The sequence below is a fragment of the Microbacterium sp. NPDC055312 genome (assembly GCF_053645675.1).
This window is the reverse complement of the sequence record NZ_JBSHMU010000001.1, coordinates 566350-622422: the sequence shown is the minus strand read 5'-3', so window position 1 is coordinate 622422 and position 56073 is coordinate 566350. Positions and strand designations below refer to the sequence as shown.

49 protein-coding genes, 2 tRNA genes and 1 other RNA gene (2 of these 52 cut by a window edge) are annotated in these 56073 nt (G+C 70.2%); 28 read left to right on the top strand and 24 right to left on the bottom strand.

Going from position 1 to position 56073, the window contains the following annotated elements:
• Both ACWIDW_RS03020 and ACWIDW_RS03015 read left to right on the top strand, forming a co-directional pair.
• Window positions 1-473, top strand: the 3' portion of a protein-coding gene (locus ACWIDW_RS03020; RefSeq protein ID WP_454122833.1) for a gamma carbonic anhydrase family protein. Its footprint begins 64 nt before the window's first position; the window shows 473 of its 537 coding nt (coding positions 65-537); its start codon lies off the left edge, out of view; it ends in the stop codon at window positions 471-473.
• Between the two features lie 32 nt (window positions 474-505).
• Window positions 506-579 (top strand) — tRNA-Ile (locus ACWIDW_RS03015).
• A gap of 19 nt (window positions 580-598) precedes the next feature.
• On the opposite strand, the gene ACWIDW_RS03010 is transcribed toward ACWIDW_RS03015, so the two are convergent.
• Entirely contained in the window at window positions 599-805 is a 207-nt protein-coding gene (locus ACWIDW_RS03010; RefSeq protein ID WP_454122831.1) for a CDGSH iron-sulfur domain-containing protein, read from the bottom strand.
• A 172-nt stretch (window positions 806-977) separates the two neighbouring features.
• Between ACWIDW_RS03010 and ACWIDW_RS03005 the strand changes: the two genes are divergently transcribed.
• The gene (locus ACWIDW_RS03005; protein WP_454122829.1) at window positions 978-2027 is read left to right on the top strand and encodes an iron-containing redox enzyme family protein; all 1050 of its coding nucleotides are present in this window, start codon (window positions 978-980) and stop codon (window positions 2025-2027) included.
• Here the strand turns inward: ACWIDW_RS03005 and ACWIDW_RS03000 are convergent.
• Window positions 2015-2233, bottom strand: a complete 219-nt coding sequence (locus tag ACWIDW_RS03000; RefSeq protein WP_454122827.1) for a hypothetical protein — start codon at window positions 2231-2233, stop codon at window positions 2015-2017. The two genes, ACWIDW_RS03005 and ACWIDW_RS03000, sit on opposite strands and share 13 nt — an antisense overlap.
• Window positions 2234-2375: 142 nt before the next feature.
• Here ACWIDW_RS03000 and ACWIDW_RS02995 point away from each other — a divergent pair, with 142 nt between their 5' ends.
• The gene (locus ACWIDW_RS02995) at window positions 2376-3383 is read left to right on the top strand and encodes a YihY/virulence factor BrkB family protein (protein WP_454122826.1); all 1008 of its coding nucleotides are present in this window, start codon (window positions 2376-2378) and stop codon (window positions 3381-3383) included.
• A gap of 5 nt (window positions 3384-3388) precedes the next feature.
• On the opposite strand, the gene ACWIDW_RS02990 is transcribed toward ACWIDW_RS02995, so the two are convergent.
• A complete protein-coding gene (locus tag ACWIDW_RS02990; protein ID WP_454122825.1) occupies window positions 3389-4255 on the bottom strand; it encodes a DUF72 domain-containing protein in 867 nt (288 codons plus the stop codon).
• 95 nt (window positions 4256-4350) lie between these two features.
• Here ACWIDW_RS02990 and ACWIDW_RS02985 point away from each other — a divergent pair, with 95 nt between their 5' ends.
• Window positions 4351-4557 (top strand): hypothetical protein, encoded by a 207-nt coding sequence (locus ACWIDW_RS02985; protein WP_454122823.1) that lies wholly within the window; start codon window positions 4351-4353, stop codon window positions 4555-4557.
• 7 nt (window positions 4558-4564) lie between these two features.
• Here the strand turns inward: ACWIDW_RS02985 and ACWIDW_RS02980 are convergent, their stop codons facing one another.
• Both ACWIDW_RS02980 and ACWIDW_RS02975 read right to left on the bottom strand, forming a co-directional pair.
• Window positions 4565-5830 carry an alpha/beta fold hydrolase gene (locus tag ACWIDW_RS02980; protein WP_454122821.1) on the bottom strand — a complete coding sequence of 422 codons (1266 nt, stop codon included), beginning with the start codon at window positions 5828-5830 and terminating at the stop codon, window positions 4565-4567.
• Window positions 5830-7848 carry a DUF262 domain-containing protein gene (locus tag ACWIDW_RS02975; protein ID WP_454122820.1) on the bottom strand — a complete coding sequence of 673 codons (2019 nt, stop codon included), beginning with the start codon at window positions 7846-7848 and terminating at the stop codon, window positions 5830-5832. The genes ACWIDW_RS02980 and ACWIDW_RS02975 overlap by 1 nt, the downstream gene beginning before the upstream one ends.
• Window positions 7849-8019: 171 nt before the next feature.
• Between ACWIDW_RS02975 and ACWIDW_RS02970 the strand changes: the two genes are divergently transcribed.
• Window positions 8020-8793, top strand: a complete 774-nt coding sequence (locus ACWIDW_RS02970) for a hypothetical protein (protein ID WP_071643496.1) — start codon at window positions 8020-8022, stop codon at window positions 8791-8793.
• Between the two features lie 208 nt (window positions 8794-9001).
• Complete coding sequence (locus ACWIDW_RS02965) at window positions 9002-9505, top strand: DUF3145 domain-containing protein (protein ID WP_313357983.1); 504 nt, start codon at window positions 9002-9004, stop codon at window positions 9503-9505.
• A gap of 151 nt (window positions 9506-9656) precedes the next feature.
• On the opposite strand, the gene ACWIDW_RS02960 is transcribed toward ACWIDW_RS02965, so the two are convergent.
• The 6 genes from ACWIDW_RS02960 to aceE all read right to left on the bottom strand — a co-directional run bounded on the left by ACWIDW_RS02960 (window position 9657) and on the right by aceE (window position 17263).
• Complete coding sequence (locus ACWIDW_RS02960) at window positions 9657-10892, bottom strand: beta-ketoacyl-[acyl-carrier-protein] synthase family protein (RefSeq protein ID WP_454122818.1); 1236 nt, start codon at window positions 10890-10892, stop codon at window positions 9657-9659.
• Between the two features lie 78 nt (window positions 10893-10970).
• Entirely contained in the window at window positions 10971-11219 is a 249-nt protein-coding gene (locus ACWIDW_RS02955) for an acyl carrier protein (protein WP_071641880.1), read from the bottom strand.
• A gap of 64 nt (window positions 11220-11283) precedes the next feature.
• Complete coding sequence (locus ACWIDW_RS02950) at window positions 11284-12282, bottom strand: beta-ketoacyl-ACP synthase III (protein WP_454122816.1); 999 nt, start codon at window positions 12280-12282, stop codon at window positions 11284-11286.
• Window positions 12279-13214, bottom strand: a complete 936-nt coding sequence (locus ACWIDW_RS02945) for an ACP S-malonyltransferase (RefSeq protein ID WP_454122815.1) — start codon at window positions 13212-13214, stop codon at window positions 12279-12281. The genes ACWIDW_RS02950 and ACWIDW_RS02945 overlap by 4 nt, the downstream gene beginning before the upstream one ends.
• Window positions 13215-13318: 104 nt before the next feature.
• Window positions 13319-14509 (bottom strand): PucR family transcriptional regulator, encoded by a 1191-nt coding sequence (locus ACWIDW_RS02940; RefSeq protein ID WP_454123249.1) that lies wholly within the window; start codon window positions 14507-14509, stop codon window positions 13319-13321.
• A 27-nt stretch (window positions 14510-14536) separates the two neighbouring features.
• Window positions 14537-17263: a pyruvate dehydrogenase (acetyl-transferring), homodimeric type gene (aceE, locus tag ACWIDW_RS02935; RefSeq protein WP_454122813.1), complete on the bottom strand. Its 2727-nt coding sequence runs from the start codon at window positions 17261-17263 to the stop codon at window positions 14537-14539.
• Between the two features lie 154 nt (window positions 17264-17417).
• Between aceE and ACWIDW_RS02930 the strand changes: the two genes are divergently transcribed.
• Window positions 17418-17490, top strand: a tRNA-Val gene (locus ACWIDW_RS02930).
• A gap of 27 nt (window positions 17491-17517) precedes the next feature.
• On the opposite strand, the gene ACWIDW_RS02925 is transcribed toward ACWIDW_RS02930, so the two are convergent.
• The gene (locus tag ACWIDW_RS02925; RefSeq protein ID WP_454122811.1) at window positions 17518-18687 is read right to left on the bottom strand and encodes a hypothetical protein; all 1170 of its coding nucleotides are present in this window, start codon (window positions 18685-18687) and stop codon (window positions 17518-17520) included.
• 63 nt (window positions 18688-18750) lie between these two features.
• Window positions 18751-19590, bottom strand: a complete 840-nt coding sequence (locus ACWIDW_RS02920; protein ID WP_454122809.1) for an aldo/keto reductase — start codon at window positions 19588-19590, stop codon at window positions 18751-18753.
• A 72-nt stretch (window positions 19591-19662) separates the two neighbouring features.
• On the opposite strand from ACWIDW_RS02920, the gene ACWIDW_RS02915 reads away from it, so the two are divergent.
• From ACWIDW_RS02915 to rnpB, 4 genes are all read left to right on the top strand, one after another.
• Window positions 19663-20061 (top strand): YchJ family protein, encoded by a 399-nt coding sequence (locus tag ACWIDW_RS02915; RefSeq protein WP_454122807.1) that lies wholly within the window; start codon window positions 19663-19665, stop codon window positions 20059-20061.
• Window positions 20062-20070: 9 nt separating this feature from the next.
• Window positions 20071-20805, top strand: coding sequence for a zinc ribbon domain-containing protein (locus ACWIDW_RS02910; RefSeq protein ID WP_454122805.1), 735 nt, complete (start codon window positions 20071-20073; stop codon window positions 20803-20805).
• A gap of 60 nt (window positions 20806-20865) precedes the next feature.
• On the top strand, window positions 20866-22572 hold the full coding sequence (locus ACWIDW_RS02905) for a bifunctional 3'-5' exonuclease/DNA polymerase (protein ID WP_454122803.1): 1707 nt from the start codon (window positions 20866-20868) through the stop codon (window positions 22570-22572).
• Between the two features lie 14 nt (window positions 22573-22586).
• Window positions 22587-22956, top strand: an RNA gene (gene rnpB / locus ACWIDW_RS02900) — RNase P RNA component class A.
• Between the two features lie 55 nt (window positions 22957-23011).
• On the opposite strand, the gene ppgK is transcribed toward rnpB, so the two are convergent.
• Window positions 23012-23755 carry a polyphosphate--glucose phosphotransferase gene (gene ppgK / locus ACWIDW_RS02895; protein ID WP_454122802.1) on the bottom strand — a complete coding sequence of 248 codons (744 nt, stop codon included), beginning with the start codon at window positions 23753-23755 and terminating at the stop codon, window positions 23012-23014.
• Window positions 23756-23823: 68 nt separating this feature from the next.
• Between ppgK and ACWIDW_RS02890 the strand changes: the two genes are divergently transcribed.
• The 5 genes from ACWIDW_RS02890 to ACWIDW_RS02870 all read left to right on the top strand — a co-directional run bounded on the left by ACWIDW_RS02890 (window position 23824) and on the right by ACWIDW_RS02870 (window position 30111).
• Entirely contained in the window at window positions 23824-24039 is a 216-nt protein-coding gene (locus ACWIDW_RS02890; RefSeq protein WP_454122801.1) for an SPOR domain-containing protein, read from the top strand.
• Window positions 24036-25379: a glutamine synthetase family protein gene (locus tag ACWIDW_RS02885; RefSeq protein ID WP_313358111.1), complete on the top strand. Its 1344-nt coding sequence runs from the start codon at window positions 24036-24038 to the stop codon at window positions 25377-25379. The genes ACWIDW_RS02890 and ACWIDW_RS02885 overlap by 4 nt, the downstream gene beginning before the upstream one ends.
• A 7-nt stretch (window positions 25380-25386) precedes the next feature.
• The gene (locus ACWIDW_RS02880; RefSeq protein WP_454122799.1) at window positions 25387-28365 is read left to right on the top strand and encodes a bifunctional [glutamine synthetase] adenylyltransferase/[glutamine synthetase]-adenylyl-L-tyrosine phosphorylase; all 2979 of its coding nucleotides are present in this window, start codon (window positions 25387-25389) and stop codon (window positions 28363-28365) included.
• A gap of 27 nt (window positions 28366-28392) precedes the next feature.
• Window positions 28393-29325: a diacylglycerol/lipid kinase family protein gene (locus tag ACWIDW_RS02875; RefSeq protein WP_454122797.1), complete on the top strand. Its 933-nt coding sequence runs from the start codon at window positions 28393-28395 to the stop codon at window positions 29323-29325.
• A gap of 63 nt (window positions 29326-29388) precedes the next feature.
• Entirely contained in the window at window positions 29389-30111 is a 723-nt protein-coding gene (locus tag ACWIDW_RS02870) for a hypothetical protein (RefSeq protein ID WP_454122796.1), read from the top strand.
• Here ACWIDW_RS02870 and ACWIDW_RS02865 read toward each other — a convergent pair.
• Both ACWIDW_RS02865 and ACWIDW_RS02860 read right to left on the bottom strand, forming a co-directional pair.
• A complete protein-coding gene (locus ACWIDW_RS02865) occupies window positions 30018-31382 on the bottom strand; it encodes a glycosyltransferase (RefSeq protein WP_452321061.1) in 1365 nt (454 codons plus the stop codon). The two genes, ACWIDW_RS02870 and ACWIDW_RS02865, sit on opposite strands and share 94 nt — an antisense overlap.
• Window positions 31379-33532, bottom strand: a complete 2154-nt coding sequence (locus ACWIDW_RS02860) for a glycosyltransferase (protein WP_454122794.1) — start codon at window positions 33530-33532, stop codon at window positions 31379-31381. Before ACWIDW_RS02860 ends, ACWIDW_RS02865 begins: the two co-directional genes overlap by 4 nt.
• Window positions 33533-33653: 121 nt before the next feature.
• Between ACWIDW_RS02860 and ACWIDW_RS02855 the strand changes: the two genes are divergently transcribed.
• On the top strand, window positions 33654-34835 hold the full coding sequence (locus ACWIDW_RS02855) for a polysaccharide pyruvyl transferase family protein (protein WP_454122792.1): 1182 nt from the start codon (window positions 33654-33656) through the stop codon (window positions 34833-34835).
• Window positions 34836-34931: 96 nt separating this feature from the next.
• Here ACWIDW_RS02855 and glnA read toward each other — a convergent pair whose 3' ends face one another.
• Complete coding sequence (gene glnA / locus ACWIDW_RS02850) at window positions 34932-36356, bottom strand: type I glutamate--ammonia ligase (protein ID WP_454122791.1); 1425 nt, start codon at window positions 36354-36356, stop codon at window positions 34932-34934.
• A 147-nt stretch (window positions 36357-36503) separates the two neighbouring features.
• On the opposite strand from glnA, the gene ACWIDW_RS02845 reads away from it, so the two are divergent.
• Window positions 36504-36890 carry an RDD family protein gene (locus ACWIDW_RS02845; protein WP_454123248.1) on the top strand — a complete coding sequence of 129 codons (387 nt, stop codon included), beginning with the start codon at window positions 36504-36506 and terminating at the stop codon, window positions 36888-36890.
• A gap of 125 nt (window positions 36891-37015) precedes the next feature.
• Here the strand turns inward: ACWIDW_RS02845 and ACWIDW_RS02840 are convergent, their stop codons facing one another.
• Complete coding sequence (locus ACWIDW_RS02840; RefSeq protein ID WP_454122789.1) at window positions 37016-37492, bottom strand: ATP-dependent zinc protease family protein; 477 nt, start codon at window positions 37490-37492, stop codon at window positions 37016-37018.
• A gap of 25 nt (window positions 37493-37517) precedes the next feature.
• Here ACWIDW_RS02840 and ACWIDW_RS02835 point away from each other — a divergent pair, with 25 nt between their 5' ends.
• Complete coding sequence (locus tag ACWIDW_RS02835) at window positions 37518-38705, top strand: RimK family alpha-L-glutamate ligase (RefSeq protein ID WP_454122787.1); 1188 nt, start codon at window positions 37518-37520, stop codon at window positions 38703-38705.
• Between the two features lie 63 nt (window positions 38706-38768).
• Here ACWIDW_RS02835 and ACWIDW_RS02830 read toward each other — a convergent pair whose 3' ends face one another.
• Entirely contained in the window at window positions 38769-39479 is a 711-nt protein-coding gene (locus ACWIDW_RS02830) for a DUF4191 domain-containing protein (protein ID WP_454122785.1), read from the bottom strand.
• A 122-nt stretch (window positions 39480-39601) separates the two neighbouring features.
• Between ACWIDW_RS02830 and ACWIDW_RS02825 the strand changes: the two genes are divergently transcribed.
• Window positions 39602-41011, top strand: a complete 1410-nt coding sequence (locus ACWIDW_RS02825; RefSeq protein ID WP_454122783.1) for a hypothetical protein — start codon at window positions 39602-39604, stop codon at window positions 41009-41011.
• 6 nt (window positions 41012-41017) lie between these two features.
• Here the strand turns inward: ACWIDW_RS02825 and sucB are convergent, their stop codons facing one another.
• From sucB to ACWIDW_RS02810, 3 genes are all read right to left on the bottom strand, one after another.
• Window positions 41018-42838 (bottom strand): 2-oxoglutarate dehydrogenase, E2 component, dihydrolipoamide succinyltransferase, encoded by a 1821-nt coding sequence (gene sucB, locus ACWIDW_RS02820; protein ID WP_454122782.1) that lies wholly within the window; start codon window positions 42836-42838, stop codon window positions 41018-41020.
• Window positions 42839-42911: 73 nt separating this feature from the next.
• Window positions 42912-44285 (bottom strand): dihydrolipoyl dehydrogenase, encoded by a 1374-nt coding sequence (gene lpdA / locus ACWIDW_RS02815; RefSeq protein WP_454122780.1) that lies wholly within the window; start codon window positions 44283-44285, stop codon window positions 42912-42914.
• Window positions 44285-45760 (bottom strand): leucyl aminopeptidase, encoded by a 1476-nt coding sequence (locus tag ACWIDW_RS02810; protein ID WP_454122779.1) that lies wholly within the window; start codon window positions 45758-45760, stop codon window positions 44285-44287. Before ACWIDW_RS02810 ends, lpdA begins: the two co-directional genes overlap by 1 nt.
• A gap of 111 nt (window positions 45761-45871) precedes the next feature.
• On the opposite strand from ACWIDW_RS02810, the gene ACWIDW_RS02805 reads away from it, so the two are divergent.
• The 6 genes from ACWIDW_RS02805 to ACWIDW_RS02780 all read left to right on the top strand — a co-directional run bounded on the left by ACWIDW_RS02805 (window position 45872) and on the right by ACWIDW_RS02780 (window position 52036).
• A complete protein-coding gene (locus ACWIDW_RS02805; protein WP_454122777.1) occupies window positions 45872-46798 on the top strand; it encodes a proteasome assembly chaperone family protein in 927 nt (308 codons plus the stop codon).
• A gap of 162 nt (window positions 46799-46960) precedes the next feature.
• Complete coding sequence (locus tag ACWIDW_RS02800; protein ID WP_454122775.1) at window positions 46961-48229, top strand: RNA polymerase sigma factor; 1269 nt, start codon at window positions 46961-46963, stop codon at window positions 48227-48229.
• A complete protein-coding gene (locus ACWIDW_RS02795; protein ID WP_454122774.1) occupies window positions 48226-49545 on the top strand; it encodes a MurT ligase domain-containing protein in 1320 nt (439 codons plus the stop codon). The genes ACWIDW_RS02800 and ACWIDW_RS02795 overlap by 4 nt, the downstream gene beginning before the upstream one ends.
• Window positions 49542-50294 (top strand): type 1 glutamine amidotransferase, encoded by a 753-nt coding sequence (locus ACWIDW_RS02790; RefSeq protein ID WP_454122772.1) that lies wholly within the window; start codon window positions 49542-49544, stop codon window positions 50292-50294. Before ACWIDW_RS02795 ends, ACWIDW_RS02790 begins: the two co-directional genes overlap by 4 nt.
• Window positions 50295-50309: 15 nt before the next feature.
• A complete protein-coding gene (locus ACWIDW_RS02785) occupies window positions 50310-51005 on the top strand; it encodes an alanine racemase (protein ID WP_454122771.1) in 696 nt (231 codons plus the stop codon).
• Window positions 51002-52036 carry an alanine racemase gene (locus ACWIDW_RS02780; protein ID WP_454122769.1) on the top strand — a complete coding sequence of 345 codons (1035 nt, stop codon included), beginning with the start codon at window positions 51002-51004 and terminating at the stop codon, window positions 52034-52036. Before ACWIDW_RS02785 ends, ACWIDW_RS02780 begins: the two co-directional genes overlap by 4 nt.
• Before the next feature lie 5 nt (window positions 52037-52041).
• On the opposite strand, the gene ACWIDW_RS02775 is transcribed toward ACWIDW_RS02780, so the two are convergent.
• Window positions 52042-52251, bottom strand: coding sequence for a DUF7455 domain-containing protein (locus ACWIDW_RS02775; RefSeq protein WP_099196012.1), 210 nt, complete (start codon window positions 52249-52251; stop codon window positions 52042-52044).
• A gap of 174 nt (window positions 52252-52425) precedes the next feature.
• Here ACWIDW_RS02775 and ACWIDW_RS02770 point away from each other — a divergent pair, with 174 nt between their 5' ends.
• On the top strand, window positions 52426-54570 hold the full coding sequence (locus ACWIDW_RS02770; protein WP_454122767.1) for a DNA gyrase/topoisomerase IV subunit B: 2145 nt from the start codon (window positions 52426-52428) through the stop codon (window positions 54568-54570).
• Between the two features lie 157 nt (window positions 54571-54727).
• On the opposite strand, the gene ACWIDW_RS02765 is transcribed toward ACWIDW_RS02770, so the two are convergent.
• Window positions 54728-56073, bottom strand: partial view of a DNA gyrase/topoisomerase IV subunit A gene (locus ACWIDW_RS02765; protein ID WP_454122765.1) — the 3' portion only. 1093 nt of this gene lie beyond the right edge of the window; only the last 1346 of its 2439 coding nucleotides appear in the window; the start codon falls outside the window, past its right edge; its stop codon occupies window positions 54728-54730.

Sequence of the window (56073 nt, the reverse complement as noted above, 5' to 3'; positions counted from 1 at the left end):
GCGCCTTCGTCGCAGACGGTGCGCGCATCGTCGGCGATGCCACCCTGGGCGATGCCGCGAGCGTCTGGTACAACGCGGTGCTGCGTGCGGACTCGGCATCCATCACCGTAGGGGCCCGCAGCAACGTGCAGGACAACGTCTCGGTGCACGTCGACCGCGAGCATCCCGTCGTCATCGGCGACGATGTCTCGATCGGCCACAACGCGGTCGTGCACGGCTGCACGATCGGCGACGGCTCGCTCGTCGGCCTGGGTGCCGTCGTGCTCAGCGGTGCGGTGATCGGGGCCGGATGCCTGATCGCCGGCGGAGCGGTCGTGCTGGGCGGCACCCGGGTGCCGGAGGGATCGCTCGTGGCGGGCGTGCCCGCGAAGGTGCGCAGGGCGCTCACCGACGACGAGCGTCGTGGGCTCATCGCCAACGCCGAGATCTACCTCGAGCACACCCGCACGCACGCGTCCGCGCGGACGCGGTAGCGGCCCGCCCGGACGGTAGGCTGGTGGTCTACGGGGCGGTGGCCAAGCTGGTTAAGGCAGTGGGCTCATAACCCAACGATCGTCGGTTCAAGTCCGACCCGCCCTACGCGTCTGCGCCTGTCCGCTCAGTCGTCGCTGCGGAATCCGGATGTCTTGTGCGCGCCGTCGCAGAACGGCTTGATCGACGACAGCCCGCAGCGGCACAGCGCGATCGTGCGACGCCGACGTTCGATCGGCCGACCCGCAGCCGACTGCAGCTCGACGTCTCCTCGCACGAGCAGCGGGCCGTCGGTGCACGCGGTGATCGTCGGCGCTTCGTCTCTCGCGGTCATGTGAACTCCTCGCCCGGGGTGAGATCCCACCCTCCCGCGCGCCCGCGGTGGACGCCAGGGTCTTGACGGCCGGCTGCGCGCCGTGTCAAGGCCTGTGCCCCGGCGGACGGACCCGCCCTAGGGTGGTCGCAGCCGGCCGCACCGGCCGGAACACGCCTGACGAAGGAGCACCATGACGCTCACCCTCTCCTCCGACGCGACGGCCGTCGCCATCACCGCGCGCGGGCCGCTCAGTGCCGAGCTGCTCGAGGTGCTCACCGACCGTTCCCCCGAGCGTGCGGAGCGTCTGCCTCAGCTGGCCCGCGACGCGGTTCTCGTCGAGGACCCGATCACCGACGACGACGTGCAGCTCTCGCTCTACCTGCTCTACTGCGTGGCATACGGGTCGCTGCCGCAATTCGGCGCGCATTGGGAGTGGGACGTCTCGCTGCTCACCGCGCGCGCCGTGCTCGAGCGCGCCTTCGAGGACGCCGTGCGCGCCGCGGTGCCGCTGCCCGACAGCCCGGAGCCGACACAGGACGCCGTCGCCGCGGCATTGTTCGCGCTGGCCGCGCCGCAGCCGGGACCGAGCCTGTCGCACTTCGTGAGCCGGAAGGCCGATGTCGAGCAGGCGCGCGAGCTGCTCATGCAGCGCAGCATCTACACGCTGCGGGAGGCCGACGCGCATTCCTGGGCGATCCCCCGGCTGACAGGGCGCGCCAAGGCCGCGCTCATCGAGATCCAGGCCGATGAGTACGGCGGGGGACGAGTCGAACGTATGCACCAGGTGATGTTCGCCGACGCGATGCGCGGTGCGGGCCTCGATGACACCTACGGCGCGTACGTCGACGCCGTGCCCGCGATCACCTTCGCCTCGTTCAACCTGATGACGATGTTCGCCCTGAACCGCCGACTGCAGGGCGCCGTGGTGGGACACCTCGCCGCTTTCGAGATGACCTCGTCTCTGCCGAGTCGCGCGATCGCCGAGGGGCTGAGGCGGGTCGGTTTCGGTGACGACGTCGCGGCGTATTACGACGAGCACGTGGAGGCCGACGCGGTGCACGAGCAGATCGCGGCGCGCGACCTGGCCGGCTCTCTGGCCGAGGACGCGCCCGAGCTTCTCGACGACATCCTCTTCGGAGCCGCGGCCTGCCTCGCCATCGACGGATGGGCGGGGGAGCACATCCTGCACGCCTGGGAGGCCGGCCGCAGCTCGCTTCGGGTCGAGCGTCAGCCGGCCTGATCGGACTCAGACGCCGACGCGGGTGCCTGATCGGCGGTATCGCTCTGCGGCCCGCCGATCACGCCGATGCCCACCGCTTCGTGGTCGGGCTCGGGGTCGTCCGGATGCTCGACCTTGGGCTCCTCGCCCGGCTCCTTCTCGGTGCTCGGCTCTTCCAGCTCCTCCGTGGTGGGTTCCTCGTCGGGCTGCTCGTGGATGTTCGACATGTGGGCTCCTTTCCGCTTCCACCGTCGTCGGCGCGAGCCGGCCGGGCAACGGGGTTGACCGGCGGACGGAGCCGGGTAGCATCGCGCTCGGATCGGATGCAAGGCCGGTGCTTCCCGCGCCGGCATGCGGCATCCTGATCCCATGACCACTGATGCGCGGGACTCCGACGTCGACCACGACGGTGAGCGTCGGGAGGCGACGGCGCTCATCGTCCGGCGTGTCGCGCGAGGGTTCTTCCGCACCTACTGCCCGGATGCCGCGGCGGGGCTGACGTTCTACGCGATCCTCGCGATGTTCCCCGCACTGATCGCGGCGTTCTCGGTCATCGGCGTGTTCGGCGAGAAGCGCGGTGCGGCCGATGCCGTGCTCGACCTGCTGCGCGAGGTCGCGCCGAAAGACATCGTGCAGGCGCTGCGGCGTCCGCTCGAGCAGATCGCGTCGACGGCCGGCGCGGGCTGGCTGATCGTGCTGGCGCTCGTGTTCGCGCTGTGGTCGGTCGCCCGATACGTCACCGCGCTCGGCCGAGCGATGAACCGCATCTACGGTGTGCCCGAGGGACGGATGTTCTGGAAGGCGAAGCCGACGCACCTGCTGGTCACCCTCGCCGTGTTCGTGCTGGTCACGATCGCCTGCGCCCTGGCGGCTCTCAGCTGGCCCCTCGCGCAGGCGCTGGGCCGATCGCTGGGCGCGGGCGAGGCCGCGCTGACCGTCTGGCGCATCGCGCGCTGGCCCGCCGTCGCCCTGGTCGTCTGCGTGATCGTGGCGATCCTCTACTACTTCGCGCCGAACGTCGACCACCCCCGCTTCCGACTGATGAGCGTGGGCGCCCTGGTCGCGATCGCCGTCTTCGCCCTGGCATCCGTCGGCTTCGGGTTCTACGTCAGCCACCTCGCCGACTACGACCGGATCTACGGATCCTTCGCCGGCGTCGTGATCTTCCTGCTGTGGCTGTGGATCGGCAACATCGCCCTGCTCATCGGCGCCCTGTTCGACGCCGAACTCGAGCGCGTGCGAGAGCTGCGTCGTGGGGTTCCCGCCGAGCGCGAGCTGCAGGTGCCGCTGCGCGACACCACGCGAGTCGAGAAGACGTCGGAGAACGATGTCGCTGACGAACGGCTCGCGCGCCGGCTGCGCCGCTCGCGGCGCTGATCGCGTCAGCGGTCGCTCGGATCGTCGCCGACCAGTCGCGCGAGCGCCAGGGCGTCGTGCGGCGCATGACCGCGAGCGTCGTTGTCGAAGTAGACGAAGACGTCCCGGCCCGCTCCCTGCGACGCCCAGCGACGGCACCGCTGCGCCCAGCCGTCGAGCTCGTCAGACGTGTACCCGCTCGTGTACAGCTCGGATGCGCCGTGCAGCCGCACGTAGACGAGGTTCGCGTCGCCGGGCTCGAACCGGGGCCACCTGCCGGCCGTGTCTGCAACGGTGAGAGCGACCCCGTGCCGGTTCAGGATCTCTGCCAGACGCGGATCGTCGAAGGTGGCCGAGCGCGGCTCGAGGGCGTAGCGCAGCGGGCGATCCTCGACATCCTCCAGCCAGATGCGGTCGCGCATCCGTGCGTCATGCCGCGCACCGAGGGCTTTCGCCTCGGCTGTGCTGCGCGGCAGCCCGGCGAGGAAGGCGTCGAGGACATCAGGGTCGAACTCCTGTCGCTCGGGCAGCTGCCAGAGGATCGGCCCGAGCGTCGGTCCGAGCGCGAGCACACCGGAGGCGAAGAAGTTCGCCAGCGCGACGGTGGTCTCGCGCAGGCGGAGCATGTGCGAGATGTACCGGGACCCTTTCACCGCGAACGTGAACTGATCAGGCACCGCCTCGCGCCAGCGCAGATAGCTCTTCGGGCGCTGCAGCGAGTAGAACGAGCCGTTGAGCTCGACTGTGGAGAAGTGCTCGCCGATGTACGCCAGCTCGGCACGCTGCACCAGGCCTTCGGGATAGAAGTCACCGCGCCACGAGCTGTACCGCCACCCGGATGTCCCGACGCGGATGCGCGGCGGCGGGGAGGCGGAGCGATCAGGCGGCGTCATCCCGATCACCATAGGCGCGGGCACGGATCGGCGCGACGGCCTTGACGCGGAACGGGACTGAGGTCACGCTGGGAATCATCGCGGAGGAGGACGACATGAGCGGTCATCACGACGATGAGAGCATCGGGATCCCCGAGGCGGATGCCGTGGAGCAGAGTCGCGAGGCCGTCGAGGAGCCGCACGATCCCGAGCGCACCACGACCCACCCCCTGCCCGACGGGGTCGACGCCGACCCGGCAGACGTCATCGATCAGAGCGTCGACGTCCCCGTGGACGACGACGGACGCGACGAGACGATCTGAGCGCCGCTCAGCGCACGCGGCGGTCGTGCGCGAGATCGATCAGGCGGGGAAGCACGTCGCCGGCGCGCAGGCCGTTGTGCTCGTGCTCGCTCGTCACCCAGGTGCGCACCCCGGGAAGCAGCCGGGCGGTCTCCATCGAGAACTCGTACGGCACGTACACGTCGTCGACGTAGACCGCGGCCGCGCCGACGGCTCCGGATGCCTGCACCGCGGCCGCGTCGTAGATCCGCGGCCACTCGTGCTCCGCCAGCGCGAGGGCGACGTCGCGCCAGGGGCGGAACGCCGGCACCGTCTCCGTCCAGTCGCGGCGGATGTGCTCGCCGGTGAAGAGCGTCGGATCGGCGGCGAAGTCCGCCGGCTCCATGCGCTCCGCCGACCAGCGGCTGGCGTGGCCTGACGCGTAGCTCGACTCGTGGAACACGAAGTAGAGCGGGTTGCGCCCGTCGTACGGCATCGCCGCGGCCAGGTCGTGGCGAAAGGCGTTCGAGGTGGGATCCAGCTCGAGCAGCGACCAGAGCGACTGCCAGCCGTCGTTCGTGCCCAGAGCGGAGCCCGCCGAGCGCAGCCGCGACAGCGAGACCACCTCGCCGTCGGGCAGCGTGAGAGCGCCCGCGAGCGCGAGGTCTGCGAGCCGGCGCATCCGGTCGCGATGCTCGGGGAAGCGCCGATAGTACCGCTCGGAGGCGTCGCGCATCTTGTCGTAGCAGAGCGCGTACACCTCGTCGGGGGAGCGATCGAGCGTGCTCAGACCGCCCGTGATGTAGACCCGCTCGAGCGATGACGCGTCGGTCGACAGGTAGGCGAGGGTCGTGAACCCGCCGAACGACTGCCCGAGCACATTCCAGCGCTCCGCGCCGAGATGCTCGCGGAACGCCTCGCAGTCGCGCACGATGGCATCCGCCCGCAGATGCGTGAGGTGCTCGGCGACCGCCTCCGCGCCTCGCACGAGGTCCCCGTCTCCGACCGGCGTCGAGCGCCCCGTCCCGCGCTGATCGAGCAGCACGACGCGATGCTCGGCGAGAGCGGCATCCAGCCACGACGGAGCCGACGGCGAGTGGAACGGCCGGGGTGCCTCGTGTCCGGGACCGCCCTGCAGGAACACCAGGTAGGGCAGATCCTCGCCGCCGTCACGGCTGACGACGGCGGCGAAGACGTCGATCGTGCGCGTGTCGGCCGCATCGCCCCACACCAGGGGGAGGGTGAGGGTGTGCTCTTCGACGGTGAGGTCCTGCATGCGCCGCACGGTGGTCCTGGCGGTGATGGTCGCGGTCATCACATCACGTTCCCTATGTACGAGTACTTCACGAACACCTCGGCGGCGATGCCGGACTCCTCCAGCACGCCCTGCAGGGCCGTCATCATGTAGTGCGAATCCCAGCCCATGTAGAGGAAGTGCGATTCGTCGAGCTCATCCCACTGGCCCTTCCAGGCCATCTCGCCGTAGATCGGGCCGCCGTGCTTCGCGCTGTACGAGAGCGCGGCGGCGCGGTCGTCGGTCCACGCGCGACGGAAGATGCGGTTGAACAGCGCGCGCACATCCTTGATCTCCCAGTGCTCACCGCGATACTCGCAGTAGTCGAACTCGCGATCCCACCCGGCCGGCCAGCCGCGTCGGCGCACCGCATCGAGCACGGGTGTGAGCCCGTCGTCGTCGATCTCACCCGCATCCGGCCGGGGCCAGATCCGCAGCAGCTCCGCGGTCAGCCGCACCGTGCGGGCGGCGATGGCCGCCGTGTTCCACGCCGGGATCTCCGCCAGCTCCCTCGTGGCAGAGACGGCGCTGCGGGCGTAGGCGAGATCGCGCTTCTCGGGGAACGACGCGCCGAACACGCGCAGGGTGAGCGAGTCCTCGAGCAGCGTGAGGTTGCCGAGTGTCGGAGTCAGCGCCCGGTGCGCGTTCTGCTCGTCTTCGCTGTACTCGTTCCACGGCCGGATGCCGTCGCCGCTCCAGGTCGTGGCGGGAACAGGCGGGACGATGGTCTCCACGTCGTAGTCGGACAGGTCGTCGACGCCCTCGATCCGTCCGAGCACGTAGGCGGGGTGGGGGAGTTCGCCGTACTTCAGCACCGCGCTGACCCGCTCGTCGGACGGCATGATGCGGCCGATGGCCCGCATCAGCGCGTCGTGACCCTCGCTGCGCGCGCGGCACAGCCGGGCGATGAGACGGTCGGCCGGAAGCCCGACGATCGCGCGGCGCAGGAACAGCGCCTGCACCCACTCCAGCACGTCGATGAGCTGCTCGCGCGGGATGACGCCACGGCGGTGATCGGCGTAGGCGCTCATCACCAGCGGGTACGCGGTGCGTCCGAACGTGTTCAGCAGCTCCAGCTGCAGTCGGAGGTCGGTGTCCGACTCGCGAGCGGGATCGAGCAGGATGCCGTAGATCTCGGCGTACTCGCGCCAGACGGCCGCATCGTGGCGGAGGTGCTCGAGATCGAGCCGGGGGAACGACCCGCGGAACGCCGCGTACACGCCGTGCTCGCCCGCCGCGTCGATCTCCCGCCCGGTCGTCATCACGAGGTAGTGGCGCCAGAAGGCGCCGATCGTCTCGCCGGTGTGCTGCTCGATCGGCAGCCAGAACTCCCGCTCGATCCGCAGCTGCTCGGCGTGCGAGAGGCCCATCAGGATGTAGTTGTGGATCAGCTCGTGATCGCGCAGCGGGCGCCCGGTCGAGTTCAGGCTCTCGAAGATCTGCTGAGCGCTGGCCTGGGGTCCGAGCGTTATCGACACGTGCTCGAGACGCTGCAGGCCACGCCAGATGGCGGGGGCCTCGTCGGCGTGCACCTGGCTGCGGAAGAACGCGTAGTTGTCGTCGAAGCGCGACTCGCGATCCGCGTCATCGCGCCGATCGAGCACCACCGACTCGTAGAGGCCGGCCCATTCGTCGTGAGGGCGCAGCTTCGTGCGCGCGGGATCGTCGGCGCGCACGAGCACCCGCTGCAGCTCGGCGGCGAAGGCCGGGTCGCTCTCGCGGACGGTGTGATGCAGCGCGGCGATGAGCAGCATGATCGTCGTGATCCGCTGCTGGCCGTCGATGAGGATCAGGTCGTCATCCGCCGCGCCCGCAGCGGTGGAGGCGGCATCCCGGCCCGAGAGGATCGACCCGATGAAGTGCCGGTGACCGTCGTTTTCGCCGGCCACGGCCCGGATGTCGGAGAGCAGCTTCTCGCAGCCGCCGATGTCCCACCGGTACTGGCGCTGATAGACCGGGACGACGATGTTCGTCGCCGAAGCGGAGAGCCATTCGATCGTTCCCGTCGCGTGTGCCTCGACATTGGTGGCCGTTGCCATGACTGCGTGATTCCTCCGGATGGCGGGGTGACGAGCCGCCGCATCGAGTCTAGTCCGGGGCGATTTTCTCTGGCCGAGCAGCCGGGGTGCGTCCAGGCCCCCGATGTAGGCTTGCCTAAGTAGGGCCTGTTAAAACGTGCTGGCCCATTACGAAAGGACATGACTCAGATCATGGGATACATCAAGTCCGCAGCCCTCGAAGACAAGGGATTCGTCATCCTCGACAGCTACGGCGGGGAGATGGACCCGAAGGAATGGCTCGACATCGAGTATGTCGACTGGAAGTCTTCGGGCGACACCCGCTTCTCGCCTCTCGCCAGCGCCAAGGGCGAGATCGAGTGCAACGGCTTCTGGAACCACAAGCCGCCGCGCACCGACAAGGACGGCGTCTGGATCGACTCGCAGACCGCGATCGCCCCGACCCTGACCGCTCGCGCCAAGGAACCGGGTGCCAACGTCGGGCGCTGCCGCGTCATCGAGCTGCAGCCGACCCCGTACGGCGAGTGCCTGTACAACCTGCACCAGGATGACAACAACCGTCTGAACCCCGACGGCACCGGCTGGGTCGTGCGCGGGTTCTTCAACCTCACCGACGACAAGGACAGCTACTTCGTCCTGCGTGAGAACCGCACCGACCCGAGCGTGGAGTACCGCATCGCCCTTCCGGCCGGTGCTCAGCTCATCGTCGACACCCAGCGTCTGTGGCACGCGACCACCCACAACGGCACCGAGCCGCGCTACTGCCTGATCACCTCGTGGGAGTCGGGCCCCGAGCTCGACGCCTACATCGAGAAGTACCACGGCACCGACCAGCACGAGCAGGTCGAGGTGCCGCAGGACGTGCTCGAGGCCGGCTACGCGGAGCAGGCCCGCCGGGATGCCGCTCGCGCGGCCTACTACGCCGCGAAGGGCCAGCAGGCCAAGCTCGCGATGAGCGAGGCGTAACCCTTCGACAGGCTCAGGGACCCTTCGACAGGCTCAGGGACCCATGACAGAGCGGCCCCGGTCATTGCGACCGGGGCCGCTCTGGCATCCGGAATCACACGCTTGTGATTCCCGCGGTTCTGGGCGATAATCGCCGTACAACCGCATAGTTCGCCGCATCTTCGGTTCAGGTCGTAGGGGAAGACGTACCTGATGAAACGGAGAGATCATGGCGACGGGATACGCACGCGGAGTGGTGTTCATCCACTCCGCTCCACGCGCGCTCTGCCCGCACCTCGAATGGGCGGTCGGACGCGCCATCGGTCGTGCCGTCAACTTCGACTGGAGCGACCAGCCCGTGCAGCAGGGCACCCGCCGCGCGGAGTTCTACTGGGATGCGCCCGCTGGCACCGGTGCGGCGCTCGCGACGGCGATCCGCGGCTGGGAGCATCTGCGCTTCGAGGTGTCGGAGGACCCGACACCCGCCAGCGAGGGCGGCCGCTGGCTGCACACGCCCGATCTCGGCATCCACTACGCCCAGACCGATTCGGCGGGCAACATCGTGATCGGCGAAGACCGCATCCGGTACGCGATGGAGATCGCCGCCGGCAACGCGGCCGAGCTGCAGCGCGAACTCGACGTCGCTCTCGGCTCGGCGTGGGATGAGGAGCTCGAGCCGTTCCGGCACGCCGGCGACGACACGCACGTCGTCTGGCTGCACAAGGTCGGCTGATCGGGCCGACGCCGCCGCACAGGACGTGCGGGCGAGGCGCGAGTAGCGGGATCCGGTGATCGCACCCGGGGACCGGGAAAGCGAATCTCCCGCATCAGACAGAAGCCCCCGCCGGGGAAGGCGGGGGCTTCGTCGCGTCGGTGCGGTCGGGTCAGGCGCTGCGGAACGCGACGACCGCGTTGTGACCGCCGAAGCCGAACGAGTTGCTGATCGCGAGCAGGTCGCCCTCACCCAGCTGCTGCGGCTCGGTGGAGAGCTTGAACGGCACCGCCGGATCGGGCTCGGTCATGTTGATGGTCGGGGGAGCGACGCGGTCGCGCAGCGCGAGGATCGTGAACACGGCCTCGAGCGCTCCGGTTCCGCCGAGCAGGTGGCCCGTGGATGCCTTGGTCGCCGAGACGGGGATCTCGTCGATGCGGTCGCCGAACACCCGCTTCAGCGCTTCGTACTCGTTGGGGTCTCCGACCGGAGTGGAGGTCGCGTGCGCGTTGATGTGCGCGACCTCGTCGGGCGACGCACCGGCCTGGGCGAGAGCCGCCTCGACGGCGCGGGCGGCGCCGGCCCCTTCGGGGTCGTTTCCGGTGATGTGGTACGAGTCGGCTGTCACGCCGCCGCCGACCACGTAGGCGTAGATCTTCGCCCCGCGGGCGGTGGCGTGCTCCTCGGTCTCGAGCACGAGAGCGGCGCCGCCCTCGCCCATCACGAAGCCGTCGCGGTCGATCGCGCCGGGGCGGGATGCCGTGGCCGGGTCGTCGTTGCGGCGCGAGAGCGCCTGAGCCGAGGCGAACGATGCCATCGTGATCGGGTGGATGGCCGACTCGGCGCCACCGGCGATCACGACGTCGGCGAGGCCGTCCTGCAGGTGCTCGTACGCGTTCGCGATCGACTCGGTGCTCGAAGCGCAGGCGCTGACCACGGTGCGGGCGAACGCCTTCGCGTTGAAGTGCAGGGATAGGTTGCCTGCGCCGGCGTTCGGCATGAGCATGGGCACGGTCAGCGGCATGACGCGCCGCGGACCCTTCTCACGCAGAGTGTCCCAGGCATCCAGCAGCGTCCAGACGCCGCCGATGCCGGTCGCCCAGTCGACTCCCAGACGCTCCGGGGCGACGTCGGGCGCACCCGCGTCCTCCCACGCCTCGCGAGCGGCGATCATCGCGAACTGCGTCGACGGGTCGAGGCGCTTCGCCTCGTGACGCGGCAGCACCTCTTCGGGACGCACGCTGGCCTCCGCAGCGAAGTGCACCGGGATCTGGTACTTCTCGATCCAGTCGTGCGGCAGGGTGCGGGTACCGGACTGGCCGGCGAGCAGGTTCGCCCAGTTCTCGGGAGCCGTGCCGCCCAGAGCGGACGTGGCGCCGATACCGGTGACGACGATGCGCTTGGTCATGGGAGTCCTTCGTGAGGAGGGGGATCGGTGCAGGAGGATGCCACACCCCGCGGTCCGCGGGGGTGGCATCCGCGGGTGTCACTCCTGGCCGGCGACGATGAAGTTGACGGCGTCGGCGACGGTCTTCAGGTTCTTGACCTCGTCGTCGGGGATGGTGACGCCGAACTTCTCCTCGGCGTTGACGACGATCGTCATCATCGAGATCGAGTCGATGTCGAGGTCGTCGGTGAACGACTTCTCCATCGTGACCTCGGACGCGTCGATGCCCGTCTCGTCGGTGACCAGCTCAGCAAGGCCCGCGAGGACCTCGTCGTTGGTGAGAGCCATGGTGTTTCCTACTTTCTCGGAATGGGTTGAACCGGTGAACAGTCTAGGGAAGGCGCGCACCCGATCAGGGCAGCACGACCACCTGCGCGCCGAAGACCAGACCGGCGCCGAACCCGATCTGCAGCGCCAGACCGCCGCTCAGTTCGGGGTGCTCCTCGAGCAGCCGGTGCGTGGCGAGCGGGATCGAGGCGGCCGACGTGTTGCCGGTGGTCTCGATGTCGCGGGCGATGACGGTGGTCTCGGGCAACTTGAGCTGCTTGGCGAACTCCTCGATGATGCGCAGGTTCGCCTGGTGCGGGATGAAGGCGGCGAGGTCGGATGCCTCGATGCCGGCGCGCTCGAGCGCTTCGCGGGCGACCTTGGCCATCTCCCACACCGCCCAGCGGAACACGCTCGGCCCCTCCTGGCGCAGTGTGGGCCAGGGGGCCTTGCCGTCGCGGAAGTCGGTGAGGGTGTGGTTCATGCCCACGAGATCGGACTTCGAGCCGTCCGAGCCCCAGACGGTCGCCGAGATGCCGGGCGTCTCGCTCGGGCCGATGACGACGGCGCCGGCGCCGTCGCCGAGCAGGAACGAGATGCTCCGGTCGGTCGGGTCGACGACATCCGAGAGCTTCTCGGCGCCGATGACCACGGCGTGACGGGCGGCTCCGGCGCGGATCAGCGCATCCGCCTGGGCGATGGCGTAGGCGTACCCGGCGCACGCGGCGTTCATGTCGTAGGCGGCGGCAGGCGTCGCGCCGATCCGGTCGGCCACGATCGCGGCCACCGAGGGCGTCTGCTTCGGGTTGCTGATCGTCGCGACGATCACGAGATCGATCTCGGCGGGGTCGACGCCCGAGCGCTCGACGGCCTCCTTCGCCGCGTCGGTGGAGAGCTCGATCGCGCTCGTCTCGGCGACGGCGCGGGTGCGGGTGATGATGCCGGTGCGCTGCCGGATCCACTCGTCACTCGAGTCGATCAGCCCGACCAGATCGTCGTTGGGCACAGCGTTCTCGCCGCGCGCCGCGCCGACAGAGTAGATGCGCGTGTAGGCGGGGCCGCTGGCCTGCTTGAGGGTGCTCACGAGACTGCTCCGTTCTGCGATGACCCGGCCAGCAGCTCCACAGCCGCGTCGAGGTCGTCTGGGGTCTTCACTGCGACGTTCGGCACGCCGCGCAGGCCTCGTTTGGCGAGGCCGGTGAGAGCGCCGGCCGGGGCGACCTCGATGAAACCGGTGATGCCGGCGGCGGCGAACGACTCCATGCACAGGTCCCAGCGCACCGGCGACGACACCTGGGTGACGATCCGGTCGAGGGCATCCTGCCCGCTGTCGACCACGGCGCCGTCGCGGTTCGACCAGAGCGTGACGGTCGGGTCGCTCGCCGAGACGGTGGAGACGGCAGCCCGCAGCGTGTTGACGGCGGAAGCCATGTACGAGGTGTGGAACGCCCCGGCGACCTGCAGCGGCATCACGCGCACGCCGCGAGGAGCCCGCTCGGCGAGCTGCGCGAGCGCGGGCAGCGCGCCGGCCGCGACGATCTGCCCGGCGACGTTGTAGTTGGCAGGGGTGAGCTCGAGCTCGTCGAGCAGCGCGAGCACCTCGTCGGGGTCGCCCCCGAGCACCGCGCTCATGCCGGTGGGCGTGTGCGCGGCGGCATCCGCCATCGCACGTCCGCGGATGCCGACCAGGCGCATCGCGTCCTCGGGGCCGATCACTTCGGCCCCGACCAGGGCGGCGAGCTCGCCGACCGAGTGACCGGCGACGCCGTCGGCGCGGCGTCCGGCGCGCAGGGCCAGCTGCTCTGCGGTGATCAGCGAGGCCGCGACGATGAGCGGCTGCGCGATGCGGGTGTCGCGGATGGTGTCGGCGTCAGATTCGGTGCCGTGGGCGATCAGGTCGACCTCGGCGGCCTCGGAATACGCGGTCAGCCGGTCGGCGACGCCGTCCAGCTCGAGCCAGGGGGCGAGGAAGCCGGGGGTCTGGGAGCCCTGTCCGGGCGAGGCGACGACGATCACCTGTCCAGTCTGCCAACGATCGCACGATGGTGGTGGATGAAACATCACAACAATCGACGATTCGATTGTGCGTGGCGCACACCAGATGCGCGCGGGCGACGGCGTCAGCGACGCCGTGTCACGGAGCGGCGCCGGGCAGGCTCTGCCGTGCCGATCGAGCCGAGGATCAGGGCGGTCTGCAGGATCAGCGCCTCGCGGGGGCCGGTCGCATCCCAGCCGATCACCTCGGTCACGCGCTTGAGCCGGTAGCGCACCGTGTTCGGGTGCACGAACAGCTCGCGTGCGGTGGCCTCGAGCGAGCGGCCGTTGTCGAGGTAGCTCCACAGCGTCGTCACGAGGTCGGTGGAATGCGCCTGCAGCGGGCGGAAGATCCGCTCGATGAGCGTCTGCTTGGCCAGCGAGTCCCCGGCCAGGGCTCGCTCGGGCAGCAGGTCGTCGGCCTCGACCGGGCGAGGAGCCCCGCGCCAGGCGCGAGCGACCGCGAAGCCGGCGAGCGCCGCACGGGCACTCTGCCCCGCGTCGACGAGCGCCGTCACGGGCGGTCCGAGCACGACGTAGCCCGGCCCGAAGGAGGGCTCCAGACGCTGGGCGATCTCGCTGAACGGCAGGTCCTCGATCTCTTCCTCCTTGCCGGGCACGCGCGCGCGCCCGATGACGAGCACGAGTCTCGATCCCTGCACGCCGATCAGCACGTCGACAGACATGCGCCGCGCCGTGCGTCGCACCAGGTCGACGTCGAACTGCGGGGGAGTGGTGCCGACGATGACGCTGACCTCGCCATGGCCGTGCCAGCCGAGCGCGGCGATGCGGCTGGGCAGCTCCTCGTCGGCTTCGCCCGTGAGGATCGAGTCGACCACCAGGGCCTCGAGTCGGGCATCCCACAGCCCGCGTGCCTCGGCGGCGCGGGCGTACACGTCGGCCGACGCGAACGCCACGTCGCGCGAGTACAGCAGGATCGCCTCGCGCAGATCCGCGCCGCGTCCCGCGACCCGCTCCTCGGTGACCTCCACCGTGACGCGGATCAGCTGCAGCGTCTGCTGCAGGCTGACGCTGCGCAGCAGCTCACGGGGAGCCGCGGCGAAGATGTCGGCGGCGATCCAGGGGGTCGACGTCGGATCCTCGTACCACTGGATGAACGACGTGATGCCGGCCTGTGCCACCAGCCCGACGGCGGAGCGTCGGGCCGGTGGCATGTCGGCGTACCAGGGCAGGGTGTCCTCCAGCCGCTTGATCGTCACCGTGGCGATGTCACCGGAGATCCGGCGCAGCCAGGCGAGCGTCGCGGCCTTGTCCATGGCCTGCTGGGAGGTACTGGTCACAGGTCAGCTCTCGCCGCCCGCGTTCCCGCTGGTGCCGGCGTTCACATCGAACAGGCGGTACTTCTCGATCGCCTGGCCGATGACCGAGCGGTCGACCTTGCCCTCGTCGGCCAGCGCCTGCAGGGTGCGCACCACCATCGACGGGCCGTCGATCTTGAAGAAGCGACGCGCCGCGGCGCGGGTGTCCGAGAAGCCGAAGCCATCGGCGCCCAGCGTGTAGTACGGGTTCGGCACCCACGGACGGATCTGGTCCTGCACGGCGTGCATGAAATCGCTGACCGCGACGACCGGGCCCTCTGCGCCCTGCAGCTTGCGGGTGAGGTAGGCCGTCTGCGGCTCCTCCCCGGGGTGCAGGAAGTTGTGCTCGTCGACGGCGAGACCGTCGTGGCGCAGCTCGCTCCACGAGGTGACCGACCACACATCCGCGCTGACGCCCCAGTCCTGCTGCAACAGCTCCTGGGCCTCCAGAGCCCACGGCACGCCGACGCCCGAGGCGAACAGCTGGGCCTTGTGGCCCTCGCCCGTGCCCGGCTTGATGCGGTGGATGCCGCGGATGATGCCGTCGATGTCGGCATCATCCGGCTCGGCCGGCTGGACGAGCGGCTCGTTGTACACCGTGAGGTAGTACATGACATCCGGGTCGGGGTGCGATCCGCCGTACATCCGCTCCAGACCCGAGCGCACGATGTGCGCGATCTCGTAGCCGTAGGCGGGGTCGTACGACACGGTGGCCGGGTTGGTGGATGCCAGCAGCGGCGAGTGCCCGTCGGCGTGCTGCAGCCCCTCACCGGTCAGCGTCGTGCGTCCTGCCGTGGCGCCGATGATGAATCCGCGCGCCATCTGGTCGCCCGCGGCCCACATGGCGTCTCCGGTGCGCTGGTAGCCGAACATCGAGTAGAAGATGTAGATCGGGATCAGCGGCTCGCCCTGCGTCGAGTACGACGTGCCGGCGGCGGTGAAGGCCGCCATGGCGCCGGCCTCGTTGATGCCGACGTGCACGATCTGGCCCTGCGGGCTCTCCTTGTACGCGAGCAGCAGCTGGCGGTCGACCGAGGTGTAGTGCTGGCCGTTCGGGTTGTAGATCTTCGCGGTCGGGAAGTACGCGTCGATGCCGAAGGTGCGCGCCTCGTCGGGGATGATCGGCACGACGCGGTTTCCGAAGTCCTTCGCCCGCAGCAGGTCCTTCAGCAGCCGGACGAACGCCATCGTCGTGGCGATCTCCTGGGTGCCGGAGCCCTTGCGCGGCAGGGCGTAGGTCGACTCCTCGGGCAGCGTGATCGGCGTGTGCGCGGTGCGGCGCTCGGGGATCATTCCGCCGAGGCTGCGACGACGCTCCAGCATGTACTGGATGGTCTCGTCGTCCTTGCCCGGGTGGTAGTACGGGGGCAGGTACGGGTTCTCTTCCAGCTGCGCGTCCGTGATCGGGATCTGCATGGTGTCGCGGAACGTCTTGAGGTTGTCCAGCGTCATCTTCTTCATCTGGTGGGTCGCGTTGCGGCCCTCGAAGTGCGGTCCGAGACCGTATCCCTTGACGGTCTTGGCGAGGATGACGGTCGGCTGGCCCTTGTGCTCCACCGCCGACTTGTAGGCCGCGTACACCTTGCGGTAGTCGTGACCACCGCGGCGCAGGTGCCAGATGTCGTCGTCCGAGAGGTCCTTGACGAGGGCCGCAGCCCGCTCGTCGCGACCGAAGAAGTTCTCGCGGATGTACGCACCCGACTCGGCCTTGTACGTCTGGTAGTCGCCGTCGGGGGTGGCGTTCATGATGTTCAGCAGCGCGCCGTCGGTGTCGCGGGCGAGCAGGTCGTCCCACTCCCGCCCCCAGATGACCTTGATGACGTTCCATCCGGCGCCGCGGAAGAACGACTCGAGCTCCTGGATGATCTTGCCGTTGCCGCGCACCGGACCGTCGAGACGCTGCAGGTTGCAGTTGATCACGAACGTGAGGTTGTCGAGGCCCTCGTTGGCGGCGACCTGCAGCTGGCCGCGGCTCTCGACTTCGTCCATCTCGCCATCACCCAGGAACGCCCAGACGTGCTGGTCGCCGGTGTCCTTGATGCCACGGTTGGTGAGGTACTTGTTCGCCTGCGCCTGGTAGATCGCGTTGATCGGGCCGAGACCCATCGAGACGGTCGGGAACTGCCAGTACTCGGGCATCGACCGCGGGTGCGGATACGACGGAAGCGCGTGGCCGGCGTGCGACTTCTCCTGACGGAAGCCGTCCATGTCGGCCTCGCTCAGGCGCCCCTCGAGGAACGACCGGGCGTAGATGCCGGGGGAGGCGTGGCCCTGGATGAAGATCTGGTCGCCACCGCTCGGGTGGTCCTGACCGCGGAAGAAGTGGTTGAAGCCGACCTCGTACAGCGACGCGGCGCCCGCGTAGGTGGAGATGTGGCCGCCGACGCCGATACCGGGTCGCTGCGCCCGGTGCACGGTGATCGCCGCGTTCCAGCGGATCCAGTGGCGGTAGCGGCGCTCGATCTCCTCGTCGCCGGGGAACTCCGGCTCGTTCGACGCCGCGATCGTGTTGATGTAGTCGGTGGTCGGCACCATCGGCACGCCGAGGTGACGCTCCTTCGAGCGCTTCAGGAGGCTGAGCATGATCTCCCGGCCGCGGCCGGGGCCCTTCGCATCCACCAGCTCGTCGAGCGACTGCTGCCACTCGCCGGTCTCCTCTGGGTCGCTGTCCAGAGGTGCCTGGGAGTACGGATCCTGGTCGTGGACGGTCACGTGGAGCCTTTCGTCGAACTGGCAGGTCGTGCCAAGGAAACGGGATGCCGCGCGGCCGGGCCTTGTCGGCACCGCACAACACGCGCTGTGCTCAGCCTATATCCGTTCGCAAGGACGGGTTCCGCAGATTCCACACCGTAGAATCGGGGTACCAGGGCCTTTAGCTCAGCTGGTAGAGCGCCACGTTTACACCGTGGATGTCGTCGGTTCGATCCCGGCAGGGCCCACCGTCCTCTGTCTTCGCGCCGGTGCGCTCAGCCCTCGAACGTCTGACCGGGATACGCATCGCGCAGCAGGGCGAGTGCGTCGTCCTGCAGGGCCTGCGTGTCGGCGCGCAGCCGCGCCGCTTCCGCCTCCGCCAGCTCGAGCTCGGTGCGCCGTGCGTTGTGCTCACCCCGGATGCGGTTCAGATCGTCGTCGCGATACGCGATCGACTCCTCCCACGACATCGTGATCGGCTCGCCGCCCGCGGGGGTGAGAGTGACCCGCCACCGCGCTCGGTCCTCGGGGCTCGTCGCCTCGAACTCGGCACGATCGTCGGCGAAGCGCGCCGCGGCCTTCGAGAGCGCGTCGACGTCCGCCTCCAGCTGGGCGCGCGTCTGCGCGTTCGCCTGCTCGGCTGCCGCGACGTCCTCCCAGGCGCGGGCGACCGCCGCCCGCACATCGTCGAGCACGGCGACGGCTCGCCGGTGCGTCTCGACGAGCGCAGCGCGATCGGTGATCGTGCGTGCGTAGATCTGCTCCAGCTCGGCGCTGAATCCGGTGTCGGGGTGCACCTGCGAGCCGAGGTAGGCGAACTGCTCGGTGGCCCGCTTCTCGTCGTCGCCGTCTATCGAGGCGGCGATCTGATCGTGGACGGGATCGTCGGCAGGCACGAGCGCGGTCGCCGCCGACAGCAGCTCTGCGACCCGCGTCTTCTCGTCGGACGACATGCGTGCGTACACCGCGTGCAGCAGTTCGTGGGCTGCCGTCGTCACCGTCGACTGGGCGAGGCGCTCGTCGGTGGGACGGTAGATGAAGATCCGATCCTGGGCGCGTGACTGCTCGAAACCCGTGAAACAGCCCAGCGTGGACTCATTCTCGGGGTCGTGGGATTCATCTCGGCAGAGCGCGGCGATCTCGTCGGCGTCGGCATATCGCGGCTGCGTGAAGGCGAAGACCTCCCTGCCCTCTGCCGTCAGCATCATCCGATCGGCGAGGTCGGCGAACTCCGTGCTCAGCGGCGGTGGGGCTGCGGCGAGCGCGGGGAAGATCCGCTCGAGCAACGGCTCGTCGGCCTTCGAGTCCTGCGACATCAGCCACAGCCCGCCGACGGTGGCCGCCGCGAGCACGACGAGGATCGCCGCTGCGCTGACGCGTCCGACGAGGGAGCGCCGTCTGCGGGAGGCGTGGCGCCCCATCGGCGCCTGTTCGAAGAAGGTCATGCCCGCAGGGCGGGATCGGTGCGGGGCAGGGCCTCGTGGAGTGAGGTCAGGGGCATCCCGAACTCACATCTCCTCGTGCGTGGCCGGGTCGCCGTCGAAGAGCCGCCCGTCTGCACGACCGAGCCCGGTGATCGCCTCGACCTCGGCGGCGTCGAGCACGACGGACGCCGCCTCGAGGTTGGTGCGCTGATGCTCGGGTGAAGAGGCCTTCGGAATCGACACGGTGTCCCGCGCGACATGCCAGGCGATGATGGCCTGCACCGGGGAGATGCCGTGACGCTCGGCGATCTCGACGATGACGGGCTCATCGAGCACCTGCCGCGCACGGCCGAGTGGCGACCACGCCTGGGTGAGTATGCCTCGCTCGGCATGGAACGCGAGCGCCTCCTGCTGCGGGAAGTACGGGTGCACCTCGATCTGGTTCACGACGGGCCGCACACCCGTCGCCGTCTCGATGCGCTCCAGATGCTCGGGAAGGAAGTTGGACACGCCGATCTGTCGGACGGTTCCGCGCTGCTGGGCGTCGACGAGGCCGTGCCAGGCCTGCTCGTACCGGCCGGTGAGCGGATTGGGCCAGTGGATCAGGTGCAGGTCGGTCGCATCCAGCCCGAGCCGGAACCGGCTCTCCTCGATGCTGGTGCGCGCCTTGGCGGTCTCGTGGTGCCGGCCCGGCAGCTTCGTGGTGACGATGATCTCGGAGCGGTCGACTCCGGATGCCCGCACTCCGGCGCCCACGGCGCCTTCGTTCTCGTAGTTGAACGCCGAGTCGATCAGGCGGTAGCCGAGGCGGATCGCCGCGGCGACCGATGTCGCACCGGCCTCGCCGTTCAACCGGTACGTGCCCAGCCCCACTGCGGGCAGCGGGAATCCGTTGTGGGCGGTGAAGACGGGAACAGCGGTCATGGGTCCTCCGGATCGTCGGTCAGGCTCAGCCTATGGCCGTGCCGGGCAGGACTCGCGTGTCAGCATGGACGCATGTCGAGACCCGCGAGCGATCAGCGATGCCCCTGCACGAGTGGAGACGTGTTCGGATCGTGCTGCGGCCCGGTGCTGGCATCCGGATCGGCGCCGACCGCCGTGCGCCTGATGCGATCCCGGTTCACGGCGTTCGCGACAGCCGACGCTCAGCATCTGCTGCGCACCTGGCACCCGTCCACCTGCCCGGATCGACTCGATCTCGACGATGGCATCCGCTGGCAGCGCCTCGACATCCTCGATCGCGAGCACGGCGGGCCGTTCGACGACCGCGGCGTGGTCGAGTTCCAGGCCTTCTACCGTGATGAGCACGGGCGAGGCACGCTGCGCGAGCGCAGTCGCTTCGTTCGCGAAGGCGGCCTGTGGCTGTACGTCGACGGTGTCATCTTCTCGGGTTAGGTTTGAGGTGTGAAAGCCAGCCCCGAGCACCAGCGTCGCCTTCTCGACATCGCCGACCTCGATCGCAGGATCGCGCAGGCGGAGCGCGCCCGCACCACCCCCGTGCAGGGTGCCCGCATCAACGAGCTCGCCGCGCTGCGCCAGCAGCAGCTGGGCGAGCTGACCGTGCTGGCCGGCGTGCTCGACGACGCGAAGGCGGAGCTTGCGCGGTTGGAGTCCGACGTCCGCCTCGCCGCGCAGCGGCGTGACAAGGATGCCGAGCGGCTGGCCGTCGCCACCGATCCGAAGCAGGCCCAGGCACTCGAGAACGAGATCGAGAGCCTCGGTCGGCGCATCACCATGCTCGAGGACTCCGAGCTCGACGTCATGGCGCGCGTGGAAGAGGCGCAGGCGGCCGTCGACGCGCAGCAGGCGCTGATCGACCAGACCCAGTCCGAGGGTGCGCAGCTAACTTCCGCAGCGAAGGCCGACATCGCTGCCGCAGCAGCGGAGGGCGAGCACCTCGCGCGCGATCGCGCGGCCCTGGCCGAGAGCGTGCCCGCCGAGCTGCTCGCCGAGTACACCCGTCGCGCGGCCCGCGGCGGCATCGGCGTGGGTCTGCTGCGCCGCCGGATCTGCGAGGGCTGCCAGATGGTGCTCGCCGGCAGCGAGCTGGCCGCCGTGCGTGCGGCGGCCGACGACGACGTCGTGTCGTGCCCGGAGTGCGGCGGCATCCTCGTGCGCACCGACGAGTCCGGTCTGTGACGACCGACCGTCCCCTCGGCGCGAGTGCCGACGTCCGACCCGGGTGATAGACCGGATGCCGTGACCCCTGCAGCCGAGCCGCCGCACGCCCTGGTGGCGCGAGCTCCGGGCGGCGGGTGGGTCATCACGGTGCATGCCGACGGCGACCCGGTGACCACCGAGGTCTCGGACCGCGACCTCGCTGCGCACGTGCGCGAGATCGAGCAGCGGATGTCGCCGCGATGGACGGTGCGGAGCCTGCGCACCTTCTATCCGCCGCTGCTCGCCGCCGGGGTGCGGGTGCGTCGGGCGCACGACCTGCTGCTCTGTCACGCGATCCTGCGCGACACGGCATCGCTGTCGCATCCGCTTGCGCCGTCGGCCCGCTGGGTGCGCGGCGACGGCATCGGTGACGCAGCCCGACCGCCGAGCCTGTTCGAGGTGGACGCGGACGGCGCGCAACACGACGACATCGACGAGGTGCGCGCGCAGTGGCGAGCGCAGCTGACGGCACTGGCCTCGGCGCCCGACTTCCGCCTCGCGCTGCTGTGCGCTGCCGAGTCCACGGGCGCCCTCATCGCGGAGGAGATGACGGCGGCAGGCCTGCCGTGGAGCACGGCCGCGCACAACGGCATCCTCGAGCAGCAGCTCGGACCCCGTCCGCTGCGCGGTGCGCGACCGGCGCGCATGGCGTCGCTGGCCGTCGAGATCGGGCGCTGTCTCGACGACCCGAGCCTGAACCCCGACAGTCCGCCCCGCCTGCTGCGGGCGCTGCACCGCGCCGGCGTGTTCGTCGACTCCACCTCGCGATGGGAGCTGTCGCGCGTCGAGCATCCGGTGGTGGCACCGCTGCTGGAGTACAAGAAGCTCGCCCGGCTGTTCACCGCGAACGGGTGGGCCTGGCTCGACGAATGGGTGCGCGACGACCGGTTCCGCCCGATCTATCTCACCGGCGGTGTGGTGACCGGACGCTGGGCGTCGTCCGGCGGCGGTGCGCTGCAGATACCCCGCCAGCTGCGCGGCGCCGTGCGCGCCGACCCCGGCTGGACCCTGGTCGACGCCGACGTGGCGCAGCTCGAGCCGCGCGTGCTCGCCGCCATGTCGCGAGACAGCGCGATGGTCGAGGCCGCGCGCGGGCGAGACCTGTACGACGGTGTCGTGCGCTCGGGGGCGGTCGCGACGCGTGACGAGGCGAAGTACGCAGTGCTCGGAGCCATGTACGGCGCGACCACGGGAAAGAGCGGACAGCTCGTGCCGAGGCTGCGCACCGTGTACCCGCGAGCGATGGGGCTGGTCGACGCCGCCGCGCGAACCGGCGAGCAGGGCGGGGTGGTGAGCACGCTGCTCGGCCGCAGCTCGCCGCGCCCTGACGACGCGTGGCGCCTCGCCCAGTCGCGGGCCGGCGGTCCCGACGCCGCAGGCGCCGAGGAGAGCCGGGCGCGCGGCTGGGCGCGCGAGCGCGGACGCTTCACCCGCAACTTCATCGTGCAGGGCACGGCCGCCGAATGGGCGCTGCTGTGGCTCGCCGAGATCCGCCACCGTCTCATGGCGCTGCCACCGGCATCCGTGCCTGCGGCGGCATCCGGACCGATCTTCCGCAACCGCGCGCATCTCGCGCTGTTCCTGCACGACGAGGTCGTCGTGCACGCCCCCGCCGAGCAGGGGGACGCCGTCGCCGGGATCGTGCGGGATGCCGCGGACGCGGCGACCGCACGCCTGTTCCCCGGCTTCGCCGTCGACGTCCCGCTCGACGTGCACGTCGCGGAGGACGCCGCGAAGGGCGCGTAGAATCGAGGGGCGAGTGGGTCGGCCGGACGGTCGCGTGGCGCGTGAGCGCACCGAGGAACGTCCGGGCTCCACAGGGCAGGGCGGTGGGTAACACCCACCCGGAGTGATCCGCGAGACAGTGCCACAGAGAGAAGACCGCCCGTCGTGCCTCACCGCCGGCGGGTAAGGGTGAAAGGGTGGTGTAAGAGACCACCGGGGAGCGCGGTGACGCGCTCCGCCAGGTAAACCTCGCCCGGAGCAAGACCAGACAGAGGACGTTGACGCGGCTCGCCGAGTCCTCGGGTAGGTCGCTGGAACGACACGGCAACGTGTCGTCGAGAGAGATGGCCGTCAAGGGAGCGAAGAACTCCTGAACAGAACCCGGCGTACAGGCCGGCCCACTCGCCCCGAAGCACACAGAAGGCCCGGTCGACGACCGGGCCTTCGTGCTGTCGCGATGTCAGTCGACGGACAGAGCCGCCGCACCGATGATGCCGGAGGCGTTGCGATGCACAGCGGACACGATCGGGGTCCGCAGATCGAGCAGCGGCAGGAACTTCTCGGGGTGCTTCGACACCCCGCCGCCGACCACGAACAGGTCGGGGCTGAAGAGGAACTCGACGTGCGAGTAGAACTCCTGCAGACGCGCCGACCAGTCCTCCCACGACAGGTTCTCGCGCTCCATCGCCGAGTACGCGGTCCATCGCTCGATCGACTCGCCGTCGCGCTTGAGATGGCCGAGCTCGGTGTTCGGCACGAGCACGCCGTTGTACAGGAACGCCGAGCCGATGCCGGTGCCGAGCGTCGTCATGATGGTGAGGCCGCGGGCGTCGCGGGCAGCACCGTGACGCGCCTCCGCCACGCCGGCCGCGTCGGCGTCGTTCACGAACGTGATGCTGCGGCCCAGTCCGTTCTCGAAGAACTTCTCGGCTTCGAAGTCGACCCACTCCTTCGAGATGTTGGCCGCCGACAGGGTCTTGCCGTACTTCACGATCGCGGGGAATGCCACACCCAACGGCAGCGTCGATTCTGCGACGCCCAGGGTGTCGAGCACCTCGCGCACGGTCTCCACCACGTCGGCGGGGTGCGCGCCCTCGGGCGTCGGCACGCGCACGCGATCCGAATCCAGAGTGCCCGTGTCGAGGTTGACGATGCCCGCCTTGATGCCCGTTCCGCCGATGTCGACGCCGATTGCCTGTGCCATGGCGAATAGCCTAGCCATGCACGACCCAGCGATTAGGATCGTGACGAGATCCCGACGAAGGAGCTGACATGTCCGACGGCGACGAGAAGTACTGGTACAACCTCAGCACCGGGGAGGTCGAGTTCGGCATGCAGTCCGCCTCGGTCGACCGGGTCGGCCCGTTCGACACTCGCGCGGAAGCGGCTCGTGCTCCCGAGACCCTGCGCGAGCGCTCTCGCGCGTGGGCCGAGGAGGACGCGGCCGACGATGCGTGGGGCTCCAGCTCTCTCGAGTCCGGCCAGTGAGGGTCGACAAGCAGCGCGACTTCGTGCTGCGCACCATCGAAGAGCGCGGCGTCAAGTTCGTCCGGCTCTGGTTCACCGACGTCATCGGCACGCTCAAGTCGGTGGCCATCGCCCCCGCGGAGGTCGAAGGCGCGTTCGCCGAGGGGATCGGCTTCGACGGGTCGGCGATCGAGGGGCTGACCCGCACCTACGAGTCCGACCTGCTCGCGCAGCCCGACCCGACGACGTTCCAGATCCTGCCGTGGCGCGGGGAGATCGACCCGACCGCCCGCATGTTCTGCGACCTCACCACCCCCGACGGCCGCCCCGCGGTCTCCGACCCGCGCAACGTGCTGCGCCGGGCGCTGGCGAAGGCGGCAGACGCCGGATTCACGTTCTACACGCACCCCGAGATCGAGTTCTACCTGCTGAAGTCCTCGCAGCTCGGCCCCGAAGGTCCGGTGCCCGCTGACAACGCGGGCTACTTCGACAACGTGCCGGGCGGCACGGCGCACGACTTCCGCCGCAGCGCCGTGCGGATGCTGGAGGACCTGGGCATCTCGGTGGAGTACAGTCACCACGAAGGCGGCCCGGGGCAGAACGAGATCGATCTGCGCTACGCCGACGCGCTCACGACGGCCGACAACATCATGACCTTCCGCACCGTGGTCAAAGAGGTCGCGATCGAGCAGGGCGTGTACGCGACGTTCATGCCGAAGCCGCTGAACGACCACCCCGGCAGCGGCATGCACACGCACATGTCGCTGTTCGAGGGCGACGTCAACGCGTTCTACGAGGCCGGCGCCGAGTATCAGCTCTCGCTCACCGGCCGCCGGTTCATCGCCGGTCTGCTGCGTCATGCGAACGAGATCGCCGCGGTCACCAACCAGTTCGTGAACTCGTACAAGCGGCTGTGGGGCGGCGACGAGGCACCGAGCTTCGTCACCTGGGGTCACGCGAACCGTTCCGCGCTGATCCGCGTGCCGATGTACAAGCCGAACAAGGGCCAGTCGACACGCATCGAGTACCGCGCGCTCGATTCGGCGGCGAACCCGTATCTCGCCTACGCGCTGATGCTGGCCGCCGGCCTGAAGGGCATCGAGGAGGAGTACGAGCTGCCGCCCGAGGCCGAGGACAACGTGTGGTCGCTCAGCGACTCCGAGCGTCGCGCCCTCGGGTACGCGCCGCTGCCCGCCAGCCTCGATCACGCGCTCGAGTACATGCGCGACTCCGAGCTGGTCGCCGAGACGCTCGGCGAGCAGGTCTTCAACTACGTGCTGCTGAACAAGCAGAAGGAGTGGGAGGCCTACCGCGGCCAGGTGACGCCGTTCGAGCTCAAGAACAACCTCGGGCTGCTCTGAGGCGGCGATGGCGCGTCCTGATGCGTCCATTTCGCTGTCCGCCCTGGCACGGCTCGGCTTCGTCGAGCTGACGTCGGCGTCCGCTGATCTCACCGAGCTGTCGGAGCTCACCGGGCTCGAGCGCGTGCAGCTGGCCGACGGGATGGTCGCCGCCGACCCGGATGCCGCCGTGCGGGGCCTCGTCGCCGTGGCCCGCCGCGACCCCCGGCAGGTCACGGCCGTGCTCTCCGATCCCGCGGCGCGGGAAGCGGCGTGGCGGCTGTTCGGCGTGTCTCGCGCGCTCGGCTCGTTCTTCGAGCGGCATCCATCCCACCTGCGGGCCGATGTGCTGCTGCGAACGCAGCTGCCGGATGCCGCGGAGCTGACCGAGCGGATGCTCGCGGCCACCGAAGCCGACGAGGGCTTCGCCCGCGCCGCCGATCCGGTCACCGCGCTGCGCGTGCAGTACCGGTGCGCGCTGAGCGAGATCGCCGCCGCCGACCTGGCGTCGGAGTCGGCGACGGTCGCGATCGCCGGCGTCTCGGCCGCGCTCGCGGATGCCGCCGCGGCGGCGCTGGAGGCGGGACTGGCGGTCGCGCGTGCGGTGGTCGAGCGATCCGGTCGTGCCGGCACCCGTGACGAGATCGCCACGACGCGGCTGGCGATCATCGGCATGGGCAAGGCGGGTGCCCGCGAGCTGAACTACCTGAGCGACGTCGATGTGATCTTCGTCGCAGGCACGGCCGACGAGAGCGTCGTGAGCGAGGCGAGGGCGATCGACATCGCCACGCGTCTGGCGCGCGAGACCATGACGGCTCTGAGCGGCGTCGAGATCGAGCCCCCGCTGTGGGAGGTCGACGCCGCCCTCCGGCCGGAGGGGAAGCAGGGCGCGCTGGTGCGCTCCCTCGCATCCCATCTGGCGTACTACGACCGCTGGGCGAAGAGCTGGGAGTTCCAGGCGCTGCTCAAGGCCCGACCGCTGGCGGGCGATGCCCGGCTCGGCGCGGAGTACATCGCGGCCGTGCAGCCGAAGGTGTGGACGAGCGCCGAGAGGTCCGACTTCGTCGAGAGCGTGCAGCGCATGCGCGAGCGGGTCACCGACCACATCCCGGCCGACGACGTGCCGTACCAGATCAAGCTCGGCCCCGGCGGCCTGCGCGACATCGAGTTCACCGTGCAGCTGCTGCAGCTCGTGCACGGGCTCGGCGACGAGAGCATCCGCACCCGCGGCACGCTGGAGTCGCTCGACGCGCTCGTCGAGGGCGGCTACATCGGGCGGGCGGAGGCCAGCGCCTTCGGTGAGCAGTACCGCATCCTGCGGCTGCTCGAGCACAGGCTGCAGCTGCACGATCTCACCCGCACGCACCTCATGCCCCGCGACGACGAGGGCATGCGGCGCCTCGCGCGGGCCACGGCCCTGGCCGACAGCGCCTCCGGCCTGCAGGAGATCTGGGACGAGGTGCGCCTCGCGGTGCGCGATCAGCATGTGCGCCTGTTCTACCGTCCGCTGCTCGCGGCCGTCGCGGCGCTGCCGGCCGAGGAGCGCACGCTCTCGACCGAGCAGGCGGGTTCGCGTCTCGCGGCGATCGGATTCCGCGATCCCGCCGGTGCGCTGCGGCACATCGCCGCGCTCACGTCCGGCCTGAGCCGCAAGGCCACCATCCAGAAGCACCTCATGCCGGTGATGCTGCGCTGGTTCGCCGACGGCACCGACCCCGACTACGGGCTCGTCGCCTTCCGGCGCATCAGCGAGAGACTCGGCGACACGCACTGGTTCCTGCGGATGCTGCGCGACTCGTCCGGCGCTGCCGAACGGCTGACGAGACTGCTCTCGAGCTCGCGCTACGTCGGCGAGCTGATGGAGTGGATCCCCGAGTCGGTGGCGTGGCTAGACACGCCGGCCGCGCTGCGTCCGCGCGGCGGGGCGGCGCTCGATGAGGAGGCGCGCGCGATCCAGACCCGGCACGCGACGACGAAGGCCGCGCTGCGAGCCGTACGGGCGCTGCGGCGTCGTGAGCTGCTGCGCACGGCGATGGGCGCCGTGCTCGAGCAGGTCGGCGTCGACGAGATGGCGAGGGCGCTCACCGAGATCACCGAGGTCACGATCCAGGCGGCGCTGCGTGCGGTGCGCCGCGAGATCGTGCCGCCCGAAGACGACGCGATGGACTTCTCGATCATCGCGATGGGCCGTTTCGGGGGCGCCGAGCTCGGTTTCGGCTCCGACGCCGACGTGCTGTTCATCTACGACCCGAACGGCATCGATCCGCAGCGCGCCCAGCAGCACGCCGCGAGGATCGTCGCGGGCCTGCGCGAGCATCTGGCCGATCAGCGGGTGCCGCTGGAGCTCGACGCCGATCTGCGCCCCGAAGGGCGCAACGGTCCGATCGTGCGCACCATCGAGGCCTACACGCAGTATTACCGCCGCTGGTCGCTGTCGTGGGAGGCGCAGGCGCTGCTGCGGGCGCGGGGCATCGCCGGCAGTGTGAAGCTGATCGCGCGGTTCACCCAGCTGGCCGACGGCATCCGCTACCCGCAGAGCGTCTCGCTGCAGGATGTGCGCGAGATCAAGCGCATCAAGGCGCGCGTCGAGGGCGAGCGGCTGCCGCAGGGAGCCGATCCTCGCCGGCATCTGAAACTCGGGCCGGGCACGCTGAGCGACGTGGAGTGGATGGTGCAGGTGCTGCAGCTGCAGCACGGCCACCGGGTGCCGGATCTGCGCACGACGTCGACCCTGCAGGCGCTCGATGCCGCCGTGCTCGCCGACCTGCTTCCCGCCGACGACGCCGAGCGACTGCGGGAGGCGTGGGTGCTCGCCAGCCGGCTGCGCTCGGCCATGACCCTGCTGACCGGGCAGACGAAGGACGTGCTGCCGGCCGAGATCCGCGAACTCGACGGGGTGGGTCGTCTTCTGGGATATCCTGACCGCGCCGCCACCGTGCTCGAGGAGGACTACCTCCGGGTCACGCGCCGGGCGCGGCGAGTCTTCGAGAAGCAGTTCTACGGCTGACGTTCAGTCGTGATGAAGGGGGAGCAGATGGCGCAGCGTTTCGGGATCATCTGGAATCCGACGAAGATCGAGGGCGATGAGCTTCGGGATGCCGTGAGCGCCGCCGTCCCGGCGGACACCGAGCTGATGTGGTGGGAGACCGCCGCGGACGACCCCGGCCGGGCCATGACGGCCGAGGCGGTGCATGCAGGGTGCGACGTCGTCGTCGCCGTGGGTGGCGACGGCACGGTGCGCACGGTCGCCGAGATCCTGGCCTCGGCCGAGAACGCTCCGGCGCTGGGGATCGTGCCGCAGGGCACCGGCAACCTGCTCGCCCGCAACCTCGGGATCCCCCTCGGCAGCATCCCGAAAGCGCTGGACGTCATCGCTGCGGGCAACGAGCGTCGCATCGACATGGGCTGGACCCGCACCGACGACGCGGAGGTCGAGACCGGGTTCCTGGTCATGGTCGGCTTCGGCCTCGACGCGCACATGCTCGCCGAGACCGACGACGAGCTGAAGAACAAAGCCGGCTGGCTCGCCTACGTCGCCGCGATGGGACGCGCGGTCACGGCTTCCGAGACCGTCGACTTCCACATCACGCTCGACGACGGCGAGCAGCAGCGGCTCAGCGGGCACACCCTGCTGATCGGCAACTGCGGCGACATCCAGGGCGGGGTGACGCTGCTGCCCGACGCCGTGGTCGATGACGGGCGCCTGGACCTGCTGCTGATCAGCGCCGAAAACGTCACCCAGTGGCTGCAGACCCTGCGCACCGTGGTCTGGGACAACGGCATCCGCCGTCTGCTCGGCGGTGACGACGAGACCGTGAGCATCGATTTCGCGCAGCATCTCACCGGCGAGGCGATCGCCGTCGCCCTGCCGGGCCCGGTGCCCTTCGAGATCGACGGCGAGGAGGCGGGCGACATCTCCAAGCTCGCCGTGCGCGTGCAGCCGGGTGCGCTGCGCGTGCTCTGCTGAGAGGGTCGTCGCGGTGCGGTGCGGGCGCCGGCCTGATCTAAGCTCTGAGGGAAAGGACGGTGCATGACGACCCTCGACTCGCCGCTTCCCCCGGTTCGCATCGTGATCCCCTGGCGTCCCGCGCCCTCCCGCCTTGACGCCTACGAACGCGTGATCGCGTGGTACCGCGAGATGCTGCCGCACGTTCCGCTCGAGACCGTCGACACGGGGGATGTGCCCTTCGTCCTCGCCGCGTGCCGCAACACCGCCATGCGCAACGCCGACGTGGACGAGGTCGTCGTCGTGGGCGATGCGGACACCATCCCGGAGCGCGAGCCGCTGATCGCGGCGATCCGCGCCGCTGCCGACAGCACGTTCGTCCACCTGCCCTACGACGAGTACCGCTGGCTCGGACGCACCGGCTCGGCCGATCACGCCGCCGGTGTGCCCCTCGCGGACTGCACCGTCGAGCAGTACGTCGACAGCGCCTGCTCGGGCGTGTACGTGGCGACGCCGCGCACCTGGCGAAGCCACGGCGGTCAGGATGAGGGCTTCCGGGGCTGGGGCTTCGAAGACGCAGCGTGGTTCCTCGCGCACTCGACGATCCTCGGCGCACCGCCCGTCCGGCACCCCGGACGCGTGTACGCGCTGCACCATGTCGGCGAGGTGCGCGCGGGCTCCGCGTACGATGCGAACGCCGCGCGCATGCAGCGCTACCGTGCAGCTGCTGGGGACCCGTCGGCGATGGCGCGGCTGGTGGGGGCGGTGGGCGCTGCCGATGTCGCGCTGGCCGAGACCGTCGCGTAGGCGATCGACGGGCCCGGATGCGCCGCCTGTGCGGCAGCCGCGGCACCCAGCAGCGAGCGCCCGTCGAACGCGGGATCGGCGATCTCCCGCAGTGCCGCGGTGAGCTCGTCGATCGATGCCCCGTTCGGATCGAGCGCCCGCCCCGTGCCCGTGCGCTCGATCGCGGCGGCGCCCGCGAACTGGTCTGTCGAGAAGGGCAGCACGAGCAGCGGAACCCCGTGCCCGACGGCCTCGGTGACGGAGTTGTTGCCCCCGTGCGTGACAGCCGCCGCGGCTGACGCGAGCAGCCGCACCTGCGGCAGATACTCTGCGACCAGCCAGTCATCGGGGATCGGGCCGAGTGCAGCGGCATCCGTCGCGCCGGTCGCGATCGCCGCACGCAGGCCCGCCCGGCGCAGCGCCGCGGCCACGCGGGCGAGCACGTCGCCGCGGACCGACAGGAAGCTGCCGAAGCTCACGTACACGTACGGGTCGCCCGTGGCGATCCAGCCCTCCACGCCGGATGCGGAGGCCTCGTCGCGCGGTGTCGAGCCGAGGAAGCGGTGCGGAGGCAGCTCCCGCCCGTCGCCGGCGGCGAGCTCGGCGGGGTAGTTGTACAGCACGGTGTCGCCGTGCAGCGCGAACGCATCGGCGACGGGCCGGGCGCGCGGATCCAGCGCCGCGGCCGCGTCGTTCCACTGGGTGGTGAAGCGCCGCGACACCTCCTCGCACAGCGTGCGCAGGTCGCGCAGCTCCGCAGGGTCGGGGGTGAAGGCCGCGGGCCACGCGGGCGGGCAGCCGTACACCTCGCCCTCGACCGGCAGCGCGCTCGGGTGGCCGAGCACGACGTCGCCGTACGGGATGCCGTGGGTGTGCAGGGCAAGGCGCGCACTGTAGGCGAGATGGTCGACGAGGATCGCGTCGGGGGAGACCTCGTCGATGACCTGCAGCGTCGCTCGCGCTCGGTCGACCGGCTGCCACATGAGGTCGGTGAGACGCTCACGCGCCTGGTAGGCGAGGGTCGGGATCATGCCGGCGCGCGTCGCGGCGAAGAAGCCCTCGAGCGACGCCGCCTCGTCCGCCTGCTGTTCGGAGCTGCGGATGACTCCCGCGTTCGCACCGCGGCCGAGGGGAAGGTCGACCCGCCGGTAGCCGAAGCCTGCGACGATGCCGTCCGTCGCAGGCCCCGTCGCCACGACCACCTCGTCGCCGGCATCGCGCCACGCCGTGCCGAGAGCGGCCAGCGGCAGCAGGTGCGAGGCGTAATCGGGGCTGATTATCAGCAGGGTCATACCAGCAGCTCCGCCGCGCGCTGCAGCTCGGCTTCGCTGTGCGCGACCGATTCGTACACCGGCGCGAGCTTGGCAGCCATCCCCTGGATCGTGAAGCGCTCGGCCACGAGGTCGCGCGCGCGTGCCGCTGCACCGTCGTCTCCGGCCGCAGCTTGCGTGAGCGCGCGCTCGGTCGTGGTGACGAGCTTCGCCGGGTCTGCGGTCTCGGTGAGGAAGCCTGTCACGCCGTCGTCGACGTAGGTGGCGGGGCCGCCGCTGTCGGGCGCGACCACCAGCAGACCGGTGGCCATCGCCTCAAGGATCGCCAGGCCGAACTCCTCCTTGAGGCTCGCACAGACGTACACGCCGTCGGGCGCGGCGCGGCCGGGGGCTCCGAAGCGTGCGGCCGCGAGCCACTCCGCCGCGACGTCATTGGATCGATGGCCGGTCAGCAGCAGTCCGCGCGTCGCGTGCTGAGCGGGAAGAAGGGCGGCCCGGATGCGGTCGAGCTGCTCCTGCTCGTCTGCCGACGGATGCTCGAGGTCGCCGCCGATCACGAGCAGGTTGGCGCGGTCGGAGAGCGGGCCCTCAGCCCACGCGCGCACCAGGGTCGCCATGCCTTTGATGCGATGCATCCGGCCCACCGTGACGAGCAGCGGCAGGCGACGCCGCGCGGCGGGCAGGGCGTCGAGCAGGCCGGCGAGCTCGGCGAGCGCCCCGGTCGGCTCGGCACCGTCGGCGACCTGGCGGGCGCGCGCGACAGCGCGGTCGACCACCGAGAGGTCGACACCCTCGGCGACGACCGTGTGCCGCTCGGGGTGGGAGGACATGTCGATTCCGACGAGCGCGCGCATGTCGCGCTCGAGCTCGGGCCGCGGGAAGAACACCGAGTGCGCGGCGGAGGCGGCGAGGCTCTGCACCAGGCGGGTGCGGAACCAGAAGTGCTCGGCGAGGTCGGCGGGCCCGAACGCCTCCCGGGTGAGGGTGCCGGACCGCTCGAGCGACGCGATGACGCTGTGCGGGTCGGGCGCCACGGTGAACACCGTGGGGATCCCGAGTTCACGCGCGACATCCGCAGCTGCGAGGCTGCCGACATCCGCCATCCGCAGATGCAGCACGTCGACGCGACCCGCGGCACGCAGCAGACGCCGGATGCCGCGACGCACGCTCACCCGCAGCGGCCAGGCCGCCGCCGAGCTCACAGGCGGCGAGTTCAGCGGAATGTGGCCGTACAGATGGCCGGCGCTGCCGCCGGCGACATGCAGCAGGTCGGGTCCGGCCTGAGCCGCCGTGCCCCGCGACAGGGTCAGCACGCGCTGCACGGCAGCGGGCTCGGCTACCAGAGCATCCCCCAGGCGAACGAGCAGCGTGGCGATGCCGCCGTTGTCTCCGGAGCCGGCCGAGGACAGCGTCGGGTCGACGTCGGCGTGCAGGAACAGCTGGGCGACGGTGAGCCCGTCGCGCCCGTCGCCTCCGTCACGAACCGCCGGTGCCGGCTCGGCGTCGATCAGGGCGAGGCGCGCGAGGTCACCGAGCTCGCCGCCCTCGACGACGATTCCTTCGAGCGTCGAGATCGCGGCGGGTTCGCGGCGCTGTCCGAGAGCTGCGACGGCCGCCTCGCGGACGACCGGCGCGGCCGAGACGTCACTCGCCCAGGCCCGCAGCGGCCGCACAGCGAGGGGGTGACGCACCAACCCCATCGTCTCGACGAGTCGAGCGCGGGCATCGGGGGGGAGCGTGCCCGTGCACGCGGTCTCCAGGGCCACCGCGAGCAGCTCGCCCGCGCCGACCGACCACTTCTCCAGGGTGTGCTGGGCGAGCATGCCGGCGAATCCGCCGTCGGCGACGAGGCGCACGAGGCGTCCGACGGCTTCGGGGCGCGCGGGGCGCCGGCCGAGCGCGTCGGCCGCGTGCTCGACGATGTAGGCGCGGGGAGATGACAGCAGGCTCGACAGCAGCCGTCCTGCCTCCTCATCGTTCATCTCCGCAAGCGCGTGCACGGCGGCGATCGCGGCCAGGTCGTCATCGGCCGACAGGGCCGCCGACAGCACGCGCAGCGTGCGCAGGCCGGGGTCGCGGCCCGCCTCGAAGGCCAGGTCGTCTGCGGCGCGCATCGCTTCGACGATCGATGCGGATTCGGTGATGCGGTCCATCGCCGTCTGAATACCCACGCTGCCCTCCCTGCGGGCGCCGACACCGGCACCGACTCGAATGGTACTGCGGCGAGAAGAAATGAGCCTACGGTTGACAAGGCGCCGATCATCGGCTCCGGATTCTGAGCGAAAGGCAAGCGTGAGCGTTCTCACCATCGGCGACATCGGCGTCGTGTCGGGCATGGTCCACATCGGCGATGAGGCGATGTTCGAGGCGGCGCGTGACGAGCTCGCCACTCGCGGTCTCGCGGTCGTGGGCGTCTCGTCGGCGCCCGAGGAGTCCGCCGCCCGCTACGGGGTGCGCAGCGTGCCGCGTCTCGGCTTCGTCGGGCTCGAGCGCGAAGCCGCCGCCCGCCGGTCGGCTCTGCTCGTGGACGCGGCGGCCGGGCGCACCGAGCTCGCCTTCGACGACCCGGCCCGGCCGGTACTGGACGCACTGGACGAGGCGTCGGGCGTGCTCATCGCGGGCGGTGGCAACCTCGCGTCGCGCTGGCCGGTGCATGTCTACGAGCGCACGACCCTCGCGGCGATGGCGCAGGCCCGCGGTCTGCCGGTCGTGGTGTCGGGGCAGACCTTCGGGCCCGACCTGGAGCCCGCGGATGCCGACCGGGTCGCCGCCATGGTCCGCGCCGCGGCGCTGACCGGCGTGCGCGAGCACGCGTCGGCGCAGCTCGCCCGCGGGTGGGGCGCGCAGGTGCACGCCGGCGTCGACGACGCGTCGTTCCTCGGGGGCGGACCGACAAGCGCAGACGGGCCCTCCGCATCCGACCGCGTGCTCGTCAGCCTGTCAGGCTGGTTCGCCGGTCGCCCCGCAGAGGAGGTCGAGCACGGCATCGCGGCGCTGCTCGATCACGCGGCTGACACGGTGGGGTCCGTCGTGTTCCACGCGCACTTCGGACCGGAGGGGGCGGGAGCCGAGCCCGCCGGCGACGCGGCGCTGCACGAGCGGGTGCGCGCCCGGATGCGGCGCCCGAGCGTGGTGCTGCCCAGCGGCGACTCGCCGACTGCCGCGCGGCTCGCCCGCACGTCGCGCCTGCTCGTGACCAGCCGCTACCACCCCGCCGTGTTCGCGGCACCGGCGGGCGTGCCGATCCTCGCGCTGGCCGCCGACGAGTACACGCACATCAAGCTGTCCGGCGCGCTCGGCCACTGGCACCAGGACGGCGTCGTCGACCTCGACGCTCTCGCGGATGCTCCCGCGCGCCTCACCGAGATCGCCGCATCCGCGTCGGCCACGACAAGCGCTGCCGCCGAGCGTCTCGACGGGCACCGCGCGGACGCCGCCGCGTGGTGGGACGCCGTCGCCGACGCGCTGCGCTGACCCACCCCTCTCCCCGCGAGAAACCACTTCCCGCGCGAGACACACGCTCACACGTGATGTCTCAGGCCGGAAGTGGTTTCTCGGAGAGGGTGCCGCTCAGCAGCCGTAGTACAGCTCGAACTCGTACGGGTGCGGGCGCTGCGCCATCGGCAGGATCTCCTTCTCGTACTTGTACGAGATCCAGGTGTCGATGAGCTCCTGCGTGAACACCCCGCCCTCGAGCAGGAAGTCGTGGTCGTTGCGGAGCGCCTCGAGCGAGTCGAGCAGCGAGTTCGGCACCTGCGGGATGTTCGCGGCCTCCTCCGGGGGCAGCTCGTACAGGTCCTTGTCGATCGGCTCCATCGGCTCGATGCGGTTCTTGATGCCGTCGAGGCCGGCCATCAGCTGCGCGGCGAACGCGAGGTACGGGTTCGACGAGGCATCCGGAACGCGGAACTCGATGCGCTTCGCCTTCGGGTTCGAGCCGGTGAGGGGGATGCGGACGGCGGCCGACCGGTTGCCGGCGGAATAGGCCAGGTTCACCGGCGCCTCGAAGTGCTTCACCAGACGGTGGTAGCTGTTCAGGGTCGGGTTCGTGAACGCGAGCACCGCGTGAGCGTGCTTGAGCAGGCCGCCGATGTACCAGCGTGCGATGTCGCTGAGCTGGCCGTAGCCGGCCTCGTCGAAGAACAGCGGCTTGCCGTCGAGCCACAGCGACTGGTGCGTGTGCATGCCCGAGCCGTTGTCGCCGAACAGCGGCTTGGGCATGAACGTGACGGTCTTGCCCCACTCCTCGGCGGTGTTCTTGATGATGTACTTGAACTTGAGGATGTCGTCTGCCGCGCTGACCATCGTGTCGAAGCGGTAGTTGATCTCCTGCTGGCCCGCGGTGCCCACCTCGTGGTGCGAGCGCTCGAGGTGGAAGCCCGAGTCGATCAGGCGCAGGGTCATGTCATCGCGGACGTCTGCGGTCTTGTCGACCGGTGCGACGGGGAAGTAGCCGCCCTTGAACGGCGTCTTGTTGCCCAGGTTGCCGCCCTCCTCCTCGCGGCCCGAGTTCCACGCCGCCTCCTCGGAGTCGACCTTGTAGAAGCTCTCGCCGCCGGTGACCGAGTAGCGCACATCGTCGAAGATGTAGAACTCGGCCTCGGGGGCGAAGAACGCCGTGTCGGCGATGCCGGTCGAGGCGAGGTACTTCTCGGCCTTCTTGGCGACCTGGCGCGGGTCCTTGCTGTAGATCTCGCCGGTGCGCGGGTTGTAGATGTCGAAGATCATCACCAGGGTCTTCGCCGCGCGGAACGGGTCGAGGTACGCGGTGGTCACGTCGGGGATCAGCTGCATGTCCGACTCGTGGATGCTCGCGAAACCGCGGATCGACGACCCGTCGAAGAGCTGCCCGTCGCGGAAGAAGTCGTCGTCGACCGTCGAGGCGGGGATGTTGAAGTGCTGCTGGACCCCGGGAAGGTCGGTGAATCGGATGTCGAGGAACTTGACGTCGTTCTCCTCGATGTAGCGGATGACCTCAGCGGGCTCTGTGAACATGTACGACTCCTGATCGGGTATCGGTTGCATCAACCTTACGCAGGTTATGCGTACGGAGTTTCTCAGCCGTGTCCGCTGTGTTTCGGGCATGTTACAGCCGCTCGGTAGGCTGGAGGGGTGAGTGATTACCCCGGCGAACGCCTCGGAATGCCTGTCTCCGGACCGGGGAGCATCGCCCGCCCCGGCCGCCGGATCGGCGCCCTGCTGATCGACTACTTCGCTGCGACGATCATCGCGATCGGCTTCCTCGGGTACGACCCGCTCGCGCTGCCCGCCGAGGCCGGCTGGCGTCAGTTCGCGCCCATGATGGTCTTCGCCCTGCTGCAGATCGTGTTCCTGCCGACGGCGAACGGCAGCCCCGGCCACCGGATGCTCGGCATGCGCGTGCAGCGTCTGGACGGCGCGTGGGTGGGGCTGTGGCGTCCGATCGTCCGCACCCTGCTGCTGGTGTTCGTCATCCCGGCCGTGATCTGGGATGCCGATCAGCGCGGCCTGCACGACAAGATCGCCGGCACCGTGCTGATCCGCGGCTGAAGGCGCGGGGCCTCGGAGCATTGCCTGGGTCCCTGAGCCTGTCGAAGGGCCGTGACCTCATGCTGGGTCCCTGAGCCTGTCGAAGGGCCCTGAGCCTGTCGAAGGGCCCTGAACCCATCGTCGAGTCAGCGCCCGCGGTTGCGGTTGCGCATCTCGCGCGGTGCGCGACCACCCAGGTACGAGCGGGCGGGGTCGACGAGGAACCCCTGTCGCAGCGCCTCGCGCCCGATCAGCATCCGGAAGCCCATCTCATCGCGGTTGGTGAGGGTGACCTCGGCATCCACCTCCCGGCCGACCAGCCGGACGGGCATCGTCACGACGATGCGGTGCTCGGTGTGGCCCGACGAGCTGCGCACGGCGCGGCGGTCGTGCACACGCGTCTCGTGCACGACGGCGTCGGCGGTGCTGTCCTGCCACGGGTGCACGGCGAAACGCACCCAGTCCTCGCCATCGCGCTCGAACTCGGTGACGTCGAAGGCGTGCAGCGACGACGTGCGCGCGCCCGTGTCGATCTTGGCCTTGAGCCAGTCGATGCCCAGGTCCGGCAGCCCCACCCACTCCCGCCAACCTGTGGACGTGTTTGAATGAGAGGACCGTGTCACCTCTACATCCTGGCAGGAAACCTCTGTGAAGATCGCTGTTCTCTCGCGCGCCCCTCACTCGTATTCGACGCAGCGACTCAGAGCCGCGGCGCAGCAGCGCGGACACGACGTCAAGGTACTGAACACCCTGCGGTTCGCGATCGATCTCACGGCCGACGCGCCCGATCTGTTCTTCCGCGGCAAGCAGCTCAGCGAGTACGACGCGATCCTGCCCCGCATCGGCAACTCGATCACGTACTTCGGCACCGCGGTGGTGCGCCAGTTCGAGCAGATGGACGTCTACACGCCGAACACGGCCAACGGCATCTCGAGCGCACGCGACAAGCTGCGCGCCAACCAGATCCTGTCGCGGCACAACATCGCGATGCCGCCGACGGCGTTCGTGCGCAACCGCGCCGATGTGCGCCCCGCGATCGAGCGGGTCGGCGGCGCCCCCGTCGTCATCAAGCTGCTCGAGGGCACGCAGGGCATCGGGGTGATCCTCGCCCCGCAGGTCAAGGTGGCCGAGGCGATCATCGAGACGCTGCACTCGACGAAGCAGAACGTGCTCATCCAGAAGTTCATCGCCGAGAGCCGCGGCCGCGACATCCGCGCCCTCGTGGTCGGCGACCGGGTCGTCGCCGCCATGCGCCGCGTCGCCGACGGCGACGAGTTCCGCTCGAACGTGCACCGCGGCGGCCGGGTGGAACCGGTCACCCTCGACCCGGTGTACGAGCAGACGGCGGTGCGCTCGGCTCAGATCATGGGCCTGCGCGTCGCGGGAGTGGACATGCTCGAGAGCGACGACGGTCCCCTGGTCATGGAGGTCAACTCGTCGCCCGGGCTGCAGGGCATCGAGACGGCGACGAAGCTCGACGTGGCAGGCGCGATCATCGACTACATCGCGAACCAGGTGGCATTCCCGGACATCGACGTCCGTCAGCGACTGAGCGTCTCGACCGGGTACGGCGTGGCCGAGCTGCTCATCCACTCCGGCGCAGACCAGGTCGGCATGCAGCTGGGCGACCTGGGGCTGTGGGATCGCGACATCACCGTGCTCACGCTGCACCGTGGCGTCAGCGTGATCCCCAACCCGCGCAAGCACGTCGTGCTCGAGGCGGAAGACCGTCTGCTGTGCTTCGGCAAGCTCGAGGAGATGCGATCGATGATCCCCGAGAAGCGCCGCCGCCGTCCGCGCGTGCGCCGGCTGCCGAAGGAGCCGCTCGGCGAGTGACAGACGCAGAACGGCTCCTCTCGATCGAGAGGAGCCGTTCTGCGTCGGAGTGCTGTGCGTCGGTCAGCGCGGACGCTGCGAGCGCACCCGGGTGGGGTCGATGCCCTTCGGGATGGGCAGCGACGACAGCGACTGCGACACCGACTCGATGCGGCGGATGACCGCGGCCATGGTGGCCTTGTCGATCGCCTTCGGCAGCTTCTTGATGGTCTTGGACAGGTCGGCGATGGCGACGTCGTCATCGCCGTGGCCGACGTAGAGCACCGTGACGGGCACACCGTGGGCGACGCGCTGCGCCTTCTGACGCTCTTCGTTGATGAGGCGGGTGAGACGACCGCGGGCGCCCTCGCCGACGATGACGATGCCGCCGCGACCGACCACGCGGTACACGGCCTCCTGGGTCTTCGGGTTGATGCCGACGGGGGTGTCCGACGCCGACCACCTGCGGCCGAGGCTGGTGCTGAGGACGTGGCCGCTCGCTCCGGGCATCCCGTCGATCTTCGCGTACATGGCCGTCGTCGACAGGCGCGTCATGAGGAACATCGCGCCGAGGATTCCGAACATCAGGCCGGTGACGCCCCACAGGATCAGGCCCAGAACGGATGCGCCGCTGATGAGGAAGCCGATGATCAGACCGATCAGCACGCCTGCGATGAGGATGGCGATCTGCGCCCACGGGAGCCAGCCGTACACGTCCCGCGTGAAACGGAACAGGGAACGGATCTGCGAGAAGAAGCCGGGCCGCTTCTCGGTGACGGGAGCACTCTTTGCCATGCGTACAGCCTACCGATTCCGGCATGATCGTTCTTCCTGCACAACCTGCGAGATCGTCTCGATCATCCCCAGATCCGCTCTTCTCGGCGGCGGCCGGCGATGTGTCGCGCTGAGATGGTCGGATGGATGACAGGGCAGCGCTGGCGCCGGGTGCGCATCGCGCGATCCGGATGCTGGATGCGCAGGAGTCCGCGTACGCCGGCGAGCTGATCACCGACGGCGAGCGCCGTGGTGTGCGGGTGGACGCCGAAGCCGTGGCCGAGCAGCTGTGGGAGCTGGCCGGTGCGGAGCACGTCGCCGGTGTGCGCGACGTGCTGCGCACGCCCGACGGTCACGACGCCGTGCTGCCGTGGTGCACGGATCGCGTCGAGGTGTTCCTCGGGCGCCGTGCCGCGGCGGAGAGCGCCCTGTCGGCGGGGGAGACGGTGACGCTGGTCGGCAGCCTGCTGCGCGGGATCGTGGAGATCGGAGATCGCAGCACCACCGGTCGATGGTGGCTCACCGACGAGGCGCGTCCGGTGTTCGTCCCCGGCGAGGGCGTGCCCTGCGCCGAGGCGGCCGTCGCCGTCTTCGCCCGATTGCGGGAGGGCTGCGCGGATCGTGCGATGAACCGGCTGCTCGGCGAGATCGGTGCGGCGGCGGGCGATCAGCGCATGGTCCGCCGTGAGATCGAGCGGTGGGAGCGCGAGCTGACCGAGCTGGCGGCCCCGCGCGCGCTGGTGCGCGAGGTGTTCCCGCCCGAGCGGGTGGTCGAGATCGGGACCCATGTGGCGCGCGTGCATCAGGATGCGGATCTGCTGGCCGCCGAGCCGAGCGCGCTGCAGCGCGCTCGAGCCCGCCTGTTCGCGGCGGGTGCGCCCCTGCTGGCGGGTGTGAGGAGCAGGCTTCAGCGGTACCGGGCGGTGGCCGTGCCGGCGCGCGGTGCGGCGCAGCCGCGCGCTCGCGCCCCGCGTGGTCGCATGCTGATCGTCGGCGGGGCGGCAGCGGCGCTCGTCCTCGTCGGCGGTCTGATGTGGCCGACGACGGAGGAGGACTCCGCGGCGACCGAGCAGGCGGGGGAGGCGATCCTAGGGGCGGCATCGCCGACCGCTGCGGATTCCCCGGCCGAGGCGCAGAACGGGCATCCGGAGTCGACCGATCCCGATCCGGCGCCGTCGCCGTCGCCGACGCCGGGTGCCGATGCCGATGCCGATGCCGATGCCGGTCAGGCTCCGGATGCCGTGGTCGACGGCTCCGCAGAGCAGCGTGCCGCAGTGCTGCTGGCGCTCCTGCGCGACTGCGCGCGGGCGGGTGACGTGGAGTGCACCGCCGCGGTGGTCGACGGTGCGGCGGCGGCGGTGCAGGAGCGACTCGCAGGAGCGGATGCGAAGCGCACGATCGCGGCGGTGGAGGACTACGGCGATGTGAGCGTGCTGCGCCTCGGGGAGTCGGGGGAGCGCGGCGAGCAGATGCTCGTGCTCGTCAGGCAGAAAGACCGATGGCTGGTCCGCGACGTGTACGACGTCGCGAACCAGCCCTCGGGTCAGGGGTGAGCGCGCTCAGATCCCCAGGTTCGCCGCGAACTCCGCCGACTCGAGGCGACTCTTCATCGCGCCGAGGAAGCGCGCTGCATCCGCGCCGTCGATCGTGCGGTGGTCGTACGAGATCGCCAGGTAGACGTACGAGCGGACGGCGATGGCATCCACACCGTCGACGGTGACCACACCGGGGCGCTTGAACACGACGCCGGTGCCGAGGATCGCCGACTGGGGCAGGAACACCAGGGGCGTGTCGAACAGCGCGCCGCGCGAGCCCGTGTTGGTCACCGTGAAGGTGCCGCCGGCCAGCTCGTCGGGCTTCAGCTTGTTGTCGCGGGTGCGGGCCGCCAGGTCGGCGATCTCCTGCGCGAGCTGAGCGATGTTCTTCGTCCCCGCGTCGCGGACGACCGGGGTGAGCAGTCCGCGCTCGGTGTCGACTGCGATCGAGATGTTCTCGCTCGCCGGGTAGACGATCGAGTCGCCGTCGACGGTCGAGTTGATGATCGGGAAGGCCTGCAGCGCCTCGGCGGCGGCGAGCGTGAAGAACGGCAGGAACGACAGCTTCGCGCCGGTCTTCTGGTTGAACTCGTCCTTCTTCGCGTTGCGGAACGCCGCGAGCTTGGTGACGTCCACCTCGACGAAGGTCGTCAGCTGAGCGGTCTGCTGCATCGAGGCCACGGCGCGCTCGGCGACGACCTTGCGCAGACGCGACATCTTCTGCGTCGTGCCGCGCAGCGGCGAGACCTCGAGCGCGGGAGCCGACGGAGCTGCGGCCTCAGCGGCCGGGGCCTGCGACGTCGACTCGGCGGCCTTGAGGACGTCCTCCTTGCGGATGCGTCCGCCCACACCGGTTCCGGTGACGGTCGACAGGTCGACGCCCTGCTGGCTGGCCAGGCGGCGCACCAGCGGGGTGACGTAGAGCGAGTCGGAGTCGGCCTGCTGTGCCGGTGCCTGCTGTGCCGGTGCCTGCTGGGTGGGAGCCTGCTGCGCGGGTGCCTGCTGCGCGGGTGCCTGCTGTGCCGGTGCCTGCTGGGTGGGAGCCTGCTGTGCCGGTGCCTGCTGCGCGGGTGCCTGCTGCGCGGGTGCCTGCTGCGCGGGTGCCTGCTGCGCGGGTGCCTGCTGGGCGGGTGCCTGCTGGGCGGGTGCCTGCTGGGCCGGGGCCTCCTGGGCGGGTGCTTGCGGGGCTGCGGGCGCACCGGAGCCGATGCGGGCGAGCACAGCGCCGACCTCGATGGTCTCGTCCTCGGCGGCCAGGATCTCCTGCAGGGTTCCGGCGACGGGCGACGGGATCTCGGTGTCGACCTTGTCGGTCGAGATCTCCAGCAGCGCCTCATCGACGGCGACATCGTCGCCGACCTGCTTCAGCCAGCGTGTCACCGTGCCTTCGGTCACGCTCTCGCCGAGCTCCGGGAGCACCACGTCGGTGGCGTCGCCCGACGCCGCCGGCGACTCGCTCTGCGCCGACTGCTGCGCGGCCTCGACCTCGTTCTCGGCCGGGGATGCCGGCGACTGCGCCTGCTCGGCAGGCTGCGCCTGCTCCGCGGGCTGCGACTGCTCAGCCGATGCGTCGGCTGCCGGGGCGTCGCCGCCGGATGCCGCGCCGCTGCCGTCGCCGATGCGCGCGAGCATCGCGCCGACCTCGACGGTCTCATCCTCGGCGACGAGGATCTCCTCGATCACACCGCTGATGGGGGACGGGATCTCGGTGTCGACCTTGTCGGTCGAGATCTCCAGCAGGCCTTCGTCAGCCTGTACGGTGTCGCCGACCTGCTTCAGCCAGCGAGTGACCGTGCCCTCGGTGACGCTCTCCCCGAGTGCGGGAAGGACCACGGCTGTGCTCATGTCGAGTCTCCTTCGGAAAATTGTGATGCCCCAAGCTTAGTGACCTGGGAGTCTATGGATATCTGGTGCGTTCCTACAGGGCGTGCAGCGGTTTTCCGGCGAGGGCGAGGAATGCCTCGCCCAGTGCCTCGCTCTGCGTGGGATGCGCGTGGATGAGCGGCGCGATGTCTTCCGGGTGCGCCTCCCAGGCCACGGCGAGCTGCCCCTCGGTGATGAGCTCGCCGACGCGGTCGCCGATCAGGTGCACGCCGAGGACCGGCCCGTCCTTGCGGCGGACGACCTTCACGAGGCCGCCCGTGCCGATGATCTCGCTCTTGCCGTTGCCTGCGAGGTTGTACTCGTACGACACGACGCCGTCGGCACCGTGCGCAGCCACGGCCGCCTCCTCGGTGACGCCGACCGATGCCACTTCGGGGCTGCTGTACGTCACCCGGGGGATCTGCGACTCGGGCGGAGTCGGCACATCCATGCCTGCGATCCGCTCGGCCACGGCGATGCCCTGCAGGAAGCTGCGGTGCGCGAGCTGCAGGCCCGGCACGATGTCGCCGACGGCCCAGACGCCGGGCACAGCCGTGCGCAGCTGCTCGTCGACCGTCACGAATCCGCGCTCGAGACCGACACCGGCCTCCTCGAAACCGAGGCCGGCCGTCGCCGGTCCGCGGCCGACCGCGACGAGCAGATAGTCGGCGGTGAAGCTCTTGCCGTCCTCGAGGGTCACGGTCACCTGCGCGTCGTCCTGCTCGGCCTTCGCGAAGCGCGTGCCGAGCGAGTACGTGATGCCGCGACGGCGGAACGCGCGCTCGAGCCCCTTGCTCATCGCGATGTCCTCGTTCGGGACGAGGTGCGCCAGCGCCTCGACGATCGTGACCTCGGCACCGAACGACTTCCACACGCTGGCGAACTCGACGCCGATCACGCCGCCGCCCAGGATGATCACGCTGTCGGGCACCTCGTCGAGCGCGAGCGCGTGCTCGCTGGTGAGGATGCGTCCGCCGATCTCGAGACCCGGCAGCGAGCGGCTGTACGAGCCGGTGGCGAGGATGACGTCCGCGCCCACGTAGCGATCGTCGCCGACCTCGACCGAGCGATCGGCGGCGAGGCGACCCTCTCCGATCACCGTCGTGATGCCGCGCGCCTTGATGAGACCTTCGAGCCCCTTGAACTTCTTTGCGACGATGCCTTCGCGGTAGGCGCGAACACCTGCCGCGTCGACCGCCTCGAGAGTGGCGCTCACCCCGACGGATGCCGCCGAGCGGACGTGATCGGCGACCTCGGCCGCGTGCAGCAGGGCCTTGGTCGGTATGCATCCCCGGTGCAGGCAGGTGCCCCCGACCTTGTCCTTCTCGATCAGGGCGACCTTCTTGCCGAGCTCGCTGGCGCGCAGCGCGGCCGCGTAGCCCCCGCTGCCGCCGCCGAGGATGACCAGGTCGAACTCGTGCGTCGCCATCAGGACTCCTTCGCCGATGCTCGTGCGAACGCGATCAGCGAGCGCACGGCGGCTCCGGTCGGACCCTTCTCGGTGAATCCGTACGGCGCGCCCTTGTGCTCGGCGGAACCGGCGATGTCGAGATGCACCCAGGGGATGCGGGGTGCGTCCTCTGCATCCGACGTCCTGCCGACGAAGCGGCGCAGGAACAGGCCGGCGAAGAGCGACCCGCCCGAGCGGTCGGCCATGTTGGCGTTGACCATGTCGGCGATCTGCGAGTCGAGGCTCTCCTCCATGAACTCGGGAAGCGGCAGCGGCCAGGCATCCTCCCCGACCGACTCGGCTGCGGCGAGGTACTCGGCCACCGCGTCGTCGTCGCCCATCACCCCGGTGTGGCGCATGCCCAGCGCGACGATGATCGCGCCGGTGAGGGTCGCCACGTCGACGATGACGTCAGGGTTCTCGCGGCTGGCCGCGACGAGACCGTCGGCCATGACCAGGCGGCCCTCGGCGTCGGTGTTCATCACCTCGACGGTCTGCCCGTCGAGCATCCGCAGCACGTCACCGGGCCGGGTCGCGCGACCCGAGGGCATGTTGTCGGCGATGCACAGGAACGCGGTCACCCGCACCGGAAGGCCGAGCGCGGCGATGGCGCGGATGGCCGCCAGCGAGGTGGCCGCGCCCGCCATGTCGAACTTCATGCCGACCATGCTCGCGGCGGGCTTGAGCGAGAGGCCGCCGGTGTCGAACGTGATGCCCTTGCCGACGAGCGCGATGTGCCGCGTCGCCTCGGCGGGGGAGTACGACAGGCGCACCAGCCGCGGCGGACGATCCGATCCGCGGCCGACGCCGAGGATGCCGCCGTAGCCCTGCTCGTCGAGCTGCTTCTCGTCGAGCACCTCGACGTCGATCGGCAGGTCGGCGACCGCCTTGGCTGCTTCGTCGGCCAGCTGTGCCGGACTCTGCCACTCGGCGGGCACCGAGACGAGATCCTTGACCAGCGCGACGGCTTCGGCGACGGCGCGAGCGTGCTCGAGCGCACCGTCACCGATCGATGCGGCGTGCAGCAAGATGGCCTCGGCGCGAGCGGGCTTCTTCTCGGAGCGGTAGTCGTCGAAGCGGTACCCGCCGAGCAGTGCGCCCTCGGCTGCCGCGTCGGCGTACTGCTCGAGGTCGCCGGCGAACCCGACCGACACCGTCGCGAAGCCGGTCAGCGAGCGCACGGCGGTCGCGACGGCGTCGCGCACCGCGGCGGCATCCGGTTCCTTCCCTGCACTGACGACGGCCAGCGGCAGCGACGTCACGGCAGGCAGGTGCACGCGCTGGTAGCCGGAAGCCGTTCCCTTGTAGCCGGTGGCCGTCAGGGTGTCGGCGAGACCCTCGTATCCGCTCAGCGCGTCGGTCGCGGAAGAGGGATCGGGGATGACGAGCACGGCGGCGTCTGCGGTGCCTCCGGGAAACGGATCGGTCGTGTGGGTGATCACGGGAAGCGTCATGACTCCATCCTAGGGAGGGGCCCTCGCGCCGGGCCGAGGCGCTGCCGCCGTGTTCGCTGTCAGCATGCACATCGCCGCCCGGGCCCGGGACGCGACTCGTAGCATGGACACATGCCGTCACCTGCTGACCTGTTCACGTCGGTTTCCGGGGCCCCGGACGCCCCGACCGGTCTGCCCCTGGTCATCCTCCTCACCGGCTTCACCGATGCCGGCAGCGCCGTCGCGGGTCTCATCGAGCACCTGAACGCGACGACCGACCCGAAGCCGCTCATCGTGTTCGACAACGACGTGCTGCTGGACTACCGGGCGCGCCGCCCGATCGTGCTCTTCGATCAGGACCACCTGACCGAGTACCGTCCGGCGCGGCTCGAGCTGTCCCTCGCCCACGACGCCCTCGGACAGCCGTTCCTGCTGCTGTCCGGGTACGAACCCGACTTCGCCTGGAACGCCTTCGCGCGCGCGGTCGTCGATTTCGTGGATGCGTTCCAGGTGTCGACCGTCACCTGGGTGCACTCGATCGCCATGCCCGTGCCGCACACCCGTCCGCTGGGGGTCACGGTCAGCGGCAACCGGCGCGACCTCACGGCCGTGCATTCGGTGTGGCGCCCCCGCACCCAGGTGCCGGCCACGGCCGCCCACCTGCTCGAGTTCCGCCTCGTCGAGCACGACGTTCGCGTGGCCGGATTCGTGCTGCTCGTGCCGCACTACCTCGCCGACACCGACTACCCCGACACGGTCGCCGCCGCGGCGGACAAGCTGATGGCGGGCACCGGGCTGGTGCTGCGGATGGATGCCGTGCACGAGCGCAGCGAGGAGTTCCACGCCCGCGTCGCCGAGCAGGTGCAGGGCAGTGACGAGCTGGTGCAGATGCTGCACGGCCTCGAGCAGCGCTACGACGCGTACATGGCGGGCCGCGACGACACGGGCGACGAGGGCGGTTTCGACGAGCGGGACCTCCCCAGCGCCGACGAGCTCGCCGCGGAGCTCGAGCGCTATCTGGCCACGCGACGCCCGGGAGACGACGACAAGCAGCGCTGAGACGCGCGCTGATTCGCCGAATCGGAGGAAGCAGGCGTCGTCGTGTGTGATAATGGATGCTCGACCCGTTGTCAACAGATTCCTCGCGGATGCACTTGACAAGGGTCTTACTAGTGTCCGAAACGGCTCGGAGCGCGTGCACCGCTCCATGAAAGGCGAAACGTGACTCCTGCCACGAGCAAGAACTCCCGGACGACCAAGCAGACCGCTGCCGAGACCGACGTCGTCGAGGCCGACGTGACCGACGTCGCCGAGGCGGCGCCCAAGAAGGCGACGAAGACCGCAGCCAAGGCGCCCGCCAAGAAGGCACCCGCCAAGAAGGCGCCCGCTCGGCGCACGGCGAAGAAGAAGGACGAAGAGGCACCGGTCGACGACGAGGTCGTCGAGACCGAGGACGGCGACGAGGACGAGGGCGACAAGAAGCCGGCGTTCACCGAGCCGCTGCCCACCGGCGCGATCGTCATCTCGTCCAAGGACGAGGACGACGCCCCCGTCTACTCCACGCAGATCACCGGTGCGACCGCCGACCCGGTAAAGGACTACCTGAAGCAGATCGGAAAGGTCGCACTGCTGAACGCGGCCGAAGAGGTCGAGCTCGCGATGCGCATCGAGGCGGGCCTGTTCGCCGAGGAGAAGCTGTCGACGATGTCGGCGGCCGAGAAGTCGGGCCAGCTCGGCCTCGACCTGCAGTGGGTCGCCCGCGACGGTCAGCGCGCGAAGAGCCACCTGCTCGGCGCCAACCTGCGCCTCGTCGTCTCGCTCGCCAAGCGCTACACCGGTCGCGGCATGCAGTTCCTCGACCTGATCCAGGAGGGCAACCTCGGCCTGATCCGTGCGGTCGAGAAGTTCGACTACACCAAGGGCTTCAAGTTCTCGACCTACGCGACGTGGTGGATCCGCCAGGCCATCACCCGCGCCATGGCCGACCAGGCGCGCACCATCCGCATCCCGGTGCACATGGTCGAGGTCATCAACAAGCTCGCCCGCGTGCAGCGTCAGATGCTGCAGGACCTGGGCCGCGAGCCCACGCCCGAGGAGCTCTCACGCGAGCTCGACATGACTCCCGAGAAGGTCGTGGAGGTGCAGAAGTACGGCCGCGAGCCGATCTCGCTGCACACCCCGCTCGGCGAGGACGGCGACAGCGAGTTCGGTGACCTCATCGAGGACACCGAGGCCGTCGTCCCCGCAGACGCGGTCGGCTTCACCATGCTGCAGCGTCAGCTCGAGCAGCTGCTCGACTCGCTCTCCGAGCGCGAGGCCGGCGTGATCCGGATGCGCTTCGGGCTCGGTGACGGTCAGCCGAAGACCCTCGATCAGATCGGCGACACCTTCGGGGTGACGCGTGAGCGCATCCGTCAGATCGAGTCGAAGACCATGGCGAAGCTGCGCCACCCGAGCCGGTCGCAGTCGCTGCGGGACTACCTCGAATGAGTTCGCCCGCACCTCAGGCGCGCTCAGCCGGCCTGCGGTACGTCTTCCCCGTGCTGGCGGGCAAGCTCGCGCGTTTCGCGACCCGTCTGCGCGGGGGAGGGTCCGCCTTCCCCGGGTACCTCACCAACCGTCTCGCCCCGACCCTGCTGCCGACGCTGGCCGACCAGTTCCGCTACGGCGTGGTCTTCGTGCTCGGCTCGAACGGCAAGACCACGACGACCCACATGATCAGCGAGGTGCTGCGCGCGCACGGGCTGACGGTGTTCACCAACCCGACCGGCGCGAACCTCCCGCAGGGTGTCACGAGCGCACTGCTGGCCGATGCCACCCTCACCGGCAGGATCAAGGCCGACGTCGCCGTGCTCGAGATCGACGAGGGATTCGCGGCTGATCTCGCCGACCGTCTGTCGCCCTCGGTGATCCTGTCGCTGAACGTGCAGGTCGATCAGCTGTACCGCTTCTACGAGACCGAGCGCGTCGCGGACATGATGCTCGATGCCTCGAAGCGCGCCTCGGCACACGTGATCGTCAACCGTGACGACCCGTACCTGTCGAAGATCGACGTCGACGCCATGCGCGCCCCGGTGACGTTCTTCGGAGTCGCGTCCGAGATCGTGGCATCGTCCGCGAACGGCCTCGCCAACGCGGTCGACACCCGCAGCGGCACGGCCGGCATCATCGATCGCGAGGCGTTCTCCGAGGTGCGCGAGGTCTCGGGCCGTGACGTGGTCGTGAACATCGGGGGAGCGGATGCCCGCATCACGCTGCCCGCGAGAGGTCTGCACTACGCAGCCGACGCGGCGGCGGCCCTCGCGGTGGCATCCGGAGTGCTCGGTGCAGAGTTCGACACGGGTCGCGCCGCCGCGGGCTTCGCGAACATGGCCCCGGCGTACGGCCGAGGCGAGGTCATCCCGCTGCGCCGCGACCCCGCCGGCGAGCAGGTCGAGTTCGTCATGTTCAAGAACGCCCCGAGCATCCAGATGAACCTCGACGCGCTGGACGGCATCCCCGAGCGCGCCCTCATCGCGATCGACGAGGGCACCCCGGACGTCTCGTGGCTGTACGACGTCGACTTCACGGCGCTGCCGCGCGTCGACGTGGTGACCGGTGACAAGGCCCATCAGCTGGCTCTCGCTCTGGCCTACGCGGGCGTCGAGATCGGCGCGGTCGAGCCCGACATGGAGAAGGCGGTGGCGATCATGCGCTCGTTCCCCGAGACCGCGGCCGGCAGGCAGACATGGTTCGTCAACTACGAGCTGATGATGATCGGGCGCCGCATCCTCGGGTACGGCGACCAGGAGGTGGCGCGCCGATGACGCAGATCAGCATCGTCCAGCTGTACTCCGCCGAGCTCGGCATCACGGGTGACCGCGGCAACGTCCGCACCCTCGAGGAGCGCCTTCGTGCGAGGGGCGTCGAGTCGACCACCGCGCACATCGGCGTCGGCGAGCGGATGCCCGACGACGTCGACATCGTCGTGATCGGCAACGGACCACTCTCGGCGCTGCGCGGTGTGCACGCCGATTTCACCGCCCGCGCCGGCGAGCTGCGCTCGTTCATCGCCGACGACCGCGCGCTGTTCGCCATCGGCGGGTCGGCCGAGCTGCTCGGCGAGCGCATCGACCTGACGGACGGCGACAGCGTTCCGGGTCTCGGCGTGATGCCGTATCGGGTCGCGCGCACCCGCGACCGGCGGGTCGGGTACATCACCGTGCACACCCCGGACACGGCCGTCGTCGGCTTCGAGGATCACGCCTCCGAATGGACTCTCGCCGATGAGGCCGCCGCGTACGGCACGGTCGTCGCCGGCCGTGGCAGCTATGCGCGCGGCGACGCCCGCGGCGAGTTCGTGCGGCATCGCAACGCCGTCACCGGCAACGTGCAGGGCCCCGTCCTCCCGCTCAACCCGGCGCTGGCCGACGTGCTCGTCCGGGCGGTGGCCGCCCGTCGCGGGCTGCAGCTTCCCGATGCGACACCGAGCCCGTTCGACGAGTACGCGAAGGGCGCGCGCGATGCCATCGAGCGGTTCGTCCACGACAAGGGCTTCAAGACCATCCAGCTCTGAGAGCGGGAAATCGTCATGACTGTCAGCAGCGCGCTGCCGCGGGTGCTCCTCTGCCGAGGAGCACTCGATCGAGCGGCGCGGGCGCTCGTCGCGCCGGGTGCGCTCGTCGACCTGCGGCACGACGGCTTCGGTCACGGTGCCGTCGAGGCAGCCAGGGTCCTCGCCGATGCCGGAGTCACCGACGTGATCGTCGACCCCGAGCACGTCGCGGTCGTCTCCGCCCACCCGGGCCTGCGCGTGCACACCGATGGTGCCGCCGATGTCGACCCGGTGCGGCTGTTCGGGATCCCGGAGGCCGGGCGGACGGCGCCTCTCGAGCCGGTGATGAGCCTGCACGGCCGTGTGCTCTCGACCAAGCCCCTGCGCGCCGGTGAGGCCGTCTCGTACGGTTACACGCACCGTGCGGCCGAAGACACCCGCATCGCGCTGGTCACCGGCGGCTACGCCCAGGGCATCCCCCGTGTGCTCGGGAACAGCGTGCGGGTGCAGATCGGCGAACGGATGCTGCCGATCGTGGGACGCATCGCCATGGACGTGTGCGTGGTCGACCTGGAGGGCGGCGATGTCGCAGACGGCGCGCCCGTGGTCTACTTCGGCGGTGCGGGCGGTGCCCGCGACGCGCTCGGGCAGTGGTCGACGGTGAGCGGTCTCACCGCACTGGAGATGGCCGTGGTCATCGGGCGACACGCGCAGGGGGAGTGGTCAGCATGACAGGACCTGTGCTCGAGATCTCGCGAGGTGCGTTCCGCCGCAACATCGCCGCGGTGCAGCGGCGTCTGTCGCCGTCGGAGCTGCTGCTGGTGATGAAGGACGACGCGTACGCGCTCGGCATCGACTGGGCCGTGCGCGAGGCATCCGCGGCCGGCGTGGCCTGGTTCGGCGGCTACGACATCGCCACGGCCCTGCGCATCCGCGCTCTCACCGACCAGCGCGTGTACGCGTGGGCTACGTCACCGCGCCCGGAGATCGCTCAGGCGATCGCGGCCGACATCGACCTCGGTGTGGGGTCGGCCGCCTATCTTGACGACGTGATCGCCGAGGCCGACGCCGCGGGCGCGCGCGTTCGGGTGCACCTGAAGATCGACACCGGTCTGCACCGCAACGGGTTCCGTCCCGAGCAGTGGCACGACGCCGTGGCCGCCGCGATGGCGGCCGAGCGTCGCGGCAGCGTGGTGGTCTCCGGGGTGTGGAGTCACCTCTCCGAGGCCAGTGATGCAGAGGACGACGCCGCCCAGCGGGTGTTCCTCGACGCCGTCGCCCAACTCGTCGACGCCGGGGGCGAGCCCGAGGTGCTGCACCTCACGGCGTCCGCCGCCGCGTGGTGGCGCCCCGAGCTGCGCGGCTCACTGAGCCGCATCGGCGCGTTCTGCTACGGCATCCGCTCGGCCGACGGCCCGCCGCTCGACGGCCTGCGTCTGATCGCCCGGCTCAGCGCTGCCGTGGAGCAGGTCGATGCCGACGCGGTCTGCGTCGGCATGGGCGCCTTCCACGGCCTGCCCTCGACCCTGAGCGGCGCGCAGGTCGCCACGCCCGGCGGCCTGCGCCGCATCGTCGACATCAGCGGCACCGCCATGACGGTCGAGCGATGGGAGGGAGCGACCGTCGGTCAGCGGGTGGTGCTCTTCGGGCCGGGGGCCGATGGCGAGCCGGATGCCACGGCCCTGGCCGAGCACGTGGACACGGTCGGCGAGGAGATCATCACCAGGCTCACTCCCGCGGTGCGTCGACTCGTGGTCGACTGACCGTCTCAGGCCTCGATGAGGCGGGCGGTCTCGTCGTGCCACGAGGTGGCGACGGCGCGCAGCTTCTCTTCGTACTTGCGTCCGTGGTGCGCACAGAACAGCATCTCGGTGCCGTTGACCTCAGCGGCGATGTACGCCTGCGCCCCGCAGGAGTCGCAGCGGTCCATGGCGGTGAGGCGGTACTCGACGGTCTCGCGCTCAGTCGTGGCGTTCATCTCGGTGCCTCCTCAGCGGTTCGGATCCCTTGTGGTCGTAGTCAATACAACCACGCGCGTCCTGTGCGCATGCCCGGTTCGCGGCGTGTTTCGCTGTGCGCGTACGCCGCGCACACGCCCTTGCCGTGCGGGGAGTGTCGCGGTCCGGCCCCTGGCCACGCGGAAATAGGATGGATGACTGTGACTGCCGAGTATTCCGCCCACCATCTCCAGGTTCTCGAGGGCCTCGAGGCCGTGCGCAAGCGCCCCGGCATGTACATCGGCTCGAACGGTTCGCCGGGTCTCATGCACTGCCTGTGGGAGATCATCGACAACTCGGTCGACGAGGCCGTCGCCGGCAACGGCTCGAAGATCGACATCACGCTGCACGCCGACGGAAGCGTCGAGGTCGCCGACCGCGGTCGCGGCGTGCCTGTCGATGTCGAGCCCCGCACCGGGCTCACCGGCGTCGAGGTCGTGTACACCAAGCTGCACGCGGGCGGGAAGTTCGGCGGCGGCTCGTACGCGGCATCCGGCGGTCTGCACGGTGTCGGCGCCTCGGTCGTGAACGCGCTGTCGGAGCGCCTCGACGTCGAGGTCGACCGCGGCGGCAAGACCTACGCGATGTCGTTCCACCGCGGCGAGCCCGGCGTGTTCGCCGACGACGGCGAGCCGCGCCCCGACGCCCCGTTCACGCCGTTCGAGCAGAAAAGCGAGCTGCGCGTGGTCGGCAAGGTCGCCAAGGGCGTCACCGGCACCAGGGTGCGCTACTGGGCAGACCGGCAGATCTTCACCAAGGACGCCGCGTTCCAGCTTCCCGAGCTCGAGACCCGCGCGCGTCAGACGGCCTTCCTCGTCCCCGGCCTCGAGTTCGAGATCCGCGACGAGCGCCCGGCGCCGGGCTCGGCGGCGCATGCGGAAGGTGCACCGGACGGGGATGCGTCCTCCGGCCCCCGCGTGACCACCTACCTGTACGAGGGCGGCATCTCGGAATTCGTCGAGTACCTGGCATCCGACGCGCCCGTCACCGACACCTGGCGCATCCAGGGCAGCGGACGCTTCACCGAGACGGTGCCCGTGCTGCAGGCCGACGGGCACATGAAGGCGACCGAGGTCGAGCGCGAGTGCGAGGTCGATGTCGCCCTGCGATGGGGCACCGGCTACGACACGACGGTGCGCTCGTTCGTCAACATCATCGCGACGCCCAAGGGCGGCACGCACCAGCAGGGCTTCGAGCAGGAGCTGCTGAAGACCCTGCGCGGCCAGGTCGAGCAGAACGCCCGCCGTCTCAAGGTCGGAAACGACAAGCTCGAGAAGGACGACGTGCTCGCGGGGCTCACCGCGGTGCTCACCGTCACCCTGCCCGAGCCGCAGTTCGAGGGGCAGACCAAGGAGGTTCTCGGCACGCCCGCCGTGCGCACGATCGTCGCGCAGGTGGTGCGCAAGCAGCTCGCCGAGCGCTTCGCGTCGACGAAGCGCGACGACAAGAACCAGGCGTCGATGCTGCTCGACAAGATCGTCTCCGAGATGAAGGCCCGGGTCTCGGCGCGAGCGCACAAGGAGACGCAGCGGCGCAAAACGGCGCTCGAGTCTTCGTCGCTGCCCGCGAAGCTGGTCGACTGCCGGTCGAAGGACTTCGAGCAGAGCGAGCTGTTCATCGTCGAGGGCGATTCGGCGCTCGGCACGGCACGGCATGCCCGCAACAGCGAGTTCCAGGCGCTGCTGCCGATCCGCGGCAAGATCCTCAACGTGCAGAAGGCGTCGGTGAGCGACATGCTCGGCAACGCCGAGTGTGCGGCGATCATCACGACGATCGGCGCCGGCTCCGGTCGCTCCTTCGACCTCAGCGCCGCGCGCTACGGCAAGGTGATCCTGATGAGCGACGCCGACGTCGACGGCGCGCACATCCGCACCCTGCTGCTCACCCTCTTCTTCCGCTACATGCGCCCGCTCGTCGAGGCGGGTCGGGTGTACTCCGCCGTCCCGCCGCTGCACCGTGTGATCGTGATGAATCCCGGCTCGAAGCCGAACGAGACCATCTACACTTACTCTGAGGCCGAACTCCACGCTCTGCTCGCGAAGCTGCAGAAGGCCGGCAAGCGCTGGCAGGATCCGATCCAGCGCTACAAGGGCCTGGGGGAGATGGATGCCGATCAGCTCGCCAACACGACCATGGAGAAGTCCGGTCGGCTGCTGCGCCGTGTGACGATCGAAGACGCCGAGTCGGCGGATGCCGCGGTGCGCACCTTCGAGCTGCTGATGGGCAGCGAGGTGGCGCCGCGCCGCGAGTTCATCATGAGCTCGAGCGACCGGCTCAGCCGCGAGGCCATCGACGCCTGACCCCCGGACCCCCCAACTGGTCCCCTGAGCCTCAACTGGGTCCCCGCCACCAACTCGGCCCCTGACGCCCCACCCTGGGCCCCTGAGCCTGTCGAAGGGCCCCGCCACCAACTCGGCCCCAGACGCCCCACCCTGGGCCCCTGAGCCTGTCGAAGGGTCAGCCGATCGCGGTGCCGACCGACCCGATCACGGCATCCAGCGGCTGGCCGGAGCCGTCGCGCTTCGCACCGGACTCGGGCAGAACGCGAGCCGCGCCGTCGGTCCCGACCGCGCGCGGATGGGCGCCGACCCAGGCCAGGCGAAGACCGTCCTCGCCCTTGAGCAGTGCGTGCGCGCGCACGCCTCCGGTCGCACGGCCCTTCGCGGGGAACTCGGCGAAGTCCGAGACCTTCGCCCGGCCCGCGTCGGCGCCCGCCAGGGTGCCCGCCGCACCCGAGACGGTGACCACGACGGCGTCGTCGGCCGCGTCGACCACCGTGAACGAGATGACCTGGCTGTTCGCGCCGAGCTTCATCCCGGCCATGCCGCCGGCGGGGGCCCCCTGGGGGCGCACGTTCGCCGCCGCGAAGTGCAGCAGCTGGGCATCCGAGGTGACGAAGACGAGCTCCGCGTCGTCGGGGGCGGATGCCGCGCCGACGACCACGTCCTTCGGCTTCAGCCCGATGATCTCCAACTCGGGCCGCACGGCGAGTGTCGAGGGGATGACGCGCTTCACCACACCGTCCCTGGTGCCCAGGGCGACGGGGGTGTCGTCGTCGAAGCGGATGAGGGCGATGACCCGCTCGGTGCGGTCGGTCAACCCGAGGTAGTCGGAGATGCGCACGCCGGCACCGAGACCGACCGACGAGGCGGGCACGGCAGGGATGTCGAGGGGCGTGAACCGCACGACCCGTCCCGCCGTGGTGACTGCGCCGATCTCGCTGCGCGTGGTCGTCTCCAGGCGCGCCTGAATGGCATCGTGCTTGCTGCGACGCGGCGGCGTCGTGATCACGACGCCCGGCTCGAGGTCGACGCGCACGGCGCGCCCCGTGGTCGACAGCAGCAGCGTCGTCGGGGCATCCGCGATCTGCAGCTCCGCAGCCGACTTCGTGGTGCGCGCCTTGGGCGGCGCGGCGTTGAGCAGCAGGGTGCGCCGGTGCGTGCCGAACTGCTCGGCCACGGCATCCAGCTCCCGCGCGACCTGAGCGCGGACCAGGGCCGGATCGGCCAGCAGCGTCTCGAGCTCGGCGATCTCCGCGAGCAGCTTGTCGCGCTCGGCCTCGAGCTCGAGACGTGAGAACTTCGTCAGGCGGCGCAGACGCAGCTCGAGGATGTACTCGGCCTGCACCTCATCGAGCTCGAACACCTGCTGCAGGCGCGCGCGGGCGGTCTCGGAGTCGTCGGACGAGCGGATGACCTGGATGACCTCGTCGATGTCGAGGATCGCCAGCAGCAGACCGCGCACGAGATGCAGCCGCTCGTTGCGCCGCGCGAGGCGGTATCGGCTGCGTCGCGTGACGACCT

What these genes read in the sequence shown, in the direction of transcription:
- ACWIDW_RS02865 (WP_452321061.1), bottom strand. Translation starts at nt 31,382, where the DNA reads ATGACCCTGCTGATAATCAGCCCCGATTACGCCTCGCACCTGCTGCCG.
- ACWIDW_RS02775 (WP_099196012.1), bottom strand. Translation starts at nt 52,251, where the DNA reads ATGAACGCCACGACTGAGCGCGAGACCGTCGAGTACCGCCTCACCGCC.
- ACWIDW_RS02925 (WP_454122811.1), bottom strand. Translation starts at nt 18,687, where the DNA reads ATGACCTTCTTCGAACAGGCGCCGATGGGGCGCCACGCCTCCCGCAGA.
- ACWIDW_RS02875 (WP_454122797.1), top strand. Translation starts at nt 28,393, where the DNA reads ATGGCGCAGCGTTTCGGGATCATCTGGAATCCGACGAAGATCGAGGGC.
- ACWIDW_RS02810 (WP_454122779.1), bottom strand. Translation starts at nt 45,760, where the DNA reads ATGACGCTTCCCGTGATCACCCACACGACCGATCCGTTTCCCGGAGGC.
- ACWIDW_RS02920 (WP_454122809.1), bottom strand. Translation starts at nt 19,590, where the DNA reads ATGACCGCTGTTCCCGTCTTCACCGCCCACAACGGATTCCCGCTGCCC.
- ACWIDW_RS02780 (WP_454122769.1), top strand. Translation starts at nt 51,002, where the DNA reads ATGACAGGACCTGTGCTCGAGATCTCGCGAGGTGCGTTCCGCCGCAAC.
- ACWIDW_RS02805 (WP_454122777.1), top strand. Translation starts at nt 45,872, where the DNA reads ATGCCGTCACCTGCTGACCTGTTCACGTCGGTTTCCGGGGCCCCGGAC.
- ACWIDW_RS02790 (WP_454122772.1), top strand. Translation starts at nt 49,542, where the DNA reads ATGACGCAGATCAGCATCGTCCAGCTGTACTCCGCCGAGCTCGGCATC.
- ACWIDW_RS02825 (WP_454122783.1), top strand. Translation starts at nt 39,602, where the DNA reads ATGGATGACAGGGCAGCGCTGGCGCCGGGTGCGCATCGCGCGATCCGG.
- ACWIDW_RS02990 (WP_454122825.1), bottom strand. Translation starts at nt 4,255, where the DNA reads ATGACGCCGCCTGATCGCTCCGCCTCCCCGCCGCCGCGCATCCGCGTC.
- lpdA (WP_454122780.1), bottom strand. Translation starts at nt 44,285, where the DNA reads ATGGCGACGCACGAGTTCGACCTGGTCATCCTCGGCGGCGGCAGCGGG.
- ACWIDW_RS02890 (WP_454122801.1), top strand. Translation starts at nt 23,824, where the DNA reads ATGTCCGACGGCGACGAGAAGTACTGGTACAACCTCAGCACCGGGGAG.
- ACWIDW_RS02770 (WP_454122767.1), top strand. Translation starts at nt 52,426, where the DNA reads ATGACTGTGACTGCCGAGTATTCCGCCCACCATCTCCAGGTTCTCGAG.
- ACWIDW_RS02985 (WP_454122823.1), top strand. Translation starts at nt 4,351, where the DNA reads ATGAGCGGTCATCACGACGATGAGAGCATCGGGATCCCCGAGGCGGAT.
- ACWIDW_RS02795 (WP_454122774.1), top strand. Translation starts at nt 48,226, where the DNA reads ATGAGTTCGCCCGCACCTCAGGCGCGCTCAGCCGGCCTGCGGTACGTC.
- ACWIDW_RS02880 (WP_454122799.1), top strand. Translation starts at nt 25,387, where the DNA reads ATGGCGCGTCCTGATGCGTCCATTTCGCTGTCCGCCCTGGCACGGCTC.
- ACWIDW_RS02995 (WP_454122826.1), top strand. Translation starts at nt 2,376, where the DNA reads ATGACCACTGATGCGCGGGACTCCGACGTCGACCACGACGGTGAGCGT.
- ACWIDW_RS03005 (WP_454122829.1), top strand. Translation starts at nt 978, where the DNA reads ATGACGCTCACCCTCTCCTCCGACGCGACGGCCGTCGCCATCACCGCG.
- ACWIDW_RS02940 (WP_454123249.1), bottom strand. Translation starts at nt 14,509, where the DNA reads ATGGACAAGGCCGCGACGCTCGCCTGGCTGCGCCGGATCTCCGGTGAC.
- ACWIDW_RS02960 (WP_454122818.1), bottom strand. Translation starts at nt 10,892, where the DNA reads ATGACCAAGCGCATCGTCGTCACCGGTATCGGCGCCACGTCCGCTCTG.
- ACWIDW_RS02965 (WP_313357983.1), top strand. Translation starts at nt 9,002, where the DNA reads ATGGCGACGGGATACGCACGCGGAGTGGTGTTCATCCACTCCGCTCCA.
- ppgK (WP_454122802.1), bottom strand. Translation starts at nt 23,755, where the DNA reads ATGGCACAGGCAATCGGCGTCGACATCGGCGGAACGGGCATCAAGGCG.
- ACWIDW_RS03000 (WP_454122827.1), bottom strand. Translation starts at nt 2,233, where the DNA reads ATGTCGAACATCCACGAGCAGCCCGACGAGGAACCCACCACGGAGGAG.
- ACWIDW_RS02955 (WP_071641880.1), bottom strand. Translation starts at nt 11,219, where the DNA reads ATGGCTCTCACCAACGACGAGGTCCTCGCGGGCCTTGCTGAGCTGGTC.
- ACWIDW_RS02975 (WP_454122820.1), bottom strand. Translation starts at nt 7,848, where the DNA reads ATGGCAACGGCCACCAATGTCGAGGCACACGCGACGGGAACGATCGAA.
- ACWIDW_RS02870 (WP_454122796.1), top strand. Translation starts at nt 29,389, where the DNA reads ATGACGACCCTCGACTCGCCGCTTCCCCCGGTTCGCATCGTGATCCCC.
- sucB (WP_454122782.1), bottom strand. Translation starts at nt 42,838, where the DNA reads ATGAGCACAGCCGTGGTCCTTCCCGCACTCGGGGAGAGCGTCACCGAG.
- ACWIDW_RS02785 (WP_454122771.1), top strand. Translation starts at nt 50,310, where the DNA reads ATGACTGTCAGCAGCGCGCTGCCGCGGGTGCTCCTCTGCCGAGGAGCA.
- ACWIDW_RS02915 (WP_454122807.1), top strand. Translation starts at nt 19,663, where the DNA reads ATGTCGAGACCCGCGAGCGATCAGCGATGCCCCTGCACGAGTGGAGAC.
- ACWIDW_RS02980 (WP_454122821.1), bottom strand. Translation starts at nt 5,830, where the DNA reads ATGACCGCGACCATCACCGCCAGGACCACCGTGCGGCGCATGCAGGAC.
- glnA (WP_454122791.1), bottom strand. Translation starts at nt 36,356, where the DNA reads ATGTTCACAGAGCCCGCTGAGGTCATCCGCTACATCGAGGAGAACGAC.
- ACWIDW_RS02970 (WP_071643496.1), top strand. Translation starts at nt 8,020, where the DNA reads ATGGGATACATCAAGTCCGCAGCCCTCGAAGACAAGGGATTCGTCATC.
- ACWIDW_RS02845 (WP_454123248.1), top strand. Translation starts at nt 36,504, where the DNA reads ATGCCTGTCTCCGGACCGGGGAGCATCGCCCGCCCCGGCCGCCGGATC.
- ACWIDW_RS02830 (WP_454122785.1), bottom strand. Translation starts at nt 39,479, where the DNA reads ATGGCAAAGAGTGCTCCCGTCACCGAGAAGCGGCCCGGCTTCTTCTCG.
- ACWIDW_RS03010 (WP_454122831.1), bottom strand. Translation starts at nt 805, where the DNA reads ATGACCGCGAGAGACGAAGCGCCGACGATCACCGCGTGCACCGACGGC.